We start from the raw sequence: 56203 nt of genomic DNA on the forward strand, positions 1-56203 counted from the left end.
CAGGACGAGCCCGCGCAACTGGGCCTCCGCGTCCGCGCTCTGCACCGGGCGGCGACGCAGCCGGCCGGGGATGCCCAGCCGGTCGATCAGGGTCGCCGCGCCGTCGCTCCAACTGCACGCGATGGGGGCGGCGGTGGTGGGCCGTCGTACACCCGTCTCCGAGATGGTCACCCCGGCGAGGGCGTTGAACAACTGGGACTTGCCGCTGCCGGTGGCCCCGGCGATGGCGACCACGGTGTGCTGTCCGGAGAGCCTGCGCCGGGCAGCCGCCTCGTCGAGAACCCGGCTCGCCTCGGAGAGCGTCCTGTTGTCGAGCCGCGCGCGGGAGAGCCCCACCAGTTCCCGCAGCGCGTCGAGCCGGGAACGCAGGTGGCCGTCGTAGGCCAGGGGGGCCGCGGCGGCCTGGGACGTGCCGGACCGGGCTTCCAGGGCGGCGGCGGCCTGCTCGGCGGCGGTGGCCTCGTTCACGCGGCGCGCGATGAGACCGTCACCCCAGGGCTCACCGGAACCGGCTTCCTCCTGAGGGGGTTGGGCGCCCCGGTCCCTTCCCCGGCCGTCCTGGCCGCGCGCGGGAGCATCGGTCTCCGGCGAGCGCGCGGGGCGGTCGGCGCCGGGCGGGCGTCGGGAGCGTTCGCCGTCCGGCACCCGCGCGGGGCTGTCCTTGCCCCACAACCTGTCCCGTACGCGCGCGTACGGGGCGGCTTCGGCCTTGGACCGGCCCCGCGAGGACTCCGCCCCCGTTCCGGACCTACCGTGCGAGGACTCGGTTTCGGCCCTGGACCGGCCGCGGGAGGAGTCGTCGCCCTTCCGTGCGGAAGAGCCGTCTTCTTCTCCCGCGTCTTCTTCTCGCGCGTCTTCCGGCACACCCGGAGACGACTCGGGCTCGGGCCCGGACCGGCCGCCTGCGGACCCGTCGGTCTCGTGCGCTCGCACCGGACGTTCGTCCGCGTCGGCGGGCGTCGGGGAACCATCCTCCGCCGCCTTCGGGGAGGAGCCGTACCCGCTCCTGCCCCCGGACACGGTTCCCCCGGCCGCCCCGGCCGACCGGTCCTCTCCCGCCGCCTCGGCGGAGCGCTCGGCATCGTCCCCGCCGGCGGAACCGCCGGCGTCGGTCGCCCGCGCCGAGCGTTCGAGCTCGTCCGCCTGGGCGTCCTGGGTGCTCTGGGTGTTCTGAGCGTCCTGGGTGTCCTCCCGACCGCGCGAGGACGAGGCGCCGTCTCCCTCACCCCGCTCAGCCTGTCGCTCCCGCACCCCTCCCTCGCCACCGGCCTTCGACGGGTCCCCGCCCCCCTCACCCTCGACGGGTCCCACGTGATCTCCGTGGTCCGTGCGATCCGTGTGATCCATACGGCCCTTGTGATCCGTGCGGTCTGTGCGGTCGGTGTGATTCATGCGGCCCGTGTGGTCGGTGTGGTCGGTGTGGTCTTGGTTCGTGACGGCGGTCACCGGTCACCTCTCCTTCTGTAGTACGGACAGCGCGGCGATGAGTTCGGCCTGGGGTTCGACGTGGACGTCGAGTCCGTCGATCGGGGCGAGCCGGCGCTCGCGTTCGTTGTGCATGACACGGTCGAGGTGTTCGGTGAGCAGCCGCCCACCCCGGTCGCGCAGCCGCAGCGCGCCGTGGGCGCCGATCCGTTCGGCGAGCCCCTCGCCCGCCACGCGGGCCCTGCGGCCGCCCAGCAGGACGGTGGCCACGAGGGCCGCGACGAGTTCGGGGTCGGGGGCGGCGCCGCGTTCGAGGTGGCGCACCTCGTCCTCGGCGTACTCCTCCAACTCGCGCCGCCAGCGCCGTACGGCCATGCCGATGCGGTGTTCGGCGGTCTCCAGGGACGCGTCGCGGTCGAGGAGTTCCGGGGCGGCCGCGGCCGGTTCGCGGCGCCAGGCCTCGTCGACCCGCTCGTCGGCCGCGGTGACGGCGCACAGCAGGAGCGCGGCCAGGCTCTCCACGAGGGCGTCGAGCAGTTCCCCGGCGGTGCAGTCCAGCGGGAAGGCCCGCCAGCGCTTGAGGGCGTCACCCGCGAGCACCGCGCCGCTCTGCAAACGACCCCGCACGCGCGCGTATTCGCTGTCGTACGCCCCGTCGACGGCCGAGGTGAGCCGCAGTGCGGCCGCGTACTGCGCGGCCGCGGCACCGGCCAGCTCGGGCATCCGGGAATTGAGCGAGTCGAGGACGCCGTACGCCGTGCGGGCCATCACGTCGTGGCGGGCTGCCCGGTCCTGCGCGTGCTGGACGAGCCAGGTGCGCAGGGGGGCCACCGCTGTGGCCGGAAGCAGCCCTCCGCCCCAGGCGGACTCGGGCAGTTCGGGCACGGTGAAGCGCGGTACGTGGCCCAGGCCGGCCTTGGTGAGCAGGGCGCCGTACTGGCGGGACACCTCGGAGACGACCTGGTGGGGGACGCGGTCGAGGACGCTCACGAGCGTCGCGTCGTACTCCTTGGCGGTGCGCAGAAGATGCCAGGGCACGGCGTCGGCGTACCGTGCGGCAGTGGTGACCATGACCCAGATGTCGGCGGCGCAGATGAGTTCGGCTGCCAGGACACGGTTGTCGGCGACCAGGGAGTCGACGTCGGGCGCGTCCAAGAGGGCGAGGCCGGGCGGAAGGGTCTCCGCGGTCTCGATGCGCAGCAGGCGCCTGCCGTCCTCGCCGGGCAGCAACAGGTCCTCCGAGGGCTCCTGATGGGGCACCCACACGCGCGTGAGGTCGGGCAGCACCCGCATGCCGCTGAACCAGTGATGGTCCTCCGGGTGGCACACCAGCACCGGCGTCCGGGTCGTCGGCCGCAGCACTCCCGCCTCGCTGACCCGCCGTCCCACCAGGGAGTTGACCAGGGTCGACTTGCCGGCGCCGGTGGATCCGCCCACGACGGCCAGCAAGGGCGCTTCGGGCTGTCTCAGCCTGGGCACCAGATAGTCGTCGAGCTGGGCGAGGAGTTCGTCGCGGTTGGCACGCGCGCGTGGCGCCCCCGTCAGGGGCAGCGGGAAGCGTGCGGCGGCGACACGTTCGCGCAGGGCGGAGAGTGCGTCGAGCAGCTGAGGCCGTACGTCCAAGGTCACCACATGCGAAGAATGCCTAATTTCGGGGGATTTATGAAGCATATGGACATGTCTGCGCGCCGATGAGACACAAGGGACGGAAGGTGCGACCGGGACAGAGGCACTGCGCAGGCATAACGAGTGCACAACACCCGGGGCTCCAGGCGCCAAAAGCGGTGCACAATTCGTACCCGCCTGCGATTATCAGGACCGCTTCACCGAACCTCCACATCGAGCCACGGAGGCGAAGCGCTCAGGACGAGGAACGGGGAGCCCTATCCTTGTCCCCGGCAACGTCACGGATCAGCCCACACCCGGGCACCGAACACGAGGCCACCACAACCGGCCCCCGTAGCTCAGTGGATAGAGCAGGCGCCTTCTAAGCGCTTGGCCGCAGGTTCGAGTCCTGCCGGGGGCGCCCACCACCCCTCACCTGCGGAAACGCATGAGGGGTTCTTTGATGTCCGGACGCACATCGCTGCGAGGGCAAGCGCCTTGACCGTCCGCGATCGTCAGTGTCTGCCATGATCACGGCTCGAGCCGACGGATGCCCGCCTATCGCTCCTCGTCCAGCACCTGGGCAGCCGCACGCGGGTCCATGAGGTGGGACCACGCCTGTTCGGCCGGGAGCAGGTCCCGTTCAGGAAGGGCATATTCCGGGTACCAGCCCTCAGCCTCGCAGCCGGGGACGTTGCGAAGGATCAGCACGGCCAGGTTCGGCGGTACGGAGCCGGTGATCCGGACGGCCGGGTAGGTCTCGTGACCGTCGTCCGCACGCACCTGCAAGCCAAGGGTGAAGGTGTCGAACTCGCGCGTGTGCTCACGGCCGTCGCGCAGTGCGGCGTGCGCCAGGTCCAGCAGGGTCGCCCGCAGGCGACGCACGAAGCGGATGCCGGCCTCGGCGCGGTACCGGACGTGATCCTCGCGTGCGGGCAGGAGGTGAGCGGTGTGCGTCGCGGTCTTCAGCCCGTCGGAATGTTCCGCGTTGCAGCGAGCCCGGCCGGCGCGGCCGTCGGCCTCCAGGGCTGCGTGGAAGTCATCGCCCGAGCCGTCCTCGCGGCGCCCCGCCGCGACCAGCCACGGCAGATCGGCGTCCAGCCGTACCGCGCCGCGCCATCGCTGTACCTTGACCTTGTACAGCACCTGGTCGTCCACGGACCGGATGCGTTCGTGCTTGCCGTCCTCGTCCGCGAACTGCTCGGACGCCTTGGCCGGCACCGGGTGGTCGATCTCGTCCAGCGGCACCGTGACCGGCGGCACCGCGAGGCACAAATCCTCGCGTAAGCGGCGGAGCGTCGGGCGGGCCGGGCGCAGCGGGCCGGGCGCGCTCATTCCTCGATCCCCCCGACCGCGTCGATCTCCTCCGCGGTCAGCCCGGTCAGCAGCATCACATCCGACTGCTGTGGTTCCTGACAGCGAGCCGGTACGACCCGGAACCGACGGAGAACGACGGCATGGTGCTCTGGTGGGTGATCATCGCGCCGGTGGTCGGTCTCTACCTGCTGCTGTGGTGGACCGCCAACAGCGCCCTCGTCCGCCGGACCGCTCTGTCCGCCCGGAACTACTGGCTGCTCAGCGGCGTGGGCACGTTCTCGCCCACCGTCGCGCTCGTCCTGCTCGATCCCTGACGTCCGATGCGCGTCCGGCGCGGGTGCCGCCGGAGGGCCGGCATCGGAGGACCTGCGTCCAAGGGGCAGCGTCGGACGGACGGCGCCGGAGGGCCGGCGTCAGACGGACGGCGGCAGACGGACGGGATCCGCCTGTACGGTCACCCGCACGCCGCCGCCCGACAGCACCGCGACGGCCGCCGCGTGCGTCCCCGCGACCGTCAGGTCCGTCAGGCTCGTCCCGGGACGCCGACCGAGCCGCTCGGGCCAGCCGAGGACGGCCGGTGCCGCGTCCGGTGGGGACAACTCCAGCTCCCGCAGGGGCGCGTGGAGTCCCACGCCGAGTGCCTTCAGTACGGCTTCCTTGCGGGTCCAGGTGCGCAGGAAGGCGGTACGGCGTCCGGCCGGCGGGCCGGCGTACAGGGCTCTCAGTTCGCCGTCGCCGAGCGCGGCGCGCGCCGCCGCGTCCACGTCGAGAGCGACACCCCCGTCCTCCACGTCGAGTCCCACGGCAGCCCCCCGGCAGACCGCGACCCCGACCACCTCACCGCTGTGGGTGACGGAGAAGTCGACGTCCGCGTACGGCGACCCCTCCGGCACCGCAAGCCTCACCTTGCCGTGCGGCCCGCCGCAGCGCGGGCACACGCGGCGCAGGGGGACATCGGCGGGAGGCACGCCGAGGAGCTCGCCGAGGGCGATGCGGCTGAGCGCGCACCCGACCAGGAAGCGCGCCTTGTCGGCCGGCCGGACCGTGGCCTCGTGGCGGGCGCGCTCGACGGCGTCGAGCAGGACGAGGAGGGCGGGGCGAGCGTCACCCGCCCGGGCCCACCACACCAACACCTCGCGCTCCGCCACTGCCACCGCCGTCGCCGTCACGACTCCTCAGCCCTTTCCGTCGGCCGGTCGTCCGCCACACCCGACCGCCACACCCGACCGCCGTCCCGTCGGCTGTGGCTGTGCCCCACGCCGATCCGCCGGTCGCCCGCCACGCCGATCCGCCGAGTCGCCGCTCGGCCCACGGGCCGGCGAAGGCCGTCGTCGTCCCGGGGCGGCCGTGACGTCAGCCCGGCGGGACGGGGGATATCGGTGCGGCGTGAAATCGCCGCACCGGAAAAGCGGGGCGCCGCAGAATCGGAATCATGGCACCGCAGGTCACGACGCCACGGCGTCATGGTTCGCGTCTCGCCGGAGTCAGTGCACCGCACGCAGCATGCGCGTGACGTTGATCTTCGTCGGCGAAAGGCCGAGTTCCACACTCTGCATCATCCGCTCGCCGTTCAGCCGGCCATAGGCGAGCAGATCGACGTTGGCCAGGCTGAATTCCGGCCAGGTGTGAATGCTCAGGTGGGAGGCCGAAAGCAGCAGAATCGCGGTGACCGCGCCGTTGGGGAAAACATGCGAGGACTCACCGAGCACCTGGGCGTTTCCCTTTTCGGCGGCCGTGCGCAGCACCTGGAGGAGGCGCTTCTCGTCGGTCAGGATGCTGTGGTCGCTCACCCACACGTCCACGGCGTAGGAGCACAAATCATCGACGTTTATACCCTCGGTGGCGAGGCTTTCGGCGTTGGTCATGGGGAACCGGAGGCTGCGATCCGCTGCCCCCGTCTCCTTTCAGATAGAGGTGCGCTGGTTCGCGCGTCCGAAGAGGAAGGCATCGAGGCCGGAAATCGGCGCTCGATGCGGCCCAGCCTAGCATCCGGGCCGCTGTACGGCTCGTGCACGCACGCTGTCAAGAGCTGCGGCACGTCTCCCTCGTCACCCTCCGCGCATCGGTGAAACAATTCGCCGGACGCCCGGAAAATAATTTCCCCGTTCCCCCTCCCCTTCTTCCCCTTCTCTCGTTCTCCTCTTCTCCTCTTCTCCCCTTCTTCTTTTCTTCTTCGCATTACCGGCTTCGCGGCCGGGTCCCGGCGATGCCATGCGAGCCCGTATACTCGACAGTCATGGATTCCATCGGCCCGCCCGGAGCAGCTTCGTGAAAAACGCGCCTCGACACCGTCGGAGCATCCCCGCCGATCGAGTGCTCACGGAAGTCGCGGACGCCGTCAGGCTTCAGGAGGGCCCGCCCGGAGTGCGCTCCGTGCTGCGAGCCCTGCGCCGCCTGGCCCCGGCTTCCACGAAGGACATCAGCCGGGCCACCGGCCTGCCCGTCCCGATCGTGGCCGCGCTGGGGAACGAACTGCGCCGCCGCGATCTGCTCACCAAGGAGCGCCCCTCCCGGCTGACCCCGGCCGGCCTGGACCTGGTGGCCGAGCTGGGCATGGACCTCACCCTCGACGCGACCTGCGGCACCTGCGAGGGCCGCGAGCTGGTGATCCCGCCCGTCCTGGACGAGGCCGTACGACGGCTGCGCGCCCTGATGGAGTCCGGTCCCGCCGCCGACATGGCGATCGACCAGTCCCACTGCACGCCCGAGACCAAGGTGCGCCGCGTCCTGGCGCTGCTCGCGGCGGGCGCGCTGCCCGGCGGCTCCCTGCTGCTGATCGGGGACGACGACCTCGTCTCGCTGGCGGTCGCCGTCGTCGGGGACGTCCTGGGCGCCCCGATCGTCGAGCGCGTGACCGTCGTCGACATCTCCCCCGAGATCCTCGCCTACATCCGGAAGGTGTCCGCGGGCCTGGGCACCCCTGTCGAGACGGTCGAGCACGACCTGCGCCGGCCGCTCCCCGCCGAGCTGCACGACGGCTTCGACGTGGCGATGACCGACCCGCCGTACACCCCGGAGGGCGCCGGACTGTTCCTGTCGCGCGCCGTGGAGGGCCTGCGCCCCGGCCCCGCGCACAGCATCTTCTTCTCCTTCGGCGGCAAGAGCCCGGACGAGATGCTCGAGGTCCAGCGCGAGATCATGGCGCTCGGCCTGGTCACCAACGGCTACATCCGCAACTTCAACGAGTACGAGGGCAGCGGCATCCTCGGCGGTGTCGGCTTCTTCCAGCACCTCCTGACCACCACGTCGACGGCCTCCCGGCAGAGCGCCTACGAGGGCCCCCTCTACACCGGCGACAAGCGGACCAGGCAGCGCGAGTACGAGTGCGTCGCCTGCGGCGCCCGGCTTCGGGTCGGGCCCGGTGCCCGCTGGACGTCGGTCGCCGCCCTGCGCGCCGACGGCTGCCCGCGGTGCGGCCAGGGCCCCTTCCGCCCCGGCCGCCTCGTCCCGGCCGACGAGCCCGAGAGCACGGCGCCCACGGCACCGGCCGCACCACCGGCACCCGCGCCCTCATCGGCCCGGACGCCGGCACCGGCACCGCCCCAGGCACAGGCTCAGCCACAAGCCCAGGCACCGGCACCGGCTCAGCCACAGACGCCCCCACCCACCCCGGCCCTCACCCCCGCCGCCCCCCACCCCCAGCAACCCGGCTGGCACCGCCCCGCCCCCGCCTCCCGGGCCGCCCTCGAGGAGCGGGCACGGCCCTGCCTCACCCGTCAGGCCGACGAGGGCGACCTGCCGGCCATCGGTGAGTTCGAGGCCGAGATCGCGCGCATCTCCTTCGGCGAGGACGCCGTGGACGACCCCGCCCGGCACGCGTCCCGCGTCGGCCGTTCCATGGAGAAGTCCAGGGAGGGCATGATCGTCGCCCACCGGCCGGGCGGGGAGGTGGTCGGCTGGTGCTGGGTGAGCATCAACCAGAACCAGATGACCGGCGACCGCTACGCCAACTTCCGGTCCCTCGCGGTCGCGCCCCTGGACAACCGCGCCGACGTGGCCGAACTCCTCCTCACCGAGGGCCTGGAGTTCTGCCTGGCGAACGGCATCACGGAGGTCGTCGGCCGCGTCCACGTCGGCAACGTCCCGATGCGCACGGTCTACCGCAAGTTCGGCTTCGACCCCGCCACCCTGACGATGAAGCTGCGCCTTCCGGAGGAGGACCCCCGATGAACGGCGCGCCGGGGACGTCCGACCCGACCGGTTACGACCCCGACCGGATCAAGTGCGTCGTCTGGGACCTGGACGGCACCCTGTGGGACGAGATCGCGGTGGAGACCCCCACCGACGAACTGCCCGTCCCGCGGGCCGAGATGCTGGCCGCGATCGACGCGCTGGCGGCCCGCGGCGTGCTCAGCAGCCTCGCGAGCCGCAGCGCGCCCGCCGTCCTCGACCGGATGGCCGCCGTGCCGGAGGTGCGGGAGCGCTTCCTGGCCCCGCAGGTGTCCTGGCAGGACAAGAGCGAGTCGCTGCGCCGGATCGCGAAGGATCTCGGGATCGCCGTGGAGGCGCTGGTCCTGGTCGACGACTCCCCCTACGAGCGCGCGGAGGTGGAGGCCCTGCTGCCGGGCGTGCGCACCCTCGACCCCGGTGAGGTCCCCGCGCTGCTCGCGGCCTTCGAGGACCGCGAGGTCACCCCCGAGTCGCGGGAGCGGGTCCGCCGCTACCGCACCGAGGAGACCCGCCGGGCCGAGGGCGAGCGCTTCCGGGGCACCCGCGAGGAGTTCCTGCGCTGGTGCGACATGCGCCTCGCCGTGGGGCCGGCCGCCCCGGACGAGGTCCCGCGGGCGCTGGAACTCGCCGCACGCACCCACCGTCTGAACTCCTCCGGCCTGACCCCCGAGCGGCTGCGCGCGCTGGCCGCCGCGGACGGGCACGAGCTGTACACCGCCCGCATGTCCGACCGTTTCGGGGAGTACGGCATCATCGGCGCCGCCCTCGTCGACCGGACCGCCCCCGGCTCCTGGTCGGTGCCGCTGCTGGCGCTCTCCTGCCGGGTCGCCGGCCGGGGGGCCGCCGCGGCGTTCCTGTTCTGGCTGATGGAGCGGGCGCGGGAATCCGGTGCCGGGGAGTTCCGGGTGACGCTGCGGCCGACGGACGCCAACCTGGAGATGCGGATCCTGCTCCGCCAGGCGGGGCTGCGCCGTACCGAGGACGCCGACGCCCGCGAGGACGGGACGGTGCTGGCCCGCTCCCTGGTCGTCGGCGGCGACCTGCCGAAACCCCCCGCCTGGCTGCACGTCTCCCCCCGAAAGGACGCCGACGCGTGACGGACGCCCCCACCCCCTCCTCCACGGACTCCACGGATTCCACAGACCGCGCGGTGGTGGAGCGGGAACTGCGCGCGATGATCGCGGAGGCCGCCCGTCTGGACGCCGCCGTGGTCGCCGGGCTCCCCGGCGACACCGACCTGTTCGGCCCGGAGATCGGTCTGACCTCGCTGGCCGGGGTGGCGCTGCTGGGCGCGGTCGACGCCCGGTTCGGCGTCGACGTCGCCGCGCTGGACCTCAGCCTGGACAGTCTCCAGTCCATCGCCACCCTGACCGACTTCGTGACGGCGCACCGGGGCGGCCGCTGAGGCGCACGCGCCCGCGTGTGCGCGACAAGGGTGATCCGGCGGACGCCGCCGTGACCTGCCCGGGGGGCCGGCGTTGAACGGGGAGTGCGGTGGCGCGATCTGCTGCCGTGCGAACCGATTCCCTAAGGAGAACGTGATGTCTCGCATCGCGAAGGCAGCCGCTGTCGCCGTCGGCGCCGGCGCCATGATGGCCGGCGGCGCCGGCCTGGCCATGGCGGACGCGGGCGCGCAGGGCGCGGCCGTGGGCTCGCCGGGCGTCCTGTCCGGCAACGTCGTCCAGGCCCCGGTCCACGTGCCGGTCAACCTGTGCGGCAACACCGTCAACGTCGTCGCGCTGCTCAACCCGGCCTTCGGCAACACCTGCGCCAACATCAGCGACCACGGCAAGGGTGAGCACAAGGGCGACGACAAGGGCGGCAAGCACCACGGCGGCGGCGAAGCCGGTGGCTACGGCGGCTGACGCCGCCCCGCGACACTCCCGCAGGAGAGCCCCGGCACCTCGAGCACCGGGGCTCTCCCCCTTTCTCTGGTTTCTCCGGTTTCTCCAGCCTTTCCGGCTCCTCCGGCTCCTCCGGAACCCCGTGGTCCCCGTGCTTCTCGTGCGTCGGCGACGGTCCGCCGGGCGGCCTCAGGCGTACCGGTAGATCCCCCCCGCGTCCTCCAGCTGGTCCGGGGTGACGTCCCACGGGGGCAGCGTCTGGTGCCGGGCGACGACCCGGTCGTGCTGGTCGCTGCCCGGCAGCGGCGGCCGGGCGGGGAGATAGCGGTGTTCGCGGTGCCGTCGCTGCCAGCGGGTCCACAGCAGGTCGACGAAGGCGTGGTGCAGCCAGAACACCGGGTCGTTGACCGACGCCCCGCCGACCATGGCCCCGCCCACCCACCGGTGCACCCGGTTGTGGTTGAGCCAGGCGCTGCTGCCCCGGCCGGTCCCCCACCCCTCCAGCTTGTTGCGGAAGCCGCGGGTGACCGTCGAGTCCCAGGGTGAGACGTCGTAGACCGGGTCCTTCAGCGCCCGTTCGACGTCGGCCTTCGTCGGCAGGGCGATCGGGGCGCGGGCCCGGCCGAGGTCGCGGGTGAGGAACTCCACGTCGGTGACGCTCTCCCTGATCGTCCAGTTGCCCGTGGCGTAGGCGAACGGCCCCGTCGTCACCTGGCGGTCCGAGCGCCGCCCGTTGCCGCCGAGGAGGTCCGCGGTCCAGGGCGTGGAGGTCGCCGTGCGGTCCCGCGTCCAGTCCCAGTACGGCACCGTCACCGAGGGATCCACGCGGCGCAGCGCGTTCTCCAGGTCCAGCAGGAACCGGCGGTGCCAGGGCAGGAAGGACGGCGCCATGTGGGCCGTACGCAGGCCGCCTTCGCCGTCGGAGACGTAGTGGTCGATGTGCATGCGCACGAACTCGTCGTACTCGCCGCGGCGTTTCAGCTTCAGCAGGGCCCGGACGAAGCGCCGGCGCTCGTCGGCGGTGAGCGTGCTGACGTCCCTACGGACGTGGACCACGATGTCCCCCCAGGTGTGTGTGTCGGCCGGTGTCGGCGGGGGCCCGCAGCAGTTGTCCGGGGCCCAGTTCGTCGACGGCGGCGCGGACCGCGTCCAGCGGACCGGCGTACGAGCGGTAGTGGTCGACCATGCTCAGCCAGGTGCCGTCGGCGCGGCGCATGAGATGCAGCGGGCGGCCGTCGACGGTGATCTCCCAGCGGCCGGCGTCGGCCGCGCCGGTCGGCGGGACGAGACGGCCGAGCAGCCGGCGCCCGAGGTAGGTCTCGTCGAAGGCGGCTTCCGCGGGCCCGGGGCCGCCGGGGCGGCGGGTGGGCCGCGAGGCGGCGACGAGCGGGGTGAGCGCGAGGGCCGCGGCGGCGGCGAACAGTGCCCGCAGGGCGTCCCTGCGGGGTGCGCGTCTCGGCGTCCGTGCCGGGACCGTGGTCACGGTGGCGGTTGCGGTTGCGTCCGCGCTGACGGCCATGTGTGCTCCTCGTCCGGTTCCGTTGTCCACCAGGGGTAACCCTCCGACGGCCCGCGGGGTCACCGTGCGGACCGGGAAGAACGACCGGCCCGGACGGCGGGGCCCGGGCCGGTGGTCGGGCCGGCTGCCCGGCGGGGGCCTGCCGGGCGGACCGGCTACAGGCCCCGGCCGAGTCCGAGGTCGGCGCCCGGCACCGTCCGCAGGGCCGGGGTGAGCACGCCGGCCTGCGGCAGCCGGAGGCCCGGCAGACCGAACCGGTCGGGGTCGGGGGCGGTGAGCGGGGCGTCCAGGGTCAGACCGGGACCGAGGGCGCGCAGGTCGGAGGCCGGGGCGTCGACGCCGACGTGGTGGGACCCGTCGCCGAGGACCTCCGGCAGCACCGTGCGCGCGTCCAGTCCGGGGAGCCCGGCGGAGACCGGCAGTTGCGGGACCACCCGCTCCGGGACGAGGCGGCCCTCGACGTACCGCGGGCCCTCGGGGGCGCCCGGCAGTGGCAGCGGCAGCTCACCGCCGATCCGGGGCAGTTCCCTGTGGAGGGACCTCTCGACGCCGTCCAGCGGTACGGGGACGGGGACCGTGCCGGCCGCGGCGGCGGGGGCCGCGCCGACCGCGGCGGCGGGGGCCGCGCCGACCGCGGCGGCGGCACAGGTGAGCACGGCGGCGAGGGTTCCTCGGGTGGTCGACTTCATCTCGGATGGAGGCCCTTTCGGAGTTCGGTACGGGTCGGTGGCCTGCGTACCGGGTAACGAGCCGGAAAACGGCATCAGTCCACGCATCACCCGGATGGCGCGGCAGTGCGACCGCGGGGTGGTCGGACCACCCGCCGATCCGCGGATCCGTCGATCCGTCGATTCAGAGATCCAACGATCCGATGGTCTGCCGGTCTGCCTGTCTGCCGGTCTGCTGATCCAGCGATGTGCCGGTGGACCGTGCGGGCCGGCCCACGGGGAGGGCCGGCGGTCCGCGTCGTCAGACGCGCAGGCTCCGGGCGGGCACGATGATGTGCGCGGCCGCCCTCAAGGTCTCCTCGTCGCCCGCGAACGCGTTCAGCGCCTCGGGCGCGACGGTCGCACCGGGCACGTCACCGGGCCAGGGGCGGGTGGTGAAGAGGAAGTAGGCGAAGCCGCGCTCGGCCACCGCTTCGAGCCACTCCGGCCGCACCGTGCACTGGGTCTTGAGCCAGGGCATGGTCACGACGGCCTGGCCGGCCACGACCAGCATGCTGACGGGCAGGCTCGGCCGCTGGGTGCCGTCGGTGATCTCGCCGACCGGCAGGCCGCTGTCGACCAGCAGCCGCTCGACGGCGGCCGTGGCGCCCTCGGGGCCGCCGGGGCCGTTGCCGAGGGAACAGGCGAGGAGGTAGGGCATCGCGCGGCCGTCCGCGGCCTCGCCGCTCCACGGCATCATGACGAGGGTCCCGAGGTCGGCGACGGGAAAGGGGCGGATCGCGCTGGAGGTTGAGGTCACCGCGCGACCCTAAGGCGTCCCCGGGGTCCGCCCCGACGGTTGTCACCCGGGCGGAGGACACCGGACGGGTGCTCCACACGAACGGGGGACGGTGCGGCCGGCCCGTCTCGAACAACGCGGACGGCCGGTCCCGTTCGTGCCGGGACCGGCCGTCCGGAGGGCCTGCGGGCGGTACGTCAGCCCCGCAGGGGCAGGCCGCCGAGGAGCGAGCCGGGGGCGTTGAGCGCGGTGGTCGCGTCCTTGACCGTGCTGAGGGGGGAGTTCTCGTTCTCCGTGTCGAGCGCGTTCGACCGCTGCTTCAGCGGCATCACGTCGATGGGGCCCTTGGTGAGCGTGTTGACGGCGCCGTTGAGGCTGGTGGGGGTGAGGTCGGCGGTGTCGTTCGCGAATGCCGGGACGGCGGCACCCGCGATCACCATGGATCCGGCAACGACAGCGGCAGCCTTCAGGGACTTCATCGGGGACCTTTCTTCGGCGCCCGGGCGACTGGGGTCACCAGGGGGGATTCTGACGCCGTGTCTAACGATGTGCGACGGCGGCGGAAACCCCGGGGCGCGGAGGAATTCCGCATCCCGGGGTCCGGGCCGGCCAGGCCCCCGGGACGCGGAAGGGGAGGAGCGGCCGTCAGGTGGCGGGGACCGGAGCCTTCGGGGCGGGCGGCGACACCGGTGCCGGCAGCGTGGACGGCGTGACCGGCGTGACCGGCAGGGCCGGGAGCGTCACGGCGGTGTCGGCGGGCGGGGTCGGCGCCTCCGCCGGACCCGGGAGTTCCGACAGCTCGGCCAGTTCCTCCTGTGCCAGGGAGCCGGCCAGTTCCTTCAGGCCGGTCACCAGCTTCGTGGCCGCGGGGAGGATCTGGTCGGCGTCACCGGAGGCAGCCGCCGCGAGCAGCGCGTCGAGCTGTTCGTCCACGGCGGCGAGCGCGTCGTCCGTGACGTCGGCGGACCGGGACGGCGTCCGGGGGGCGACGCGGTCCGCCGCGGGCGCTCCGGCCGGGCCGGCGGACTCGGCCAGCCGGGTGAGGGCGTCCTCGGCGGCGGCGCCCAGGCGGCTCGCGCGGTCGGCGTCCATCCGGCCGCCGGCCCTCAGCGAGGTGTCGAGCAGGTCGGTGACGGGCGAGAGCGCGGGTTCGACGTCGTCCAGGTTTCTGGCCCGCGCGAGCAGCGCGTCCGCGCCGGAGAGGGACGCACCCGGCACGGCGTGGGCGCGCTCGCGGGTCGCGCCCCCGTCGGCGGCCAGGGCGGAGGGGGCGGCGAAGCCGAGGACGAGGGAGGCGCACAGTGCGGTGAAGGCGGTACGCCGGACGGGCAGGCCACGCATGGGGGAATTCCTTTCGACGTGCGTCGGGTCGCAGGTTCAGCGTGGAAGCGCACGTCACACACCGCAACAGCACGGTCGCCTTACGTCGTTCTCCCCTCGGTCCGCCCTTCGCCGGCGCGGAGCGTCGGGGTCCGCCGGACGGAACCGGCAGCCTCCCGACGCCCGGGGCCGACATCCGGAACGGGACCCCCGGTCCGTACGGCAGCCCTGCCCCGTACGACACCCGTGCGATCCGTCCGGCCCGGACGGCACGCCCGCTCCGGACGGCACGCCCGCCCGACCGGGCAACGCGAACGGCCGCCCTCCTGGCGGAAGGGCGGCCGTGGGACGCCGTACGCGTCGTGACCTCGGTCGAGGAGACGTCAGTTGTTGACGCAGGTGTTGCCGAACGCCGGGTTCAGCAGGCCGATCACGTTGACGGTGTTGCCGCAGACGTTGACCGGGATGTGGACGGGCAGCTGGATGACGTTGCCCGACAGCACGCCCGGGGAGTGCGCGGCGACCGCTTCGGCGCCACTGTCGGCGGCGGCGATGCCGGAGGCGCCGGCGACGGCCGCGGCGGCAACGGAGGTCAGGACCAGGCCCTTCGCGATACGCGACATGGAGAGGTGCTCCTTGGGGGTTTTGACACATACACCCGGGCGGGGATGCCCGGCGGTGTGTCAACGCGCGACATCGCCCGGAGTTTTGCCTCCGAACGGGTGAAGCAGCACCGCGCCGGCCTTCACGGATCCGACACAGATGGCCGACTTCTCCTGATTTATCACCTTCATGACTAGAGTGACGGCTCGTCACCCGCACGCCTGTCGCCACCCACTTCGCACCTTTCCGAAAGGGCACGTCGGTCATGCGCCATTTCCCGGGTCCGCCGCCGCGCCGCGCGCCGGCGGGAGCCGTCGCCCCCGCCTCCCGGTGGGCCTCGGGGGGCGCCCCGGCCGCTCCCGCCCCGGCCGCTCCCGCGCAGGCCGCTCCCGCCCCGACCGCCCCGAAGTCCGGGCGTCCCGCGGTCGCCCGCGACGGGCACTGCGGCCGTTCGGGGGATTCGTTCACGCTCTCGATCGGCGCACGGGCTGCCTCGGCACGGCCCGACCCGTCCGACCCGGCCGACCCGTCCGACGATGTGCCGAACTCCACGATCAGCGGGCCGGGGGCGGCTCCGGCGGCGCGTGTACCGGCGTACGCCCGCACGTCCGGTGACGGCCGCGATGTGTTCGATCTGCGAGCGGGTTTGCGGCGCGGTGGTGACCAGCCGGCCTGCCGGCTCGTTCCCCAGCGGGACGCGGCGTGGGCCGGCGTGTTCTTCGCCGCCGTCGGCACACGGAAGCAGTAGGCGCGTTCCCGCCCGTCCCGAGCGCCACCGTGAGCGAGGAAACCGCGCGATGCACCAGCCAGAACCCGACGTCGGACCGCGGGTCCTGCACCTCACCCAACCCGTGGCCGGCGGGGTCGCCCGCGTCGTGACGGACCTGGCGCGCGCCCAGCTCGCCGCCGGGCTGCGTGTCGCCGTCGCCTGTCCCGCCGGCGCCCTCGCCGAGGACCTGCGGTCCCTCGGCGCGGACGTGCGGCGGTGGGAGGCGTCGCGGGCACCGGGGCCCTCGCTGCCCGGTGAGGTGCGGCGGCTCGCACGGGTGCTCGACGCGGTGCGGCCCGACCTGATGCACGCGCACAGCGCCAAGGCCGGGCTCGCCGGGCGGCTCGCCGTACGGGGGCGGATCCCGACCGTGTTCCAGCCGCACGCCTGGTCGTTCGAGGCGGTCGGCGGGGTCACCGCCGCGCTGGCCCTCGGGTGGGAGCGGTTCGGGGCGCGCTGGGCCGACCGGCTGGTGTGCGTGAGCGAGGCGGAGCGGGCGACCGGGATGCGGGCCGGCATCGCCGGGCGGTGGGCGGTCGTCCCCAACGGCGTCGATCCGCGGCGCTTCCGCCCGGCCCCCGCCGGCACCGTGCGCGCCGCGCTCCTGCCGGACACCGACGCGGCCGCCCCGCTCGTGGTGTGCGTGGGGCGGCTGTGCCGGCAGAAGGGGCAGGACGTGCTGCTGGACGCGTGGGACGCCGTCGCGGCCGCCGTACCGGGAGCCCGGCTCGCCCTGGTCGGCGACGGTCCGGACCACGACGCGCTGCGCTCCCGCGCCCCGGAAACGGTGCTGTTCGCGGGGTCCGTCACCGACGCGGTCCCCTGGTACCAGGCCGCCGACCTGGTGGTGCTGCCCTCGCGCTGGGAGGGCATGGCGCTGGCCCCGCTGGAGGCGCTGGCCTGCGGCCGGCCGGTGGTGGTGACCGACGTGGACGGCGCCCGCGAGAGCCTGCCGGCCGCGCTCGCGCCCCGCTGCCTGGTCGCCCCGCAGGACGCCGCCGCGCTGGCCCGGGCGGTCACCGGGCTGCTGCTCGACCCGCTGCTGCGGGAGTCCCTCGCCCGTCAGGGGCGCCGCCACGTCCTGTCCACGCACGACGTGCGGCGCACGGCCGGGCAGGTCGCGGACGTGTACCGCGACCTGCTCGGCCGGCAGCCGTCCGCCGCCGGTCACCCGGCGCGGGTCGTGCCCACCGAGTACAGGGAGTCCATCCACTCGTGACCACGGAAAGCACCGTCCCCCCGCCGACTGCGGAAAGCACCCTCCTCACACCCGGCGCGCAGCCCGGGTTCCCCCACGCCCCGGTCACGCCGCGGCGCGGGAGCGCGGCGGGATTCCGGTTCCCGGCCCGGCGGCCCGCCACCCGGCCCGTCCCGCCGCTGCCGCTGCTGCTCGCCGACGGTCTCGCCGCGCTGGCGGGCGCCCTGGCCCTGGCCGGGGCACAGCGCCGCCCGCTGATCGTCGCCGCGCTGGTGACGGCGACGATGCTGCTGCGCCCCCGCCGCTCACGGCCGGTGACCGGGGTCCTGGACGAACTGCCCGCCGTGTGCGGACGGATCGCGGTGGCCTGGCTCACGCTGGGGGCGCTCGTGGCGGCGTACGCCCCGGCGCACGCGCTGTCCGCGGAGACCCTGGTACTCGGGTTCGCCGCGCAGGCCCTGGCCGGCTGCACCGGCCGGGCCGTCGTCCACCTGCGGCGCCGCCGGGCGCTGCTGCGCCACCCGCGCGCCGCGCTGGTCGTCGGCCCGGTGGCCACCGCGCAGCGGGTGGCGGCCGGGGTGCTGCGCCACCCCCGCTACGGGGTACGTCCGGTCGGCATCGTCGCCGAACACGTCGGGCACCCCGACGGGACCGACGGGCTCCCGGTGCTGACCACCGGTCAGGAGGTGCAGCGGGCCGTCGTCCAGAACGGCGTCCGCGAGGTCCTGTGCGTCCACCCCTCGGTGCGCACCGCGCAGGGTCCGCTGCTGCGGGCGCTCGCCGAGTCGGGCTGCGCCGTGTGGGAGGTCGACGCCGAGACCCCGTCGTACGCGAGCCGCGAGCAGCTCGCCGGGTTCCCCTGCCGGCGGCTGGACGTGGGCACCGGGCGCGGCGGCGGCCTCGGCAAGCGACTGCTGGACGTCGCGGTGGCGGGGATCCTGCTGCTGCTGACAGGCCCGCTGCTGCTGGTGTTCGCGGCGGTGCTGCGGCTGACCGGCGGGCCGGGCGTGGTGTTCCGGCAGGAACGCATCGGCCGGGACGGCCGCCCGTTCACCCTGCTGAAGTTCCGCACCCACCGTCCGGTGGACGAGCACGAGTCGGCCACCAGGTGGAGCGTGGCGGGAGAGGTGCGGATGAGCCCGTTCTGCCGCTTCCTGCGCGAGACCTCGCTGGACGAACTGCTCCAGCTGTGGAACGTGCTGCGGGGCGACATGAGCCTGGTCGGTCCGCGCCCCGAACGCCCCTACTTCGTCGCCCGGTTCAGCCAGAACCACCCCGGTTACGCGGCCCGGCACCGGATGCGGACCGGCATCACCGGCCTCGCCCAGATCCACGGGCTGCGCGGTGACACCTCCATCGAGGACCGGGCCCGGTTCGACAACGCCTACATCGACAACTGGTCGCTGTGGCAGGACGTCTGCATCCTGCTGCGCACCGCGGCCGCCCTCGTGCGACCGACCGGGAGCTGAAACCGTCCGATGACCCTCGCCCCGCCCCTGCTCCCGCCCCGTGCCCGGCCGCTGCCGCCGTCGCCGGTGCTGCCCGTCGTCGCCGTGGTGGCCCTGCTCGCGCTGCCGGTCGCGCCCGGCGGGGAGGGCGGCGCGGGACCGGCCGACGCGTGCTCCGCGCTCGTCGTGCTGTTCTGCGCGGTCCGGCTGCTGCGGCAGCGGCGGCGTCCGCTGTCGCGCACGGCGGCCGTGGTGCTGGGGCTGCCGGTGGCCGGGCTCGCGCTCGCCGCGATGGGGGCGTCCTCGCCGGGCGCGGGGATCGGCGGCCTCGGCCGCTACCTCCAGGTGTTCGTCCTGGTCCCGGCCGCGGTGCTGCTGCTGATCCGCGACCGGTCCGACTTCCGGCTGCTGGCCTGGTCGTTCGTCGCCCTCGCGGGCTGGCAGGGCGCGGTCGGCGTGCACCAGTACGCCACCGGGACCGGCGCCTCCTACCAGGGCGAGGAGATCCGGGCGGTCGGCACCTTCGGGGCGCAGGACGTGATGGGCATGGCGACGGTGGTGTCCTTCGGGCTGGTCTGCGCGGTCGGCCTGGCCCTGGGCCGGTCCACGGCGCGGCAGCGGGCGGTCGCCACCGCCTGCGCCCTCGGCCTGCTGCTGCCGCTCGCCCTGTCCTTCAGCCGGGGCGCGTGGATCGCGACGGCCGTGACCTGCTCGGCGCAGCTGGTGCTGGCCGGGCCCCGGCGGGCGCTGAAGGCCGGCGCGGTGGCGGTGGCGGCGGGCGTGGTCCTGGTCGGCGGCCTCGGCGTCGGCTCGGCGCTGCTCCAGGAGCGCGTCGGCAGCATCACGCAGGTCGCGGACGCCCCCGACCAGTCGGTCACCGACCGGTACACGATGTGGGCGGCGGCCGCCGGCATGTGGCGCGCGCATCCGCTGACCGGGGTCGGGCTGAAGGGTTTCCCCGAGCACCGGGACGCGCACGCCTCGCTGGCGCTGTCCGCCGGCAGCGACACCGAGGGCGCCGGCGCCGGCTTCCGCAGGCAGCCGCTGCTGTCCCCGCACAACATGTACCTGCTGGTCCTGGGCGAGCAGGGCCTGATCGGGCTGCTCGCGCTGGCGGGCAGCTGGCTGGCCCTGCTGGTGTGCGCGCTGCGCGGGCTGCTCCGGAGCCGTGGCACGGGCGGCTCCGACTGCGCCCTCGTCGCCTGCGGCCTGCTCGTCTGGCAGCTCACCGACTTCCTGTACGCCGACATCGGCGGGCCCTCGACGGTGCTGACGGCGGTGGCGCTGGGGCTCGCGGCCTGGTGGGCGCTGGCCGGGGGCGGGCGGGCCCGCGGGGCCGAAGGACCGGCCGGGCACGAGGGGCGCGCGCGGACGCTCGGGAGCGGTGGGCGCGAGGAGGCGCTCGGGCGATGACGGTGACGCCTTCCCGGTCCCCGCGGGCGGACGGCGACACGGCCGGCGACACGGCCGTACCGCCGACGCGGCCCGACCCGCGGCCCGGGGAGAGCGCCGGGGAGCCGCCTCTGGAGCCGCGGGAGTCACAGGAACCGCTGACGCCCGGAAAGCCACGGGAACCGCGAGAGCCACAGGAGCCACAGGAGCCAAGGGAGTCACAGGAGCCACGGACGTCCGGCGGGTTCCTGGCCCGGGCCGCCCTGGTCACCGCCGCCCTGTCGGTGGCCGGGTCGCTGCTCGGGCTGGTCCGCGACCAGGCGCTGGCCCGGCTGTTCGGGGCGGGCCGGGACACGGACGCCTTCCTCGTCGCGTGGACGGTGCCGGAGTTCGCGACCACCCTGCTCATCGAGGACGGGCTGGCGTTCGCGCTGATCCCGGCGTTCAGCCTGGCCCTGGCCCGGCGCGCCCGGGGAGTCGACGGCGACCCGGTCCGCGCCCTGGTCGCCGGGACGCTCCCGCGGCTGTCGCTGGCGTTCGCGGCGGTCGGCGCCCTCGTGGCGGCGCTCGCCCCGCGGCTGGTCGGGGTCCTCGCGCCCGGCCTGCCCGATCCCGGGCTCGCCGTCGACTGCACCCGGCTCACCGCGACCTGCGTGGTGAGCTTCGGGCTCGCCGGGTACTGCAGCGCGGCGCTGCGCGCGCACCGGCGGTTCGCGGCGCCGGCGGCGATCTACGTGGCGTACAACACCGGGATCGTCGCGGGGATGTCCGTGCTCGGCGGACGCTGGGGGGTGCGGTCGGCGGCGTTCGGGGTCGCGGTCGGCGGCTGCCTGATGGTGGCCGTCCAACTGCCGTCGCTGTGGAAGCAGTTGCGCAGGCGCGGGGCGCGGCCGGCGGGCGCCGTGGCCGAGGAGCCGCGGCCGCTGGGCGGGGCCGTGGTGGCGGCCGTGCTGCTGTTCGCGCTGTGCCGGCAGTCGCAGGTCCTGGTCGAGCGGTTCCTCGCCTCGCAGCTGCCGTCGGGGGCGATCTCGCACCTGAACTACGCGCAGAAGGTCGCGCAGATGCCCATGATCCTGTCGCTGATGGTGTGCACGGTCACCTTCCCGGTGGTCGCGCGGGCACTCGCCGAGGGCGACACCGAGCGGGCCCGCGACCGGGTGCGGCAGGACCTGGCGCTGGCCGCCTGCGTGGTGCTGCTCGGCACGGCGGCGGTCCTCGCCTGCGCGCCGCAGATGATCGAACTGTTCTTCCAGCGGGGCGCGTTCACCGCCGGGGACACGGCGGTGACGGCGGGCGTGATGCGGGTGTACGCGCTCGGGCTGCTCGGCCAGACGCTGGTCGGGGTGCTGGCCCGCTCCTACTTCTCGACGGGCCGCGCCTCCTGGTACCCGGCCGGCGCGATGGCCGTCGGGATCCTCGTGACGTCCTGGCTGGGCGCGCTGTGCGTGGCGCCCTGGGGGGTGTACGGGATCGCCGCCGCCAACGCGGCCGGCATCACCGTCACCGCCCTGGTGCTGCTGGCCGGCACCGCGGGCGGACCGGCCGGCTCACGCCCGCGGCGGGGCGCGCACCGCGTGCCGCGCAGCGTCCCGCTCCACGTCCCGGGCGTCGTGAACGAGTTGAGCCGGCCGGTACTGGCCGCTCTGGTCGCGGCCCCCGTCGGCGCCCTCGCCGCAAGCCGCTTCGGCGGCCCCGCGGCGGGACTGGCCGCCGGGTCGCTCACCGTGACCGCCGTCTTCGTCCTGCTGGGCTGGGCGCTGGGCGCCCAGGGCATCGCCTCCGCACTCCGACCCGTTCGTTCCGCGACCCGAAGGCTCCCGCATGTCCGTTCCCGTTGACACCGCAACCGGCCCCGTCCCCTGGGTGGCGATGTACCACTCCGTGGGCGACTGCTCCGACGACCCGTACCGCATCACGGTCACGCCCGAGCGGCTGGACCGGCACCTGACCCTGCTGGCGCGCTGGGGGCTGCGGGGCGTCTCGCTGGCCGAGCTGCTCGCCGCCCGCGCGCGCGGCGAGGGGCGTGACCTGGCCGGCCTGACCTTCGACGACGGCTACGCCGACTTCCTCACCGGCGCCCTGCCCGTGCTGCGCCGGCACGGCTGCACCGCGACCCTCTTCGTGCTGCCGGGCCGGCTCGGCGGCGACAACGCCTGGGACCCGCTCGGCCCGCGCAGACCGCTGCTGACCGCCGACGGCGTCCGCGAGGCCGCCGCCCGGGGCGTCGAGATCGGCTCGCACGGCCTGACCCACGTGGACCTCACCCGGGCGGACGACCGCGCCCTGGAGGCCGAGACCGCCGGCAGCCGGGCCGCGCTCGCGGAGCTGCTCGGCACGGACGTCGCGGGATTCTGCTACCCCTACGGGACGGTCGACCGGCGCGCCGTGGACGCCGTACGGGACGCCGGGTACGCGTACGCCTGCGCGATCGACCCCGGCCCGCTGACCGGCCCGCACGCCCTGCCGCGCGTCCACGTCGGGCAGAACGACACCGCCGCCCGGCTGTTCCTCAAGCACCGGCTGCACCGGCTGCGCCGCCGTCCCGTGGCGGGCCTGCGATGAGGGCGCTGCACGTCATCACGGGGCTCGGGGTCGGCGGTGCCGAGCAGCAACTGCGGCTGCTGCTGCGCCACCTGCCCGCCGACTGCGACGTCGTGACGCTGACCGGCCCGGGCCCGGTGGCCGACGGGCTGAGCGCGGACGGGGTGCGCGTCGTCCACCTCGGCATGGCCGGCAACCGCGACCTGACCGCCCTGCCCCGGCTGGTCCGGATCGTCCGCTCCGGCCGCTACGACCTCGTCCACACCCACCTCTACCGCGCCTGCCTCTACGGCCGCCTCGCCGCCCGGCTCGCCGGGGTGCGCGCGGTGGTCGCCACCGAACACTCCCTGGGCGACTCCCAGATGGAGGGCCGCCCGCTCACCCGGGGCGTCCGCGCCCTGTACCTGGCGGGCGAGCGGCTGGGCCGCACCACGGTCGCCGTCTCCCCCACGGTCGCCGAACGCCTGCGGCGCTGGGGCGTCCCGGCCGACCGGATCGTGGTCGTCCCCAACGGCATCGACCTGGCCCGGTTCCGCTTCGACCCGCTCCGGCGCCACCGCACCCGCCGCCGCCTGGGCCTGCCCGACCACGCCCGCGTCATCGGCGGCGTCGGGCGCCTGCACCCGGGCAAACGCTTCGACGTCCTGGTCACCGCCCTCGCCGCGCTCCCGGCCGACCACTACCTGCTGCTGGTCGGCGGCGGCCCCGAGGAGAGCGCGCTGCGCCGCACCGCGCACGAGGCCGGCGTCGCCGACCGGGTCCTGTTCACCGGCGAACGCCCCTGTTTCCCGGACGGCGGCCCCGGCCCCGACCTGCCGTCCCTCGTCTGCGCGATGGACGTGCTCGTCTCCCCCTCGCCGGAGGAGGCGTTCGGCCTGGCCGCCGTCGAGGCCCTGGCCTCGGGCCTGCCGGTGCTGTACGCGTCCTGCCCGGCGATCGAGGACCTCCCCGCGTCCGCCGCGCCCGCCGCCCGGCGCGTCACCGGCGGCCCCGAGGCCTTCGCCCGGGCGCTCGCCGGGACCCGCGCCGCCGACCCGGGTCCGCGCACCGCACCCGAGGCCGCCCGCCACTACGACATCACCCGCAGCGCCGCCCGGCTCATGGACGTGTACGCGGCCGCGGCGGCCCGCCGGCCCCTGCCGTCCCCCTCGTCCGCCCCGTCACCCCAGGAAGTGCCCTCCTCATGACCGACAACCCCACCCGCCCGCGCCGCCGAGCCGGCGCCCCGGGCCGTGTCAGGACGCTCCCGCCGTGGTCGCTGCTCGCCGTCGGCGCCCTCGCCGGCGGCCTGCTCGGCGGCGCCTACGGCGCCCTGAAGCCGCCCGTGTACAGCGCCACGGCCTACGTCGTCGCCGTCCCCACCGAGAAGTCCGACCCGGCGTCCGCGCTCGGCTTCGCACAGGCCTACGGCCGGGTCGCCACCCAGCTGGCGGTACTCGGGGACGCGCAGGTGTGGGCGGGGGTACCGGTGCGGACGCTCCGGGGCGCGGTGCGCACGGCGACCTCGCCCGACGCGCCGATGGTGTCGATCACCGCGACCTCCTCGCGCGCCGACCTGGCCGCCGACATGGCCAACGCCGTGTCGCGCGCCCTGACCCGGCACGCCGCCGGGGCGAAGGCCGGCACCCACGTCGAACTCGAGCCGTTCGCCCGCGCGGTGGAGCCCACCGAGCCGTCCTCGGCGTCCCCCGCGCTGACCGGGCTGGTCGGCGCGAGCGGCGGCGGCCTGCTGGGCGGCCTGTTCCTGCTGGTGCGGCCGAGGGGGAGCAGGCCGGAGCCCGGGAGACCGGCCGCCGTGCCGAGCCCGGCACTCGCCGCCGACGCCCGCGGAACGCTGTGAGGCCGGCGTACCTCACCGAAGTCGTCACCGCCGAGCGGGACTTCGCCGCCCTGGCCCCCGCCTGGGCGCGCCTGTACCGGCGGTGTGCGACGGCGACCCCCTTCCAGAGCCACCCGTGGCTGCACTCGTGGTGGCTCTCCTACGGCGGACACGGCCGGCTGCGGCTGCTGGTGGTGCGCTCCGGCGACGACCTGCTCGCGGTCGCCCCGCTGATGGCCGTGCGCCGCCCGCTGCCCGCCCTGGTGCCGCTCGGCGGGGCGATCTCCGACTACGGGGACGTCCTGGTCGACGACGAGCGGGGGGAGACGGCCGTCGCCGCGCTCACCGAGGCGCTCGCCGGGGCCGCCCGCTCCGCGCTGATCGACTTCCGCGAGGTCCGGCCGGGCAGCGCGGTCGAGCAGGTCTACGAGCGCTGGAGCGGGCCCCGGCGGCGGGTGAGCGACTCGGTGTGCCTGGAGCTGCCCGCCGTGCCGATGGACGAGCTGGTGGCGCGGCTGCCGCCGGCGAAGGCGCAGCGGGTGCGCGCCAAGCTGCGCCGGCTGACCGCGCTCGGCGTGCGGCGCGAGGTGGTCCGCCCGGACGGGGTGGACTCGGCGCTGCGGCGGCTGCTGGAGCTGCACCGGTTGCAGTGGCAGGGCCGCAAGGTGACCGGCGAGCACCTGCGTGACCGCTTCTGCGAGCACCTGGTGCGCTCGGTGGGCCCGATGGTGCGCTCGGGGGACGCGGTGGTCACCGAGTTCCGCCTCAACGACGACGTGGTGGCCGTCGACCTCACCCTGCTCTCGCGCCGCCTGGCCGGCGGCTACCTCTACGGGGCCCACCCGCGGCTGCGCGAGCACAAGGCGGACGTGGCGGTGATGCTGCTCGACGCCTGCGCGGAGCACACCCGGCACGAGGCGTGCGGCACCCTGAGCCTGCTGCGCGGCAACGAGCCGTACAAGCACCACTGGCGGCCGGAACCGGTCGTCAACCAGCGGCTGCTGCTGGCCCGCCGGCGCACGGCCCCGCTGCTGTCGGCGGCGGTGTGGGACGTGGCCGCGCGGCGGCGGGGCAAGGAACTGGTGCGCCGCTGGGAGGAACGGCGTGAGCATCCGGACCGGGCCGCCGGGCGGGACCGGCGCGAACGTGCCGCCGGCGGCAGGTCCTGAGACGGGCCCACCGCCGGCGGGGTGCTCCGCGGGGAGGGCTCAGAAGCCGCGCGGCCACCGGTTCGGGCGCGCGCAGACCTTGCCGCCCGTCCAGTACGCGGCCCAGTCGCCGAGGTACAGCGGCGAGCAGTCCGCCGTGGGCCGCGGGGCCGGCCCGGTCGTGGGCGGGGCCGGGGGCGGGGTCACGGTCGAAGGGGCGGAAGTCGCCGGCAGGGTCGGACCGGTGGCCGTCGGCGCGGTCGCCGGCCCGCCGGTGCGGCCGGAGAGGACCGCGCGGTAGACCTCCGAGGCCCTGGGGTTCTTCGCGCACTGCCACACACCGTGCGGGCAGTAGTCGGTCACCGTGTTGTACAGCGGCTTGTGCTCGTCCATCCAGGCGAGCATGCGCCGCATGTACTCGGGGTTGTCGCCGTTGCGGAAGAGACCCCATTCCGGATAGGAGACGGGCTTGCCGTGCCTTCTGGCGAAGTCCACGTGTGCCTGGAGGCCGTAGGGCTCCGTCACCTGCTCGTCGAAGGAGATTCCGCTCGGCTGGTCGTAGGAGTCCATTCCGACGACGTCGACGGTGTCGTCCCCCGGATAGCACTCGGTCCAGGGGACCGCGTCCCGGCCGCGGCTCGGCGCGAAGTCGAAGGTGAACCTCTGGCCCGGCACGGCCCGCATGGCGGTGACGATCCGCTTCCAGTACGTCTTCCAGGCCTGCGGGTCCGGCCCGCAGCGGTGGGTGTACGTGATGCCGTTCATCTCCCAGCCGAGCACGAGCACCGTGTCCGGCGCGCCGGCCTCCACCAGCCGCTCGGCCAGGGCGCGGAAGTGGTCGTCGAACCGGCCCGCCGCGCCCTGCCGCAGCAGTCGCCGCACCTCGGCGTCGGGGACGCCCTCCTCGTTGCGCTCCAGCATGGGGACGTTGAGGACGAGCATCCGGTCGTCCTTCTCGGCCCGCCAGTCGGCCCACACGTCGAGGAAGCCGGGCCGGCCCTCGATGTTGCTCCACCGGTCGCCCGGCAGGTAGGTGTGGCCGACGCGCAGCTCGGAGCCGCCCAGCCAGCCGCTGAGCTGGGCCATCCGGGCCACGCCCAGGGGGCCGTAGTCGAGGTAGGCGCCGAAGGCGGGGCCGGACCCGGCGGTCGGTACCGGCTCCGGGTCCGGCCCCGGAGTGCCGGTCGCGGTCGGGTTCGGGGCCGCGGTACCCGTCGGGGTCGCAGGACCGGTCGGGGCCGGCGCCGGGGTGCCGGCCGGCGCCGGGGTGCCGGCCGGAGTCGGGGCCGGGGCCGAAGCGGCCGTCGCGCCCGGACTCGTGGCGAATCCGGGACCGGACGCCAGCACCGCCGCCGCGACCGCCGCCGCGACGACGGTCGGTCGCCGGAACCGGGCGCGTCGCTGCTGTGGGGCCATGCCTGCTCCTTTCTCCGCTCTCGTGCCGTCACCGGTGCGCAAGCGCACGACTGACACGCGGTCACATGGAAGTCGCACGAAAAGGAACCACGCCACCGCCGTTACGGCTTTCGCGTGCTCCGACGGCCCGCACCGGTGAAACCACCGGAGGAAAAGAGACGTCCGGGCCGTGCGGAGCCCGTGGACCGCCCACGTGGTCCGCCAGGGCCCTCCGCCCACGTGGTCCGCCAAGGCCCTCCGCCCACGTGGTCCGCCAGGGCCCTCCGGCGGCGGGGCCGGCACGGGCGCCGGACGCGTGCGGGGCGTCCGGCGCCCGTCGCCGTCAGCGCCGGGAGGCGGCGCGGCCGCGTCGGTACAGCAGGGTGCCCGCGGCGATCAGCACGGCGCTGACCCCCGAGGCGGCGAGCAGCGCCCCGCTGCCGGTCCGCGGCAGCTCCGGCCGGTCCCCGCCCTGCGGCGGGGCCGGGTGCTCACCCTGGTGCGGGGGCGGGGTGGAGTGGTCGCCGGGAGGCGGCGGCGTGTGGTGTCCCGGCGGCGGGGAGGTGTGACCACCGGGCGGAGGAGTCGTCTCGCCGCCGCACGTGTCGCCGTACCCCCCGCAGTCCTCCTCGGGGCCGTCGCCGTAGCCGGACTCGTCACCGGGCTGGGAGCCGCCGTAACCCGGCTCGTCGTCGCCGGACTCGGAACCGCCGTAACCCGGATCGCCGTAGCCGGACTCGTCACCACCGGACTCGGGACCGCCGTAACCCGGCTCGTCGTCGCCGGACGGCGGTGTCTCGGGGGAGCGGTCCTTCTCCTTGTCGCCGGAGGTGGTCGCACAGGGGTCGCCGGCGGCCGGGTTCAGGGCCGCGGCGACGTCGGCCGGGCCGCCGCAGGCGTTCGCCGGGGTCGCCGGCGGGGCCTCGGCTGCGCTGCCCGACACGGCTCCGGGCGAGTTCCCGGCGGTGCCGTCCGCGTGCGAGTCGGCCAGGGCGGAACCGCCGTACAGGGACAGAATGCTCGTCGCGGCGGCGGCCGCGATCATCGCCCTGCTCAGGGTCTGTCGCAATCTCGTGGTCTTCCTGCTGGGAGAAGTGGGAAAAGCCGGCCCTGGACGTACCTCTCGGTGTCCGGGGCCGGCCTTGATCCGGCCAGAGGGCCGGCGGGACTTTCGGTCAGTCGTTGACGCAGACGTTGCCGACCGCCGGGTTCAGCAGGCCGATGACGTTGACGGTGTTGCCACAGACGTTGACCGGGATGTGGATCGGCACCTGGATGACGTTGCCGGAGAGGACACCACCGGAGCCGATGGTCGCGCCGTTGGCACCGGAGTCGGCGAAAGCGGGGGCAGCCCCGCCGAGGGCCAGAACCAGACCCGCGACGACGGCAGCGGTCTTCTTCATGATTTTCCCTTCTCTGCGGTCACGCCTGGGTGACGGTCGGAACCGAGCGAGCACAACGGGGACGGCCCGCACTATGACCACAGCCTGCACACGAGGAATTGACGACCGGAGCGCCCACGGAACCCTCGCCACGGCGAATTCACACGAATGCCTCACTCCGGGACGCGCCGCTCCCCCGGTGGGAGCAACCGCGCCGGTCCCCTCGTCCGGTGCTTTCCGCGCCGGACGCGAGCGCGCGGCCCGCAACAGGCTCAGCGGGCCGCGCGCGGGACGACCGGGTCTCAGCCGCCGTTCGCCGACAGGACCGACAGGTCCTCCAGGATGTGCGACAGGGCACCGTCGCGCTTGCTCTGGGTGGAGTTGTCGGAGCACTGCTGCGTCAGGTCGTCCGACAGGATCGGGATGTCCTGGACCGGCACGATGTTGAGAACCGCGACGTTGATGTCGTCGAGGGCCGCACAGGGCTTGTTGAGCGAGCCGTCGACCAGCGAGAGCTGGGGGCTCATGTCGCCCTTGGTGGACGAGTTGCCGAACGCCGACGAGCCTCCGTTGCCGTTGGCCACGGTGGGTCCCGAGTCGTCTCCCGTGGCAAGAGCCTGGGGAGCGGCCGCAACCGACATACCGATGACAGAAGCGGCGGCCGCCGCAGCGACCATTGCCTTCTTGAGCACTTCGCGTTCCTTTCCTCGTAGCGACGCACTGTCCTACGGCGAGATCAACCCGGCTCAGGGGTTTTGGTTGCGGGAGTTCACCCGGTTGGCCGCAAGCCGGGGAACCGGCCGGGGACGGGCCGTCCGCCGCCCGCGGGTCTGAGCCAACCGGGTGAACGGGAGAAACCGCTCCGCCCGTTCGGAGTTGACCAGGAGGCTCCGGTGGACGGGGTTTCCGCAGAAAGGACAGACCAGTGTTCAAGAAGGTTCTTGCCACCACGGCAATCGCCGCTTCCGTCATGGGAGCCTCCGCCGCCGCCGCTCCGCAGGCTCTGGCGATCGGCGACGACAGCGGCCCCACGCTGTCGAACGGCAACGGCGCGATGCAGAGCTACGGCAACTCCGCCACGTACGGCAACATGAGCCCGCAGATGGCGCTCATCCAGGGCTCGTTCAACAAGCCGTGCATCGCCGTGAACGACATTCCCGTCGCCGTTCTCGACGTCGTGCCGATCCAGAACGTCCCGATCCTGTCGGACGACCTGACGCAGCAGTGTGCCGAGAACTCCACCCAGACCAAGCGCGACGGTGCGCTGGCCCACCTCCTGGAGGACGTGTCGATCCTGTCCGCGAGCAGCGAGCGCTGACACCGGCATGGGGGGGGGGGGGGGGCCCCCCGGGGGGGGCCCCCCCCCCCCCCCCCATGCCGGGACGGCTACCGGTCGCCGCCCCGGCGGGCCAGGTCGATCGTCTCGGCGAGGCGGCCGACCTCCGGGTCCTCGGTCCGCTTCGCCAGGGTGCGGGCCGTCGTCGCGAGTTCGGTGAGGGACGGGGCGTCGGGCAGGGCGCCGGAGCGGCCGTCGCCGGCGCGCAGGGCGTCGGCGAAGTAGGCGGCGGTGGCGGCGACCTGGAAGCGTGCGGGGGCGCTCGGCAGGTCCTGGCGCAGGGCGCCCGTCTCCATCCGGCCCGAGGACTCGTGCGGGGCGCGGGTGGCGGGGTCGAGCCAGCGGACGGTGGCGGTGGCGAGGTGGCCCTCGGCGCCGGGCCGGGTGCGGACGGCGTACAGCGCGGTGACCGTGTGGCCGGGGCCGACCTCGCCGCCGTCGACGTCGTCGTCGCGGAAGTCGTCGTCGGCGACCCGGCGGTCGTCGTAGCCGACGAGGCGGAACTCCTCGACCGTGCGCGGGTCGAAGGCGACCTGGGCCTTGGCGTCGCGGGCGGTCAGGTCGACGTGGAGCGGGAGTTCCTCGCAGAAGACCTTCTCGGCGTCGGCGTCGTCCGAGACGTAGGTGGTGTGGCCGTCGCCCCGGTCGGCGAGGCGTTCCATCAGGGCGTCGCCGTAGTCGCTGCCGACGCCGACGCCGAAGAGGGTGATGCCGTGTTCGCGGCGGGCGCCCGCGACGCGTTCCAGGATGGTGTCGGCGTCGGTGTCGCCGGTGTTGGCGAGGGCGTCGGAGACGAGGACGACACGGTTGGTGGCGCCCTCGCGCAGTCCTTCGACGGCGGTGGCGTAGCCGGTCCCGACACCGGCGCCGAGGTTGGTGGAGTCGGCCGGCTCCAGGCTGTCGACGGCGTCGTGGACGCGGCCGCGGCGGTCGCCGAGGCGGGTCATCGGCAGCACGGTCTCGGCCTCGTCGCTGAAGGTGACCAGGGCGACGGAGTCGTCGTCGCGCAGCCGGTCGGTCATGGTGCCGAGGGACTCCTTGGCGAGGTCGAGGCGTCCGGGTTCGGCCATCGAGCCGGAGACGTCGATCACGAAGGTGAGGGCGGCGGGCGGACGCTCTGCGGTGGCGGTCGTGGCGCGGGTGGCGAGGCCGACGCGCAGGAGGGACCATTCCTCGCCGGTGCGGGCTCCGTCGACGGTCACCGAGAAGCCGTTGCCGTCGGGGCGTTCGTAGTCCTGGCGGAAGCTGTTGACGAACTCCTCGGGGCGGATCGTCGACGGGTCGGGGCGGTCGCCGTCGGCGAGGGCGCGGCGGGCGTAGCCGTAGGAGGCGGTGTCGACGTCCAGGGCGAAGGTCGAGAGGTGGTCCCGGGCGGGTTCCCGCTCCTGGTCCCGGGGCGCGGCGCCGCCGTCGGCGGGGGCGGGGTGGCCCCCGCCGCGCTCGGCGCTGTCGGCGCTGCCGTGCGGGCCGCTCGCGCTGCAGCCGGTGAGCAGCACCAGTGCGGCGGCCGTGCCGGCGAGCAGCCCCCGGATGCGGTGGGTCGTCTCCATCTGCGTTTCCCCCTGCGGTCGTCGACGTCGGCTTCTGTGACTGTGACGCCACCGGGGGCCCGAACGTGCGGCACGGGGTGTTGCGGATGGGTCTCGAAGCGGGCACGGAGGACGCCCGCCGAGACCGGGGGGTGATCTTCCGGATGTCCCGGATGTCTACGAGACGATGTCCTTGCGGGCGAAGCCCCGGAAGGCCAGGGCGAACAGGACGAGCGCGTACGTCACCGAGACGGCGGTGCCCTGGATCATGCCCGCGTACTCGGGGGTGGGCTGGAGGGCGTCGGCCCACGCGAACTGCCAGTGCGCGGGCAGGAAGTCGCGCCAGTGGCCGAGGGCGGTGACGGCGTCGAGGACGTTGCCGACGATCGTCAGGCCGACCGCGCCGCCGACCGCGCCGAGCGGGGCGTCGGTCCTCGTCGACAACCAGAACGCGAGCCCGGCGGTGACCAGCTGGGACACGAAGACGTATCCGACGATCACCACGAGCCGCTGGACGGCGGTGCCCGCGTCGAGGGCGCCGCCGGTGGGGATCGCCAGGGGGCCCCAGCCGTAGGCGGCGGTGCCGACGGCGAGGGCGACCAGCGGCAGCAGGACCATCGCGGCCAGGCTCAGGCCGAGTCCGACGACGAGCTTGGACCACAGCAGGCGGGCGCGCGGGACGGGGGCGGCGAGGAGGTAGCGCAGGGAGGACCAGCCGGCCTCCGAGGCCACGGTGTCGCCGCAGAACAGGGCCACGGGAATGACCAGCAGGAAGCCCGCGGAGACGAACAGGTTGACCGCGGCGAAGTTGGCGCCGGACGCGGTGGCCGTGTCCATCAGGTTGATCCGGTCGCCGCCCTCGCCGCCGCCCGGTTCGCCGCCGATCGCGAAGGCGATGACGAGGACGAACGGCAGGACGGCGAGGACGGCGCCCATGACCAGGGTGCGGCGGCGCCTGAGCTGGCGGGTCAGTTCGACACGCAGCGGCAGGGTGCGCGCGGCGCGATAGCCCGAGGCGGTGGGGGTGGCGACGGGCACGGTGTGTCCGGTGTGCCGGTCCGGCTCGGTCGTCGTGCTCATGCAGAGCCTCCGATCAGGGTGAGGAAGGCGTCTTCCAGGCGGCGGTGCGGGCCGACCGACCGGACGGGCACGTCGAGCCGCACCAGCTCGGCGACCAGGCGCTGGGCGGTGCCGTCGGCGTCGAGGCGGACGAGGAGTCCGTCGTCGGTGCGGACGGCCGAGGCGACGCCGGGCAGCGCGGCCACCTTCTCCGCGACCGGCTCGTCCACGGGGTGGGCGGTGCCGACGAGGAGGGTGTCGCCGGAGCCGACGATCGCGCCGACCGGGCCCGCCTGGACGAGCCGGCCGCGGTCCATGACCACGAGGTGCGTGCAGGTCTGCTCGACCTCCGCCAGCAGGTGGCTGGAGACGATCACCGTGCGGCCGGCGGCGGCGTAGCGGATCATCACCTCGCGCATCTCGCGGATCTGGGGCGGGTCCAGGCCGTTGGTCGGTTCGTCGAGGATGAGCAGGTCGGGCAGGCCGAGCATGGCCTGGGCGATGGCCAGGCGCTGGCGCATGCCCTGCGAGTAGGTGCGTACGGCGCGGGCCAGGGCGTCGCCGAGGCCGGCGATCTCCAGGGCCTCGTCGAGGTGGGCGTCCCCGGCCGGGCGGCCGGTGGCCCGCCAGTACAGCTCCAGGTTCTGCCGGCCGGACAGATGCGGGAGGAAGCCGGCGCCCTCGACGAAGGCGCCCACGCGGGAGAGGACGGGGGCGCCGGGGCGGATGGCGTGGCCGAAGACGCGGATCTCGCCGCCGTCCGGCGTGATGAGGCCCATCAGCATGCGCAGGGTGGTCGTCTTGCCGGCGCCGTTGGGGCCGAGCAGGCCGAGGACCTGGCCCTTCTCGACGCGGAAGGAGAGGTCGCGGACGCTGTAGCGGTCACCGCCCGCGTACTTCTTGCTCAGGTCGGTGATCCGGAGCGGGACCTCGGCCAGCCCCGGGTCGGGGGCGGGGGTCGCGGTGCGGCGGCGGCCCGTGGCCAGCAGGGCCAGGGCGAGGCCCGCGCCCGCGAGGGGCAGCCACCACACCCAGGACGGCAGCGGGGCGGCCGCGGTGCGCACGCCGGCGGCGGTGGGCACCGCTAGGTCGCCCTTCAGGGAGACGGTGTACGTCGCCGGGGCGGCCGGGGAGGCGTAGCCGAGGTCGGTGGAGGCGAGGACCAGGCGCAGGCGGTGGCCCTTGTCGACCTCGTGGTCGACGGCCGGGAGGGTGAGCGTGACGTCCTTGCCGGCCTTCGCGCCCTCGACGCGGATCGGGGCGACCAGCTGGGAGGGCAGCACCTGCTGTCGGCCGTCCGGGCCGACGTCGTAGACCTTGCCGAACAGGACGGCGTCCTCACCGGTCGACCTGACGTGGACGGTGGCCGTCGGGGAGCCGGTGACGCGCAGGTCCGCGGTGAGGGGGGCGGAGGTGAAGGCGGCGAACTGGCCGGGGAAGTCGAGGGAGACGCCGACGCCGAGGGAGGACAGCCGGGAGAGGCCGCCGCCGCCGAGTCCGGGCAGGGCGGACACGGCGGGCGGACTGGCGCCGGGCGGGTTGGCGAAGGACTGCTCGCGGCCGGTGAGGGCGATCGGGCGGACGCCGCCGGTGAGACCGGGGTAGGTGTCGTCGCTCGCGCCGCGCAGGAGGGCGGTGCCGTCGGTGGAGTCGACGCCTCCGGTGCGGGTGACGCGGAAGGCGGGGCCGGTGTCGGCGCCCTTGTCGCCCTTGAGGTGGCGGTCGAACCAGGAGGTGACGCGGGCCCGGACGCGGCTCGCCTCCAGGTCGCCGCCGTCGTGGCCGCCCGCGATCCAGTCGACGTCGACGGGGGCGCCGCCCGCGCGGATCGCCTTGGCGGCCGCGTCGGCCTGGGCGAGGGTGAAGAGGGAGTCGGTCTGGCCCTGGAACAGCAGCGTGGGCGCCTTGATGCGGTCGCCGACGGCGGACGGGGAGCGCGCTTCGAGGAGGGCGCGGGCGGCGGCGTCGGGGGTGCCGGACTCGGCGACCCGCTCGTACATCGCGCACAGGGCGGGCTCGAACCTGGCGCAGCCACCGCCGGTGTTGAAGAAGACGCCGGTCCACAGCTTCTTGAACACGCCGCCGGGGAACAGGGCGTCGGCGAGGTTCCAGTAGGTGATCGCGGGGGCGAGGGCGTCGACGCGGTCGTCGTGTCCGGCGGCCAGCAGGGCGATCGCGCCGCCGTAGGAGGCGCCGGCCAGGCCCACGCGCGGGTCGCCGGCCTTGTCGAGCCGGACCTCGGGCTGCTTCGCCACCCAGTCGATCAGCCGGGAGACGTCGGCGACCTCGCCCTCGGGGTCGTTCAGTCCGATCTTCCCGGTGGACCGGCCGAAGCCGCGCGCGGACCAGGTCAGTACCGCGTAGCCGTCGGCGGCCAGCTCCTCCGCCTGCTCGCGGACGTCCTCCTTGCTGCCGCCGAAGCCGTGGCCGAGCAGGACGGCGGGGCGGCGGCCGGAGCCGCCGGAGGTGAACCAGGAGGTGTCCAGGCGCACGCCGTTCACGGCCATGACCCGGTCGGCGCGGTGCACGGGGGGTGCGTCGTCCGAGGCCACGGCCGTCCAGGTGCCGCCGGCGGCGAGCACGGCGACGGCGGCCGCGGCGGCGATGATCCGCCGCGGCCGCCGCGGTCCGCGCAGTCGAAGATCCATGCGTCAACGGTACGGGGTGAAACTGTCGGACAGTTGTCGACCGGAGACCGAACTCCCCGACCTCCCGTGGGCGTACGGCGGGGGGCCGGCGTACACCAGGCGCGGTACGGGTCAGTCCCGCGCGTCCTCCGGGATCGACACCAGCCAGCGGGTGGCGGGGCGGGGGCGGAGGTAGAGCGCCCAGTAGAGGGTGGCCGCGACGGTGATGCCGCCGGTCCACAGGAGGTGGACGGTCTCCTGCTGGGTCAGGATGTAGGCGAGGACCACGATCAGGAGGGCCGGGACGACCGGCCACAGGGGCATGCGCCAGGCGTGCGTGTGGCGGTGGTCGCCACGGCGGGAGAGCAGCGCGGCGACCGCGACGAGCAGGTACATGCCGGTCACGGAGACGCCGGTGACCCCGTACAGGGTGTCCAGGTCGACGAAGCAGAGCAGGGCGCCGGGGACGCCGACGGCGAGGGTGGCCACCCACGGGGAGCCGAAGCGGCCGAGCTTGGAGAAGACGGCGTTGACCGGCCGCGGCCAGGCCTGGTCGCGGGCGGAGGCGAACAGGACGCGGGAGTTCTGGATGACCATGACGATGCCGGCGTTCACGATGGCGAGGGCCACGCAGAGGCTGACGAAGGTGCCGACGGCCGAGTTGGACCAGGCGGTCACCATGGCGCCGATGTCGCCGCCGGTCAGCTCGGTGAGGTCGGAGGCGCCGAGGGTGATGCCGACGACCGGGACCAGGATGATCACGGTGGAGATGGCGAGGGTGGCCAGGACGGTGCGGGCGACGTTGCGGCGCGGGTTCTCCAGCTCCTCCGACAGGTAGACGGCGGTGGAGAAGCCCTGGGTGACGAAGAGGGCGATGGCCAGGCCGGAGACGATCAGCATGGCCGTCACGGTGTCGGCGTGGCCGTCCGCGCCCGCGACCTCCAGGGAGACCAGGCTGCCCGCGCCGCGCTCGCTGTGGGCGAAGCCCAGCACCGCGACGACGGCCGCCGCGATGACCTCCAGGACCAGGAAGACGCCGGTGATCCAGGCGTTGGCACGCAGGTCGAGCAGGCCCGCGAGGGTGGCGAGCAGCATCACGGCGGCGCCGGCCAGCGACGGGTCGAGGTGGACGACGGGGGCCAGGTAGTCGGCCGTGCCCATGGCGATCACCGGCGGGACGATCATCACGACCAGGAGGGAGAGGACGAACACCAGCCAGCCCGCCAGCCGCCCGGCCATCGTGGAGACCATCGCGTACTCGCCGCCCGCGCTGGGGATGAGGGTGCCCAGTTCCGAGTAGCAGAACGCCACCGCGACGCAGAGGAGGGAGCCGATCGCGATCGTGAGGGCGGTCGCGGTGCCGAGCGAGCCGAACAGGTCGGGCACCACGACGAACAGGGTGGAGGCGGGGGTCACGCAGGACAGGGTCAGCAGGGTGCCGCCGACCACTCCGATGGAACGCTTGAGCTTCTGGGGGCCGTCGTGGGCGCCGGGGACGGCGGTCCCGTCGGCGGGGGCCTGGACGGGGTCCTGGACGGGGCGGAGCGTGTCGGTCATGGAGTTCCGATCGACTGGTGCGGCGAGGTTCGGTCGGGAGCGCTATCGCCTCCGGCGGCTGGGGTGGTACTCGTTGTGGCCGCTCCCGGCGCTGCATGGAACCCCGACGAAAACCGCTGCGTCAATAGGTGTTCATCTACGGAATTCGTTGATCACAGAGGAATTGATAGAGGTATTCCGCAGTGACAGGCAAGCGGCAAAGGGGTGGTGGGCCGTACGGGAACCGTAGGGCGGGAGGTGAAAAAACGTGCCGCCGTCCGCTGTCCGGACGTGTCGGTGGGGGCCGCTAGAGTCTGGGACACAGACGGTTCACAGCAACGGGGTGGGGACGGATGAAGGTCAAGTACACCGCTGCCTGGGTGGGGTTCACGGCGGCGGCACTGGTGGCGGCCACCGGGTGCAGCTCCGACCCGGTCAGGGACACCGCGCGCAAGGCCGCCGAGGTGGCCGACGGCTCCGAGCAGATCATGGCGGCGCTCACGCGCGCGACGGACCGGACCGAGCAGCTCGGCTCGGCCGAGGTCAGGATGACCACCGACATGGGCACCGGTGCCCCCGTCACGATGGAGGGCACCTACTCCTGGGGCGACGGGTACGCGTTCGACGTCGAGATGGACACCGCCGCCGCGCAGATGCAGCAGCTCCAAGACGCTCCGACGACCCGCATGCTGTTCGTGGACGGGGCGTACTACTACGACGTCGACCCGCAGGCCTCCGGCCCCCTGGAGGGCAAGGAGTGGATGAAGGTCGACAGCTCGGCCGTGTTCGGCGAGCAGGGCGCGCAGGCCCTCAGCGGCAGCAACGGCAGCCCGTCGGCGTCCATGAAGGGCCTGAAGTACGCCAACGACGTCGAGGACCTCGGCCCGGAGACGGTGAACGGGAAGGCCACGACCCACTACCGGGCCGTCGTCGACCAGAAGCAGATGGGCAAGTTCAAGGACGCCTTCGGCACCCTCACGGGCTCGGGCGCCACCTCCCTCACGATGGAGGTCTGGGTGGGTGCGAAGGACCTTCCGGTCCGCATGATCCAGGAGTTCGGCACCATCAAGGTCACCATGGACTTCGACAGGTTCGGCGAGACGGCCGCGGTGAAGGCCCCGCCGGCCGCGCAGACCGGTGACCTCACCGAGGCCCTCAAGGAGAGCGGCGCGGCGCAGTGACACGGCGGTGCCCCGTCCCGCGAGGGGACGGGGCACCGTGCCGCCGGCTCAGTGGTTGCGCGGGAAGCCCAGGTCGACGCCGGCCGGGGCGTCGGCCGGGTCCGGCCAGCGGGTGGTGACGACCTTGCCGCGGGTGTAGAAGTGCGTGCCGTCGTTGCCGTAGATGTGGTGGTCGCCGAAGAGGGAGTCCTTCCAGCCGCCGAAGCTGTGGTAGCCGACGGGGACCGGGATCGGGACGTTCACGCCGACCATGCCGGCCTCGATCTCCAGCTGGAAGCGGCGGGCGGCGCCGCCGTCGCGGGTGAAGATCGCGGTGCCGTTGCCGAAGGGCGACGCGTTGATCAGCGCCACGCCCTCGTCGTAGGTGTCCACGCGCAGCACGCACAGGACGGGGCCGAAGATCTCGTCCCGGTAGGCCCTCGCGGTGGTCGGCACCTTGTCCAGCAGCGAGATGCCGATCCAGTGGCCGTCCTCGAAGCCCTCGACGGTGTGACCGGTGCCGTCCAGGACGACCTCGGCCCCCTCGGCGGCCGCGCCCTCGACGTAGGACGCCACCTTGTCGCGGTGGACCTTGGTGATGAGCGGGCCCATCTCGGAGGCCGGGTCGTTGCCCGGACCGATCGTGATCTTCTCGGCGCGCTCGCGGATCTTCGCCACCAGCTCGTCGCCGATCGCGCCGACCGCGACCACGGCCGAGATGGCCATGCAGCGCTCGCCGGCCGAGCCGTAGGCCGCGCTGACCGCCGCGTCCGCCGCCGCGTCCAGGTCGGCGTCCGGGAGGACCAGCATGTGGTTCTTGGCGCCGCCCAGCGCCTGGACGCGCTTGCCGTTGGCGGAGGCCGTGGTGTGGATGTACCGGGCGATCGGGGTCGAGCCGACGAAGGAGACGGCCTTGACGTCCGGGTGCTCCAGGAGCCGGTCGACGGCGGCCTTGTCCCCGTGCACGACGTTGAAGACGCCGTCCGGCAGACCGGCCTCCGCGAGCAGCTCGGCGAGCTTCAGGGACGCCGACGGGTCCTTCTCGCTCGGCTTCAGCACGAAGGTGTTGCCGCACGCGATGGCGAGGGGGAACATCCACATCGGCACCATGGCCGGGAAGTTGAACGGCGTGATGCCGGCGACGACGCCCAGCGGCTGCCGGATCGACGACACGTCCACGCGGCCGGCGACCTGCGTGGACAGCTCGCCCTTGAGCTGGACGCTGATGCCGCAGGCCAGGTCGACGATCTCCAGGCCGCGGGCGACCTCGCCGAGCGCGTCGGAGTGCACCTTGCCGTGCTCGGCGGTGATCAGCTCGGCGATCGCGTCGCGGTTGGCGTCGAGCAGGGCGCGGAAGCGGAAGAGGATCTCCGTCCGCCTGGCCAGCGAGGACTGTCCCCAGGTGGCGTAGGCGTCCTTGGCGGCGGCGACGGCGGCGTCGACCTCGTCGACGGTCGCGAACGCGACCTTGGTGGTGACCGCGCCGGTCGCCGGGTCGGTGACCGGCCCGTACGTGCCCGACGCGCCCTCGACGGACTTGCCGCCGATCCAGTGGTTGACGATCTTCGTCATGACCGAGTGCTCCTTCACAGATGGCGGCGTCGGGTCGAGACGTGCCGTTCGTACAGCTCGCGGGCCTTCACCGCGGACGCTCGGGTCGCGGTCTCGGCCACAGGTACATCCCACCAGGCCTGCGCCGGGGGCGCGCCCGACACTGTGTCTGCCGTTCGGGTCTCGACGTAGACACAAGTGGGAGTGTCGGCGGCGCGCGCCTCGGCGAGGGCCTCGCGCAGCTCGCGGACGGTGCTCGCGCGCAGGACGCGCATGCCGAGGCTGGCCGCGTTGGCGGCGAGGTCGACGGGGAGCGGGGCGCCGGTGAACGTCCCGTCGTCGGCCCGGTAGCGGTAGGCGGTGCCGTAGCGCTCGCCGCCGGTCTCCTCCGACAGGCCGCCGATGGAGGCGTAGCCGTGGTTCTGCACGAGCAGGACCTTGATCGCGATCCCCTCCTGCACGGCCGTGACGATCTCCGTCGGCATCATCAGGTAGGTGCCGTCGCCGACCAGCGCCCACACCGGCCGGTCGGGCGCGGCGAGCTTGACGCCGATCGCGGCCGGGATCTCGTAGCCCATGCAGGAGTAGCCGTACTCCAGGTGGTACTGGTCGCGCGAGCGGGCCCGCCACAGCTTGTGCAGGTCGCCGGGGAGCGAGCCGGCCGCGTTGATGATCACGTCCGACCCGTCGACGACCGCGTCCAGCGCGCCGAGCACCTGCGGCTGCGTCGGGAGCGCGTCGGGCTCCTCGGCCGCGTAGCAGGCATCGACGCGCCGTTCCCAGCGTTCCTTGCCCCCGGTGTACTCGGCGAGGTAGGCGTCCGCGACGCGGTGGCCGTGCATGCCGAGGGCCTCGGTCAGTTCCTGGAGGCCGCTGCGGGCGTCCGCGACGAGCGGCCGTCCGGCGAGCTTGTGGCCGTCGTGGGGCGCGATGTTCAGGTTGAGGAAGCGGACGCCCGGGTGGCCGAAGAGGGTGCCCGAGGCCGTGGTGAAGTCGGTCCAGCGGGTGCCGACGCCGATCACCAGGTCGGCGGTGCGGGCCAGGTCGTCGGCCGTCGCGGTGCCGGTGTGGCCGACGCCGCCGACGTCCTGGGGGTGGTCGTGGCGCAGCGAGCCCTTGCCGGCCTGGGTGGAGGCGACGGGGATGCCGGTGGCGGCGGCGAACTCGGCGAGGGCCTCCTCGGCGCGGCTGTGGTGGACGCCGCCGCCGGCGACGAGCAGGGGGCGCTCCGCCGCGCGGATCGCGGTGACCGCCTCGGCGAGTTCGCCGGGGTCCGCGCCCGGACGCCGTACGGCCCAGACGCGTTCGGCGAAGAACTCCTCGGGCCAGTCGTGGGCCTCGGCCTGGACGTCCTGGGGCAGCGCGAGGGTGACCGCGCCGGTCTCCACCGGGTCCGTCAGCACCCGCATCGCCTGGAGGGCGGCCGGGATCAGGGCCTCGGGGCGGGTGACGCGGTCGAAGTACCTCGACACCGGGCGCAGCGCGTCGTTGACCGACACGTCGCCCGCGTAGGGGACCTCGAGCTGCTGGAGGACGGGGTCGGCGACGCGGGTCGCGAAGGTGTCGCCGGGCAGGAGGAGGACCGGGAGGTGGTTGACGGTCGCCAGGGCGGCCCCGGTGACCAGGTTGGTCGCGCCGGGGCCGATGGAGGTGGTCACCGCGTGCGTGGAGAGCCGGTTGGACTGGCGGGCGTAGCCGACCGCCGCGTGCACCATCGACTGCTCGTTGCGGCCCTGGTGGTAGGGCATCTCGTCGGCGTACTCGACGAGCGCCTGGCCGAGGCCGGCGACGTTGCCGTGGCCGAAGACGCCCCAGGTCGCGCCGATCAGCCGGCGCCGTACGCCGTCGCGCTCGGTGTACTGGGCGGCGAGGAAGCGCACCAGTGCCTGGGCCACGGTGAGCCTGGTGGTCATCGGTAACCCCCGGTGGTCGCGGTGTGGGCCGGGTGGAAGCAGATCCGCCACTCCCGGGTCTCGCCGGGTCCGGCCATGACGTTGAGGTAGTACATGGTGTGGCCGGGCTGGGCGATCGAGGGGCCGTGCCAGCCGTCGGGGACCAGGACGGCGTCGCCGGAGCGGACCTCGGCGAGGACGTCGGAGCCGCCCTCGCGCGAGGGGGACACGCGCTGGTAGCCGAAGCCGTCGGGGCCGTCGATCTCGAAGTAGTAGATCTCCTCCAGCTCCGACTCCTCGCCCGGCCGGTGCTCGTCGTGCTTGTGCGGCGGGTACGAGGACCAGTTGCCGCCGGGGGTGACGACCTCGACGGCGATCAGCCGGTCGCACTCGAAGGCGTCGGCGGAGGCGAAGTTGCGCACCAGGCGGGCGCAGCCGCCGCTGCCGCGTTCCTCGACGGGGACCTCCGGCGCGGGGCCGTAGCGGGCGGGGAGTTGGCGCTCGCACTTCGCTCCTGCCAGGGCGAAGCGGCCTCCCGCGCCGGAGGCGATCTGGACCCGGGCGTCGCGGGGAACGTACGCGAAGTCGGTGACCGACGCGAACACGCTTTCCCTGCCCAGGAGTTGGAACTCTTCGTCGGCTGTGCGCACGGTACATCCACCGTCCAGCGGAAGCACGATCCACTCGCTGTCGCCGGTGGTGAGGACGTGGGTGCCGCCCGGCGGCAGCTCGACGATCCGCAGACTGCTGTGCGTCCAGCCGGCCCGCTCGGGGCCGATGTCGAGCACGTGGTGCGGATCGGCGGTACTGCCGTGCGGAACGTACAACCGGTCGTTCATGCGGCCCTCACTGTTCACGCGCCCCTCACACTCCTCGTCACGCGTCCCTCACACTCCTCGCGCCGTCGTGTTCCCCGCGGCGCCCGGGGAGCACGCGGCCGTCGTGTTGTCCGCGGCACCCGGGGGCCATGTGGCCGTCGTGTTGTCCGCAGTGCCCGAGGACCACGCGGCCGTCGTGTTCCCCGCGGTACCCGCACCCCGTGCGGCCGTCACAGCAGGCCCACGGCGGTGTCCACGGCGGCGGCCACGTCGCCGTCCGCCGGGTAGAGCAGCGAACGGCCGACCACCAGGCCCCGAACGGTGGGGAGCCGCAGCGCCCCGCGCCACTTCTCGTACGCGCCGTCCTGGTCGTCGCCCACCTCGCCGCCCAGCAGGACGGCGGGGAGCGTGGAGGTCGCCATGACCTCGGCCATGTCGTCGGGGTCGTCGGTGACCGGGACCTTCAGCCAGGTGTAGGCGGAGGTGCCGCCCAGGCCGGAGGCGATCGCGATCGACCTGGTGACGGCCTCGGCGGAGAGGTCGTTGGCCAGTTTTCCGTCCGGGGCGCGCCGGCTGATGAACGGCTCGACGAAGACGGGCAGCCGACGGGCCGCCATGGCGTCGATCGCGCGGGCGGTGGACTCCAGGGTGGTGAGCGAGCCCGGGTCGTCGTAGTCGATGCGCAGGAGCAGCTTGCCCGCGTCGAACCCGAGCCGCTCGATGTCCTCGGCGCGGTGGCCGGTGAAGCGGTCGTCGAGTTCGAAGCGGGCGCCCTGGAGGCCGCCGCGGTTCATCGAGCCCATGACGACCTTGCCGTCGAGGGCGCCGAGGAGGAGCAGGTCGTCGAGGATGTCGGCGGTCGCGAGGACGCCGTCCACGCCGGGTCTGGCGAGCGCCAGACAGAGGCGCTCCAGCAGGTCGGCACGGTTGGCCATGGCCAGCTTGCGGTCGCCGACGCCGAGCGCGCCGCGGGCCGGGTGGTCGGCGGCGACGATCATCAGCCGGTCGGTCCCGTCGACGAGCGGGCGGCGGGTGCGGCGGGCGGCGGCCTCGGCGACCGCCTCGGGGCGGTGGGCGCGCAGGCGGACCAGTTCGGAGACGTCGATGGGGGTGGGGGTGGCAGGGGCGGCGGGGGTGGGGGTGGGGACGGTCGTGGTTGTGGGCGCGGCTGCGGCTGCGGGGTCGGTGTCCGGGGGTGGGGTCGCTCCCCCGCGGGCCGCCCTCACCGCACCGCTCCGGCGGCGAGCGCCGCTTCGATCTCGGCGGGCGTCGGCATGGCCGAGGAGCACTCCAGACGGGAGGCGACGATGGCGCCGGCGGCGTTGGCGTGGCGCACGGTCTTCTCCAGGTCCCAGCCCGCGAGCAGGCCGTGGCAGAGGGAGCCCCCGAAGGCGTCGCCGGCCCCGAGGCCGTTGAGGACGCGTACGGGCAGCGGCGGGACCTCGGCACGCCCGCCCGCGCTGTCGAGGGCCAGGACGCCCTCGGGGCCCTGCTTGACGACGGCGAGTTCGACTCCGGCGTCGAGGAGGGCGCGGGCGGCGGCGTGCGGGTCGCGCACCCCGGTGGCGACCTCCACCTCGTCCAGGTTGCCCACGGCGACGGTGGCGTGCTTCAGGGCCTCGGCGTAGAAGGGGCGGGCCGCGTCCGGGTCGGACCAGAACATGGGCCGCCAGTCGAGGTCGAACACCGTGATGCCGGCCTTGGCGCGGTGCGCGAGGGCGGCCAGCGTCGCCGTACGGCTGGGTTCCTCGCTCAGGCCGGTGCCGGTGACCCAGAAGACGCGGGCCTCGCGGACGGCGTCGAGGTCGAGGTCGTGGGCGTCGATCTCCAGGTCGGGCGCCTTGGGCAGGCGGTAGAAGTAGAGCGGGAAGTCGTCCGGGGGGAAGACCTCGCAGAAGGTGACGGGGGTCGGCAGGCCGGGGACCGGGGTCACCCAGCGGTCGTCGACGCCGAAGTCGCGCAGGGCCTCGTGGAGGTAGGCGCCGAAGGGGTCGTCGCCGGTGCGGGTGATCACCGCGGCGTCCCGGCCGAGGCGGGCGGCGGCGACCGCGACGTTGGTGGCGGAGCCGCCGAGGAACTTCCCGAAGGACGTGACCCGCGACAGCGGCACGCCCGTCTGCAACGGGTAGAGGTCCACTCCGATCCGCCCCATGGTGATCAGGTCGTAGGCCATCGAGTTCCCTTCGTATCGGCTCTCCACGGCTTTCTAGTCCCGTACGACGGACCCTGTCAATATTTTGTCCGGACATTCGGACCAGCCCTTGACAGCTCCGCGGTACGACCGCACGCTGACGGCCATGACGTCGTTGTCACCTCAGCCCTCACTCTCCCGCATCCGGGTCGGTTCGGCCCCCGACAGCTGGGGCGTCTGGTTCCCGGACGATCCGCGGCAGGTGCCCTGGCAGCGCTTCCTCGACGAGGTCGCGCTCTCCGGCTACGAGTGGATCGAACTCGGCCCCTACGGCTACCTGCCGACCGATCCCGCCGTCCTCACCGAGGAGACCGCGAGGCGCGGCCTGAAGGTGTCGGCCGGCACGGTGTTCACGGGGCTGCACCACGGCGAGGCCGTGTGGGAGAAGACCTGGGCGCACGTCGCCGACAACGCGGCGCTCGCGCAGGCCATGGGGGCCCGGCACCTGGTGGTCATCCCGTCCTTCTGGCGGGACGACAAGACCGGCGAGGTGCTGGAGCCGGACACGCTCACGCCGGGGCAGTGGCGCGACCTCACCTCGCTGACCGAGCGGCTCGGCCGGCAGGTACGGGAGCGGTACGGGCTGCGGATCGTGGTCCACCCGCACGCCGACACCCACATCGACAGCGAGGAGAACGTCGTCCGGTTCCTGGACGGCACCGACTCCGGTCTGGTGTCCCTGTGCCTGGACACCGGGCACTACGCCTACTGCGGCGGTGACAGCGTCAAGCTGATCGAGACCTACGGGGAGCGGATCGGGTACCTGCACCTCAAGCAGGTCGACCCGGAGATCCTCGCGCAGGTGCGGGAGGAGGAGGTGCCCTTCGGGCCGGCCGTCGCGCGCGGGGTGATGTGCGAGCCGCCCTCGGGGGTGCCGGCCCTGGGGCCCGTGCTGGAGGCCGCGCGGAAGCTGGACGTCGACCTGTTCGCGATCGTGGAGCAGGACATGTACCCGTGCGAGCCGGACGCGCCGCTGCCCATCGCCCGGCGGACCCGGGCCTTCCTGCGGTCCTGCGGGGCGTAGGCGGCCGCGGACGGAGCAGGAGCGGGGCGGGGCGGAGGACGCAGGGGCGGAGGGGTGGAGGAGCGCAGGGCGCAGGAGCGGAGGGGTGAAGGAGCGCAGGGGCTGAGGCCGCCGGGCGCGGCCTTCCCGCCCCCCGCACCTCTTGGGTTCTTTTGTGACACTCACGTCACGAAAGTCCGCCTCCCGTCACCGATGTCGCGACTGCGTCCACACCCCGTCGCACGCTGCCCACAGCCGCTTCCCCTCTGTCACCGTGCGTCGTTGAGCGGGCACAGGCCTGGTGATCGCCAGCGCAGCGCCGGGCTCCCCCCGGCGGCCTCCCGGCCGCCGCCCCGCACGCGCACGGAGGTGCCTCTCATGACCGACCGAAGGCTCTGGTCCTACAAGGAGATCGCGGCACACATCAAGGTGCAGACGGACACCGTGCGGTCCTACCGCAAGCACGGACTGCTTCCCCCGCCCGACCACGTGGAGGCCGGCAAGCCCTACTGGTACGCCGACACCGTCCGCACCTGGGTCGCCGCCCGGCCCGGAAACCGGGGCCGCCGGGACTGACCGCCCGCCCGGGGAACCCTTCCGGACGGGACCGGCCGTCCCGTGCCCCACCGGAAAACCGTTCCGTGCCCCACCCTCGGGTGGGGCACAGTGCCGTGCATGGACCTCTCCGCCCCCTCCGGCTTCTCCGTCAAACCCCTGCTCACCGGCGAGACGACCGTGCTGCGGCCGTTCACCGGAGCCGACGCCGAGACCATGTGGGAGATCATCGGGGATCCCGAGGTCGTCCGCTTCACCTTCCCGGCCGACGGCGAACTCACCCTGGAGCGGCTGCGCTCCTGGTACGCCACGCGCTCCGCGCAGCCCGACCGCCTCGACCTCGCCGTCACCGACCGGGCCACCGGCGAACTCGTCGGCGAGGTGGTCCTCCACGAGTACGACGCGCACTCCCGCACCTGCACCTTCCGCACCCTGATCGGTCCCCGGGGCCGCGACCGCGGGCTGGGCACCGAGGCGACCCGCCTGATCGTCGGCCACGGCTTCGGGCGCCTGGGCCTGCACCGCATCCAGCTGGAGCTGTACGGCGACAACCCCCGGGCCCGGCGCGTCTACGAGAAGGTCGGATTCGTGGTGGAGGGCGTGCGGCGGGAGGCCGCGCCGCGGGACGGGGGCTGGGTGGACGAGGTGCTGATGGCGCTCCTGGACCGGGAGTGGGCCGCCCTCACCGCCACGGCTCGATGACCGTGGCCCCGGCGGCCGGCGCCGTCCCCATCGCCGCCAGCGCGTCCGGTACGGCGTCCAGGGCGATCGCGGACGTCACCAGCAGGTCGGGCCGGAGCACGCCCGCCCGGACCAGCTCCAGCATCGGGGGGTAGGTGTGGGCGGCCATGCCGTGGCTGCCGAGCAGTTCCAGCTCCAGGGCGATGGCGCGGGCCAGGGGGACGGGAGTCGTGCCGTCCGCCGAGGGCAGCAGGCCGACCTGGACGTGCCGGCCGCGGCGGCGCAGACCGTTCACCGAGGCGGCGCAGGTGGCGGGGGAACCGAGAGCGTCGAGGGAGAGGTGCGCCCCGCCGCCGGTCAGTTCCCGGACCGCCGCGGCGGTGTCCGGGGTCTCCCGCGCGTCCACGCACGCGGCCGCTCCGAACGCCCGCGCCAGCTCCAGGGCCTTCGGGGCGACGTCCACGGCGACGACCCGCGCTCCCGAGGCCGCCGCGATCATCACCGCGGACAGGCCCACCCCGCCGCACCCGTGCACGGCCACCCACTCCCCCGCCGCGACCCGGCCCTGCTGGACGACCGCCCGGAACGCGGTGGCGAACCGGCAGCCGAGGCCGGCTGCGGTGGCGTAGGACAGGTCGCCGGGGATCGCGACCAGGTTCACGTCGGCGTGGTCCAGCGCCACGTACTGGGCGAAGGAGCCCCAGTGGGTGAAGCCGGGCTGGGTCTGGCGCTCGCAGACCTGGTGATCGCCCGCCGCGCAGGACGGGCAGCTGCCGCAGCCGCACACGAAGGGCACGGTCACCCGGTCGCCCCGGCTCCACCGGGTGACGCGGGCGCCGGTCGCCTCGACGACGCCGGCGAGTTCGTGGCCCGGGACGTGCGGCAGGCTGATGTCCGGGTCGTGGCCCATCCAGCCGTGCCAGTCGCTGCGGCACAGGCCGGTGGCCTCGACGCGGACCACCACGCCGTGGTCCGCGGGCCGCGGGTCGGGCACCTCCCGGACCTCGGCCGGCTCCCCGTACCGCTCGAACACCACAGCCCGCATGTGCGGCTCCTTCCACCGTCCCGGTCACCGCCGCCCGCTGCGCGGGGGAGATCACCGTGAACGCTAACGCCCGGTCCCACCGCCCCGACGTACGGGGTTTCGCAGCACGCCCTAGCCGCGCGCCCCCACCGCGTCCGGTTCCGGGGCCGGTGCCGCGGTCGGGGCCGGCTCTCCCTCGCTGAGGCCGAACCGCTGGTGGAACCTGCGCAGCGGGGCCGGCGCCCACCAGGTGGCCCTGCCGGTGAGGCGCATGATGGCCGGGACGAGCAGGCTGCGGACGACCATCGCGTCCATCAGGACCGCGAGGGCGATGCCCAGGCCGAGCATCTTGGTGTTGGTGACCCGGGAGGTGCCGATCGCGACCATCACCACGGCCAGGATGACCGCCGCCGCCGTGATGAGACCGCCCGTGCGCTGGAGGCCCAGCCGGACCGCCCCCTCGTGGTCGCCGCTGCGGTCGTGCTCCTCCTTGATGCGGGAGAGCAGGAACACGCCGTAGTCCATGGAGAGGCCGAAGGCCACGCAGAACATCAGGACCGGCAGGGTCGTCTCGATGGAGCCGGTGCCGGTGAAGCCGAGCAGGCCGGAGAGGTGGCCGTCCTGGAAGACCCACACCACGGCGCCGAACATCGCGGTCAGACTGAGCGCGTTGAGCAGGACGGCCTGGACCGGTATCAGCACGCTGCCGGTCAGGAGGAACACCAGGAGCAGGGTGACCACGGTGATGAAGACCGCCGCCAGGGGAAGCCGGCCGCCTATCGCGTCCTTGGAGTCGACCAGCACGGCGGCGGCGCCGGTCACCTTGGTGTCGAAGGGGGCCTCGGTGGCGCGCAGGTCGCCCACCAGCCGCTGGGCGGCGGCGTCGACGGCCTCGCCCTCGGGCTGCACCGTGAAGTAGGCCGCGTCGCCGTGCACCAGCGGGCCGTCCACGCGGGCGACTCCCGGGAGAGCGGCGACGCGCTCCTTGTAGGCGGCGTACTCGGCCGGCGTGGCCCTGCCCTCGGCGAGGACCTCCAGGCCGCCGCCGGGGCTGCCGGGGAAGCCGTCCCTGATGTGCTGCTGCACGACGTGGGACTCGGCGGAGGAGGGCAGCTGACGGTCGTCGGCGGTGCCGAACTTCACGCCCAGGAAGGGCAGTCCGAGCAGGACGAGGACGGCCGTCGTGCCCAGCGCGAAGAAGGGGGCGCGGCGCATGACGAGGGTCGCCGCGCGCCCCCAGGCCGTGCCGGCGTCCGGGCCGGGGGCGGCGTCCTTCGCCCGCCCGCGCTGGAACAGGCGGCGCAGGTCGAGGGAGTCGACCCGGTGGCCGAGCAGGACCAGGGCCGCCGGGAGCAGGATCAGCGCGGCGGCCGCGGCCAGCAGGACGACCGCGATGCCGGCGTAGGCGAAGGAGCGCAGGAAGTACTGGGGGAAGACGAGCATCGCGGCCAGCGAGACCGCGACCGTGAGGGCGGAGAACAGCACGGTGCGGCCGGCCGTGCGCAGGGTGGTGCCGATGGCGGCCGCCGGGTCGGCGCCGCCGGAGAGTTCCTCGCGGAAGCGGCGGACGATGAACAGGGCGTAGTCGATGGCGAGGCCGAGACCGAGGGCGGTCGTGAGGTTCATCGCGAAGACGGAGACGTCGGTGAACTCCGTGAGGCCGGCGAGGACCGCGTTGGTCCCGAGGATGGCGACGATGCCGATGCCGAGCGGCAGCAGGGCGGCGACCGCGCTGCCGAAGACCATCACCAGCAGCACCAGCGTGACCGGCAGGGCGATGAGCTCGGCGCGGGTGAGGTCCTCCTGGATGATCGTCTGCATCTCGTGCCGCACGGCCACGATGCCGCCGACCCTGACCTCCAGTGGCCCCTGGGTGCCGCGGTAGGAGGGGGCGATGCGGTCGAGGGTCTCGCCCATGGTCTTCTCGTCGCCCGTGATGCGGGCGGCGATCACCGCCTCGTGGCCGTCCTCCGCGCGCAGGGCGAGCGCCTTGGTCTGCCAGTAGGAGCCGACGCCCACGACGCCCTTCTCGGCGGACAGCCGCTCCGCGAGGCGGGTGGCCTCGGCGGTGACGGCCGGGTCGTCGACCGAGGCGCGGCCGGAGCCGACGAGCAGCAGCAGATTGGGCTGGGAGTCGGGGAACTCGCGCTCCAGGGCCTCGGTCGCGTAGGTGGACTCGGCGTCCGGGTCCTCCCAGCCGCCGCTGCCCAGTTTGCCGGCGACCCCGCTGCCCGCCAGCACCGCGAGCACGGTCAGCACCAGGGCGGCGAGCAGTGACAGCCCGGGCCGGGCGGTCACGAAGCGGGTCCAGCCCCCGACCCGCGGCGGACGGTTGACTTCGGTCATCGTGCGGTGTCCCCTCACCATGATTGGACGTGACCCGTGCCGACGTGAGCAGGCAGCATGGGTCACCACTGCCATAGACTGGCAAACACGAGACATCGCTCGCGTTTCACTGGGATCAGAATGCGAGCGACCACTCGCGTTTGTCAATCGCGTTCGGATAGCTGGGGAAAACTCGTGCCCGAAACCGCCGAGAACCAGGCGAAGGAACAGCCGCGCCGCCGCCAGGCCCGCGGCGAGCGCCGGATCGCCCAACTCCTCGAGGCCGCCGCCTCCGTCTTCTGCACCACCGGCTACACGGCCGCGAGCACCAACGCGATCGCCCGCGAGGCCGGGGTCTCCCCCGGGACGCTCTACCAGTTCTTCCCGAACAAGGAAGCGATCGCCATCGAGCTGGGCGACCGGCTGATGCACGAGATGCGCGACGCCTACGGCGAGGCACTCGCCCCGGTGGACCCCGCGACCCCGCTGGAGGAGGCCGTCCGCGCGGCCGTCGACCGGTTCATCGCCTTCAACTGCGACCACCCGGTGTTCTTCACCCTCATGCACGGCCCCGACATCCCCGGCCGCATCGCCGAGGAGCACGACGCGCTGCACGTCACCCTGCTCACCCGGATCGAGGGCCTGCTCTCCTCGCTGCTGCCCGACGTCTCCCCCGCCGACCTCTCCCGCACCGCCCGGATGTCCCTGGGCATCTACAAGGCGGGCCTGGAGCTGATCCTCGCCCACGAGGGCGCCGAGCGGGAGGCGTACGTCCAGGAGCTGAAGAACGCCCTCGTCCGCTACCTGGAACCGCTGACCGGCGGACGCTCCGGTCACGGCGGGGCGCCTTTGGGGAATACCCCCTAGGGGTATAACCTGGGCGAAGTGGAGGCCCTCGGGGGCCACCCCGGCCGACCCAGGCCGACCCACGGCAGGCCAGGTCCGCTGCCGGCCACTCACCCCACCCGCCTCGACGAGGAGTAACGAGATGACCGCCCACACCGACACTCCGGGAACCGTCACCGCCGTCTACAAGGTGAGCGGCATGAGCTGCGGTCACTGCGAGGGCGCCGTCTCCGGCGAGATCTCCGGGCTTCCCGGCGTCACCTCGGTGAAGGCCGTCGCCTCCACCGGCGAGGTCACCGTCGTCTCCGCCGCCGCGCTGGACGACGAGGCCGTGCGCGCCGCCGTCGACGAGGCCGGCTTCGAGCTGGCCGGCCGCGCCTGAGACGTCCCCGACAGCGGGCCGTGCCGACCGGTGGACACCGGCCGGACACGGCCCGTTCCGCTCCCTGGAGCCACGGACGCGTCCAGCACCCCCACGGCCGCTCAACCCGGTGCCCGCCGGGGCGGGGACGGCCTCCTCGTCCGCGTTCGCGGTGAAGAACGGTTCGCGGCCGCGGACGTCTCACCGGCGCGGTGCGAAGTGCGCCGCGGACGCTTCACGGACCCGGTGCGAAGTGCCCGGAAGTTACCGGCGATTAGGACCAAGTCGAGACCACGGTCCCCCTGGAGTCCGGCGCGAGCCTCACATAAGCTCTTCACAAGGCTCGCGCATCATCCTTACGCATGGGCCCCGATCGCCGTATCCGGGCTCTTGCGCATCTAACGGGACATACGCAAGAGACACAGATCACAGTGATGTGAACGTAACCATCGAAGGGGTGCGACGGTCTAAGTTGGCGATGTCGGGAAGCGTCTTGGGGGGCGCGGACTGACATCTGGGGATGTCTTGGGGGACTTCTCCAGAGATGCGTTGCCGGGGCACGCACACCGGGAAGCTTTGAGCGGCCCTCCCAGCGTGCGCTGTCCCGGCAGACCGCACACGGCAGGAGCATCACACGGCAGGAGTACGACGAGTCCCGCTCGTCCCGCTCACCTCCCGCCGCACGACAATCACATACGGCATCAGCGAATTCAGGCGCTGTGTCCTCCAGACGCCCGGCCGGATCCCGTGGGGGGAATCCGCACCGGGACATGGGAAGGCGCCCTGGTCGTCGGCCCGTGGGGGGACCGACGCACCAGGGCGCCTTCTTCATGCCTGCGGGGCTTCATGCCGGCCGGGCCCTGAGGCGTCCCGCGCCCTCGCGCCGCGGGGCGGGTACGGGGCCGCCCTTTCGGACAGCCCCTTGGCCACGCGCCCGCACGACCCGGGCACTGGGGCACCCGGGAAAGGTGCCCCGCACGACAGGTGTCAGCGCTCCTCGACCGGGACGAAGTCGCGCTCGACCACACCGGTGTAGATCTGACGCGGGCGGCCGATGCGGGAGCCCGGCTCCTTGATCATCTCGTGCCACTGGGCGATCCAGCCCGGCAGCCGGCCGAGGGCGAACAGGACCGTGAACATCTCGGTCGGGAAGCCCATGGCCCGGTAGATCAGGCCGGTGTAGAAGTCGACGTTCGGGTAGAGGTTGCGCGAGACGAAGTAGTCGTCGGAGAGCGCGTGCTCCTCCAGCTTGAGCGCGATGTCCAGCAGCTCGTCGGACTTGCCGAGGGCGGAGAGGACGTCGTGGGCCGCGGCCTTGATGATCTTCGCGCGCGGATCGAAGGACTTGTACACCCGGTGGCCGAAGCCCATCAGGCGGACGCCGTCCTCCTTGTTCTTCACCTTGCGGATGAAGGAGTCGACGTCGCCGCCGTTGGCCTGGATGCCCTCGAGCATCTCCAGGACGGACTGGTTGGCGCCGCCGTGCAGCGGGCCCCACAGGGCGTTGATGCCGGCCGAGATCGACGCGAACATGTTGGCCTGCGAGGAGCCGACCAGGCGGACCGTGGACGTCGAACAGTTCTGCTCGTGGTCCGCGTGCAGGATCAGCAGCTTGTCGAGCGCGGAGACGACGACCGGGTCCAGGTCGTACTCCTGCGCGGGGACCGAGAAGGTCATGCGCAGGAAGTTCTCGACGTAGCCGAGGTCGTTGCGCGGGTAGACGAACGGGTGGCCGACCGACTTCTTGTAGGCGTAGGCCGCGATCGTCGGAAGCTTGGCGAGCAGGCGGACCGTGGAGAGGTTGCGCTGCTTCTCGTCGAACGGGTTGTGGCTGTCCTGGTAGAACGTGGACAGCGCGGAGACCACCGAGGACAGCATGGCCATCGGGTGGGCGTCGCGCGGGAAGCCGCGGTAGAAGTTCTTGACGTCCTCGTGCAGCAGGGTGTGCTGCGTGATGTCGTTCTTGAAGACGGTGAGCTCGTCGACGGTCGGCAGCTCGCCGTTGATCAGGAGGTACGCGACCTCGAGGAAGGTCGACCGCTCGGCCAGCTGCTCGATCGGGTAGCCGCGGTACCGGAGGATGCCCTGCTCGCCGTCGAGGTAGGTGATGGCGGATTTATAGGCGGCGGTGTTGCCGTAGCCGCTGTCCAGGGTCACGAGACCGGTCTGGGCGCGAAGCTTCCCGATGTCGAAGCCCTTGTCGCCGACGGTGCTGTCGATCACCGGGTAGGTGTACTCGCCGTCGCCGTACCGCAGTACTACAGCGTTGTTGGTGTGCTCGCTCACGTCATCCCTCACCGACGTTGTGCCTCTTCTTCGAGGTTGCCCTGACTTTCTCTACCATCCCCCATTTGGCGCAGGAGAGTGCACTCGGGGTCGGCCATTGGGCTTATCCACGGCACTCAGTGCCGCCAACTTGCTCATCCTGCCGCCTCCGTCACGGTTGCGGAAGAGCTCTGTGACCTTCGTGACTCATTTGATCGATCATTTTTCGTGCCCGCCCGCGAGCCGGAAGTCCAGGGCGGTGCAGCGGCGGCCCGCCGACACCGTGCGCACCGCCTGGCCGATCGCCTTGCGGGAGCCGACGAGGACGACCAGCCCCTTGGCGCGGGTGACGGCCGTATACAGAAGGTTCCGCTGGAGCATCATCCATGCTCCGGTGGTGACGGGGATCACCACGGCGGGATACTCGCTGCCCTGGGAGCGGTGGATCGTCACCGCGTAGGCGTGGGCCAGCTCGTCCAGCTCGTCGAAGTCGTAGGGCACCTCCTCGTCCTCGTCGGTGCGCACGGTGAGGCGCTGGTCGACCGGATCGAGCGAAGTGACCACGCCCACCGTGCCGTTGAAGACGCCGTTCTCCCCCTTGTCGTAGTTGTTGCGGATCTGGGTGACCTTGTCGCCGACGCGGAAGACGCGGCCGCCGAACCGCTTCTCGGGGACGTCGGGCCGGCCGGGGGTGATGGCCTGCTGGAGCAGCCCGTTGAGGGCGCCGGCGCCGGCCGGGCCGCGGTGCATGGGCGCGAGGACCTGTACGTCCCGGCGGGGGTCGAGGCCGAACCTGGCCGGAATGCGGCGGGCCGCCACGTCGACCGTGAGCCGGCCCGCCTCCTCCGTGTCGTCCTCGACGAAGAGGAAGAAGTCCTTCATGCCGTCGGTGACCGGGGGCCGGCCCGCGTTGATCCGGTGCGCGTTGGTCACCACGCCGGACTGCTGGGCCTGGCGGAAGACGCGCGTCAGACGCACGGCGGGGATCGGGCCGCCGTCGGCCAGCAGATCGCGCAGCACCTCGCCGGCGCCGACGCTGGGGAGCTGGTCGACGTCACCGACGAAGAGGAGGTGGGCGCCCGGCGGGACCGCCTTCACCAGCTTGTTGGCCAGCAGCAGGTCCAGCATCGAGGCCTCGTCGACGACCACCAGGTCGGCGTCCAGCGGGCGGTCGCGGTCGTACGCCGCGTCGCCGCCGGGCTTCAGTTCGAGCAGGCGGTGGACGGTGGAGGCCTCGGCACCGGTCAGCTCGGCCAGGCGTTTGGCGGCGCGGCCGGTGGGGGCGGCGAGCACCACCTTGGCCTTCCTGGCGCGGGCCAGTTCGATGATCGAACGGACCGTGAAGGACTTGCCGCAGCCGGGCCCGCCGGTGAGGACGGCGACCTTCTCGGTCAACGCGAGCTTGACGGCGGCCTCCTGCTCAGGGGCGAGGTCGGCGCCGGTACGGCCGCGCAGCCAGGACAGCGCCTTGTCCCACGCCACGTCACGGAAGCCCGGCATGCGGTCCTCGCCGGTGCGCAGGAGGCGCAGCAACTGGGCGGAGAGGGAGAGTTCGGCCCGGTGGAAGGGGACCAGGTAGACCGCCGTGACGGGTTCCGGGCTGCCGTCCGGGCCGGGAAGCCTCTCGCGTACGACGCCGGGGTCCTCGCCCTCCTCCGGGGGCGCCGCGAGTTCGGCGAGGCACTCGATGACGAGGCCGGTGTCGACCTGCAACAGCTTGACCGCGTCGGCGATCAGGCGCTCCTCGGGCAGGTAGCAGTGGCCCTGGTCGCTGGACTGGGACAGCGCGTACTGCAGGCCCGCCTTGACGCGCTCCGGGCTGTCGTGCGGGATGCCGACGGACCGGGCGATCCGGTCGGCGGTGAGGAAGCCGATGCCCCAGACGTCGGCGGCGAGCCGGTAGGGCTGGTTCTTGACGACGGAGATGGAGGCGTCGCCGTACTTCTTGTAGATGCGGACCGCGATCGACGTGGACACCTCGACGGTCTGGAGGAAGAGCATGACCTCCTTGATCGCCTTCTGCTCCTCCCAGGCGTCGGCGATCCTCTTCGTGCGCTTCGGGCCGAGGCCGGGCACCTCGATCAGGCGTTTCGGCTCCTCCTCGATGATCCTCAGGGTGTCCATGCCGAAGTGCTGGGTGATGCGGTCGGCGAAGACCGGGCCGATGCCCTTGACCAGTCCTGATCCCAGGTAGCGGCGGATGCCCTGGATGGTGGCGGGCAGCACGGTCGTGTAGTTCTCGACCGTGAACTGCTTGCCGTACTGCGGGTGGGAGCCCCAGCGGCCCTCCATCCGCAGGGACTCGCCGACCTGGGCGCCGAGCAGGGCACCGACGACCGTCAGGAGGTCACCGGCGCCCCGGCCGGTGTCGACGCGGGCGACCGTGTAGCCGTTCTCCTCGTTCGCATACGTGATGCGCTCCAGCACGCCTTCGAGTACGGCCGGCCGCCGTTCCTCCGCCCGGGGGGCTCCCGCCTGAGTGGACATGATCCGACGGTAGCGCCGCGGTGTGACATCACGGGCACCCGTCCGGGACCGAGGGGGCGTCCGGACGGGCGCCCGCGCCGGACGGGTCCGGTCCCGGCGGGCCGTTCCGGTGGCCGGGACGCGGCGGCCGCGCCGCGGAGCCGACGTCACGATCCGGTCTCGGGGTCTTGCGCGCCACCCGTGTAATCGTTTCCAATCCTCCGTGACGCACATGTAAACGATTCCACAAGGAGGTGGAGCGGCGATGGCGAGCATCAAGGACGTCGCGGCCGGGGCGGGCGTCTCCGTCGCCACGGTGTCGCGTGTCCTGAACGACCATCCGTCGGTCAGCGAAGACGCACGCACGCGCGTGCTGGCCGCCGTCGAGGCCCTGGGCTACCGCCCGAACGCCGTCGCCAGGTCGCTGCGCACCGACCAGACCCGCACCCTCGGGCTGGTCATCAGCGACGTGATGAACCCCTACTTCACCGAGCTGGCCCGCTCCGTCGAGGAGGAGGCCCGCGCCCTCGGCTACAGCGTCATCATCGGCAACGCCGACGAGCGGCCCGACCTCCAGGACCACCACGTACGGACCCTGCTGGACCGCCGGATCGACGGTCTCCTCGTCTCCCCCACC

Annotated in this window: 50 protein-coding genes and 1 tRNA gene (2 of these 51 running past the window's edge); 22 read left to right on the top strand and 29 right to left on the bottom strand. The window is 73.6% G+C overall.

Annotated features, from left to right (window positions below):
- Together ACF09K_RS06375 and ACF09K_RS06380 are read right to left on the bottom strand one after the other, a co-directional pair.
- A protein-coding gene (locus tag ACF09K_RS06375) for a GTPase (RefSeq protein ID WP_392241347.1) crosses the window boundary here: on the bottom strand, window positions 1–672 show its start. 1206 nt of this gene lie to the left of the window's left edge; only the first 672 of its 1878 coding nucleotides appear in the window; it begins with the start codon at window positions 670–672; its stop codon lies beyond the left edge, outside the window.
- 777 nt (window positions 673–1449) lie between these two features.
- A complete protein-coding gene (locus ACF09K_RS06380) occupies window positions 1450–3057 on the bottom strand; it encodes a dynamin family protein (protein ID WP_392241348.1) in 1608 nt (535 codons plus the stop codon).
- Between the two features lie 321 nt (window positions 3058–3378).
- Between ACF09K_RS06380 and ACF09K_RS06385 the strand changes: the two genes are divergently transcribed.
- Window positions 3379–3451 (top strand) — tRNA-Arg (locus ACF09K_RS06385).
- A 137-nt stretch (window positions 3452–3588) separates the two neighbouring features.
- Here the strand turns inward: ACF09K_RS06385 and ACF09K_RS06390 are convergent.
- A complete protein-coding gene (locus ACF09K_RS06390) occupies window positions 3589–4365 on the bottom strand; it encodes a hypothetical protein (RefSeq protein ID WP_392241349.1) in 777 nt (258 codons plus the stop codon).
- 122 nt (window positions 4366–4487) lie between these two features.
- Between ACF09K_RS06390 and ACF09K_RS06395 the strand changes: the two genes are divergently transcribed.
- Window positions 4488–4661, top strand: a complete 174-nt coding sequence (locus ACF09K_RS06395; protein WP_392241350.1) for a hypothetical protein — start codon at window positions 4488–4490, stop codon at window positions 4659–4661.
- 99 nt (window positions 4662–4760) lie between these two features.
- Here the strand turns inward: ACF09K_RS06395 and ACF09K_RS06400 are convergent, their stop codons facing one another.
- Together ACF09K_RS06400 and ACF09K_RS06405 are read right to left on the bottom strand one after the other, a co-directional pair.
- Window positions 4761–5516: a 4'-phosphopantetheinyl transferase family protein gene (locus tag ACF09K_RS06400; RefSeq protein ID WP_392241351.1), complete on the bottom strand. Its 756-nt coding sequence runs from the start codon at window positions 5514–5516 to the stop codon at window positions 4761–4763.
- A gap of 315 nt (window positions 5517–5831) precedes the next feature.
- The gene (locus ACF09K_RS06405; RefSeq protein WP_392241352.1) at window positions 5832–6212 is read right to left on the bottom strand and encodes an S-adenosylmethionine decarboxylase family protein; all 381 of its coding nucleotides are present in this window, start codon (window positions 6210–6212) and stop codon (window positions 5832–5834) included.
- Window positions 6213–6660: 448 nt separating this feature from the next.
- Between ACF09K_RS06405 and ACF09K_RS06410 the strand changes: the two genes are divergently transcribed.
- From ACF09K_RS06410 to ACF09K_RS06425, 4 genes are all read left to right on the top strand, one after another.
- Window positions 6661–8517 carry a GNAT family N-acetyltransferase gene (locus tag ACF09K_RS06410; RefSeq protein WP_392241353.1) on the top strand — a complete coding sequence of 619 codons (1857 nt, stop codon included), beginning with the start codon at window positions 6661–6663 and terminating at the stop codon, window positions 8515–8517.
- The gene (locus ACF09K_RS06415) at window positions 8514–9614 is read left to right on the top strand and encodes an HAD-IIIC family phosphatase (protein WP_392241354.1); all 1101 of its coding nucleotides are present in this window, start codon (window positions 8514–8516) and stop codon (window positions 9612–9614) included. Before ACF09K_RS06410 ends, ACF09K_RS06415 begins: the two co-directional genes overlap by 4 nt.
- Window positions 9611–9922: an acyl carrier protein gene (locus tag ACF09K_RS06420; RefSeq protein ID WP_392241355.1), complete on the top strand. Its 312-nt coding sequence runs from the start codon at window positions 9611–9613 to the stop codon at window positions 9920–9922. Before ACF09K_RS06415 ends, ACF09K_RS06420 begins: the two co-directional genes overlap by 4 nt.
- Window positions 9923–10058: 136 nt before the next feature.
- Window positions 10059–10382, top strand: coding sequence for a chaplin (locus ACF09K_RS06425; protein ID WP_392241356.1), 324 nt, complete (start codon window positions 10059–10061; stop codon window positions 10380–10382).
- A gap of 168 nt (window positions 10383–10550) precedes the next feature.
- On the opposite strand, the gene ACF09K_RS06430 is transcribed toward ACF09K_RS06425, so the two are convergent.
- The 7 genes from ACF09K_RS06430 to ACF09K_RS06460 all read right to left on the bottom strand — a co-directional run bounded on the left by ACF09K_RS06430 (window position 10551) and on the right by ACF09K_RS06460 (window position 15269).
- Complete coding sequence (locus ACF09K_RS06430) at window positions 10551–11417, bottom strand: tyrosinase family protein (RefSeq protein ID WP_392241357.1); 867 nt, start codon at window positions 11415–11417, stop codon at window positions 10551–10553.
- On the bottom strand, window positions 11401–11880 hold the full coding sequence (locus ACF09K_RS06435) for a tyrosinase family oxidase copper chaperone (protein ID WP_392241358.1): 480 nt from the start codon (window positions 11878–11880) through the stop codon (window positions 11401–11403). The genes ACF09K_RS06430 and ACF09K_RS06435 overlap by 17 nt, the downstream gene beginning before the upstream one ends.
- 155 nt (window positions 11881–12035) lie before the next feature.
- Window positions 12036–12569: a hypothetical protein gene (locus ACF09K_RS06440; RefSeq protein WP_392241359.1), complete on the bottom strand. Its 534-nt coding sequence runs from the start codon at window positions 12567–12569 to the stop codon at window positions 12036–12038.
- Window positions 12570–12849: 280 nt separating this feature from the next.
- A complete protein-coding gene (locus ACF09K_RS06445; RefSeq protein WP_392241360.1) occupies window positions 12850–13347 on the bottom strand; it encodes a DUF5949 family protein in 498 nt (165 codons plus the stop codon).
- 176 nt (window positions 13348–13523) lie between these two features.
- Window positions 13524–13805 carry a hypothetical protein gene (locus ACF09K_RS06450; RefSeq protein WP_392241361.1) on the bottom strand — a complete coding sequence of 94 codons (282 nt, stop codon included), beginning with the start codon at window positions 13803–13805 and terminating at the stop codon, window positions 13524–13526.
- 166 nt (window positions 13806–13971) lie between these two features.
- Complete coding sequence (locus ACF09K_RS06455) at window positions 13972–14667, bottom strand: hypothetical protein (protein ID WP_392241362.1); 696 nt, start codon at window positions 14665–14667, stop codon at window positions 13972–13974.
- A 362-nt stretch (window positions 14668–15029) separates the two neighbouring features.
- The gene (locus tag ACF09K_RS06460; RefSeq protein ID WP_392241363.1) at window positions 15030–15269 is read right to left on the bottom strand and encodes a chaplin; all 240 of its coding nucleotides are present in this window, start codon (window positions 15267–15269) and stop codon (window positions 15030–15032) included.
- Between the two features lie 777 nt (window positions 15270–16046).
- Between ACF09K_RS06460 and ACF09K_RS06465 the strand changes: the two genes are divergently transcribed.
- The 8 genes from ACF09K_RS06465 to ACF09K_RS06500 are packed head-to-tail and all read left to right on the top strand — an operon-like array spanning window position 16047 to window position 25585.
- Entirely contained in the window at window positions 16047–17237 is a 1191-nt protein-coding gene (locus ACF09K_RS06465) for a glycosyltransferase (protein WP_392241364.1), read from the top strand.
- Window positions 17234–18685: an exopolysaccharide biosynthesis polyprenyl glycosylphosphotransferase gene (locus tag ACF09K_RS06470; RefSeq protein WP_392241365.1), complete on the top strand. Its 1452-nt coding sequence runs from the start codon at window positions 17234–17236 to the stop codon at window positions 18683–18685. The genes ACF09K_RS06465 and ACF09K_RS06470 overlap by 4 nt, the downstream gene beginning before the upstream one ends.
- A 9-nt stretch (window positions 18686–18694) precedes the next feature.
- Window positions 18695–20077, top strand: coding sequence for an O-antigen ligase family protein (locus tag ACF09K_RS06475; RefSeq protein ID WP_392241366.1), 1383 nt, complete (start codon window positions 18695–18697; stop codon window positions 20075–20077).
- The gene (locus ACF09K_RS06480) at window positions 20074–21894 is read left to right on the top strand and encodes a lipid II flippase MurJ (RefSeq protein ID WP_392241367.1); all 1821 of its coding nucleotides are present in this window, start codon (window positions 20074–20076) and stop codon (window positions 21892–21894) included. Before ACF09K_RS06475 ends, ACF09K_RS06480 begins: the two co-directional genes overlap by 4 nt.
- Entirely contained in the window at window positions 21878–22618 is a 741-nt protein-coding gene (locus ACF09K_RS06485; protein ID WP_392241368.1) for a polysaccharide deacetylase family protein, read from the top strand. The genes ACF09K_RS06480 and ACF09K_RS06485 overlap by 17 nt, the downstream gene beginning before the upstream one ends.
- Entirely contained in the window at window positions 22615–23784 is a 1170-nt protein-coding gene (locus ACF09K_RS06490; RefSeq protein WP_392241369.1) for a glycosyltransferase, read from the top strand. The genes ACF09K_RS06485 and ACF09K_RS06490 overlap by 4 nt, the downstream gene beginning before the upstream one ends.
- The gene (locus ACF09K_RS06495) at window positions 23781–24437 is read left to right on the top strand and encodes a lipopolysaccharide biosynthesis protein (protein WP_392241370.1); all 657 of its coding nucleotides are present in this window, start codon (window positions 23781–23783) and stop codon (window positions 24435–24437) included. Before ACF09K_RS06490 ends, ACF09K_RS06495 begins: the two co-directional genes overlap by 4 nt.
- Window positions 24434–25585: a GNAT family N-acetyltransferase gene (locus ACF09K_RS06500; protein WP_392241371.1), complete on the top strand. Its 1152-nt coding sequence runs from the start codon at window positions 24434–24436 to the stop codon at window positions 25583–25585. The genes ACF09K_RS06495 and ACF09K_RS06500 overlap by 4 nt, the downstream gene beginning before the upstream one ends.
- Before the next feature lie 39 nt (window positions 25586–25624).
- On the opposite strand, the gene ACF09K_RS06505 is transcribed toward ACF09K_RS06500, so the two are convergent.
- The 4 genes from ACF09K_RS06505 to ACF09K_RS06520 all read right to left on the bottom strand — a co-directional run bounded on the left by ACF09K_RS06505 (window position 25625) and on the right by ACF09K_RS06520 (window position 29033).
- Window positions 25625–26980, bottom strand: a complete 1356-nt coding sequence (locus ACF09K_RS06505) for a glycoside hydrolase family 26 protein (RefSeq protein ID WP_392241372.1) — start codon at window positions 26978–26980, stop codon at window positions 25625–25627.
- Window positions 26981–27302: 322 nt separating this feature from the next.
- Window positions 27303–28028, bottom strand: coding sequence for a chaplin family protein (locus tag ACF09K_RS06510; RefSeq protein ID WP_392241373.1), 726 nt, complete (start codon window positions 28026–28028; stop codon window positions 27303–27305).
- Between the two features lie 106 nt (window positions 28029–28134).
- Window positions 28135–28362, bottom strand: coding sequence for a chaplin (locus tag ACF09K_RS06515; RefSeq protein WP_392241374.1), 228 nt, complete (start codon window positions 28360–28362; stop codon window positions 28135–28137).
- A 281-nt stretch (window positions 28363–28643) separates the two neighbouring features.
- Window positions 28644–29033 (bottom strand): rodlin, encoded by a 390-nt coding sequence (locus ACF09K_RS06520; protein ID WP_392241375.1) that lies wholly within the window; start codon window positions 29031–29033, stop codon window positions 28644–28646.
- A gap of 233 nt (window positions 29034–29266) precedes the next feature.
- Between ACF09K_RS06520 and ACF09K_RS06525 the strand changes: the two genes are divergently transcribed.
- Complete coding sequence (locus tag ACF09K_RS06525) at window positions 29267–29659, top strand: rodlin (protein WP_392241376.1); 393 nt, start codon at window positions 29267–29269, stop codon at window positions 29657–29659.
- Between the two features lie 68 nt (window positions 29660–29727).
- Here the strand turns inward: ACF09K_RS06525 and ACF09K_RS06530 are convergent, their stop codons facing one another.
- From ACF09K_RS06530 to ACF09K_RS06545, 4 genes are all read right to left on the bottom strand, one after another.
- Window positions 29728–31227 (bottom strand): von Willebrand factor type A domain-containing protein, encoded by a 1500-nt coding sequence (locus ACF09K_RS06530; protein ID WP_392241377.1) that lies wholly within the window; start codon window positions 31225–31227, stop codon window positions 29728–29730.
- Between the two features lie 156 nt (window positions 31228–31383).
- A complete protein-coding gene (locus ACF09K_RS06535) occupies window positions 31384–32286 on the bottom strand; it encodes an ABC transporter permease (RefSeq protein ID WP_392241378.1) in 903 nt (300 codons plus the stop codon).
- Window positions 32283–34913 (bottom strand): alpha/beta fold hydrolase, encoded by a 2631-nt coding sequence (locus ACF09K_RS06540; RefSeq protein WP_392241379.1) that lies wholly within the window; start codon window positions 34911–34913, stop codon window positions 32283–32285. The genes ACF09K_RS06535 and ACF09K_RS06540 overlap by 4 nt, the downstream gene beginning before the upstream one ends.
- 111 nt (window positions 34914–35024) lie before the next feature.
- The gene (locus ACF09K_RS06545) at window positions 35025–36449 is read right to left on the bottom strand and encodes an APC family permease (protein WP_392241380.1); all 1425 of its coding nucleotides are present in this window, start codon (window positions 36447–36449) and stop codon (window positions 35025–35027) included.
- Window positions 36450–36781: 332 nt separating this feature from the next.
- Between ACF09K_RS06545 and ACF09K_RS06550 the strand changes: the two genes are divergently transcribed.
- Window positions 36782–37609 carry a hypothetical protein gene (locus ACF09K_RS06550; protein ID WP_392241381.1) on the top strand — a complete coding sequence of 276 codons (828 nt, stop codon included), beginning with the start codon at window positions 36782–36784 and terminating at the stop codon, window positions 37607–37609.
- A 48-nt stretch (window positions 37610–37657) separates the two neighbouring features.
- Here ACF09K_RS06550 and mmsA read toward each other — a convergent pair whose 3' ends face one another.
- The 5 genes from mmsA to iolC form a co-directional block, all read right to left on the bottom strand.
- Window positions 37658–39160 carry a CoA-acylating methylmalonate-semialdehyde dehydrogenase gene (gene mmsA, locus ACF09K_RS06555; RefSeq protein WP_392241382.1) on the bottom strand — a complete coding sequence of 501 codons (1503 nt, stop codon included), beginning with the start codon at window positions 39158–39160 and terminating at the stop codon, window positions 37658–37660.
- 14 nt (window positions 39161–39174) lie between these two features.
- Window positions 39175–41052: a 3D-(3,5/4)-trihydroxycyclohexane-1,2-dione acylhydrolase (decyclizing) gene (iolD, locus tag ACF09K_RS06560; RefSeq protein ID WP_392241383.1), complete on the bottom strand. Its 1878-nt coding sequence runs from the start codon at window positions 41050–41052 to the stop codon at window positions 39175–39177.
- Window positions 41049–41870, bottom strand: a complete 822-nt coding sequence (gene iolB / locus ACF09K_RS06565; RefSeq protein WP_392241384.1) for a 5-deoxy-glucuronate isomerase — start codon at window positions 41868–41870, stop codon at window positions 41049–41051. Before iolB ends, iolD begins: the two co-directional genes overlap by 4 nt.
- A gap of 209 nt (window positions 41871–42079) precedes the next feature.
- Window positions 42080–42955, bottom strand: a complete 876-nt coding sequence (locus tag ACF09K_RS06570; protein ID WP_392241639.1) for a deoxyribose-phosphate aldolase — start codon at window positions 42953–42955, stop codon at window positions 42080–42082.
- 116 nt (window positions 42956–43071) lie between these two features.
- Window positions 43072–44022 carry a 5-dehydro-2-deoxygluconokinase gene (iolC, locus tag ACF09K_RS06575; protein WP_392241385.1) on the bottom strand — a complete coding sequence of 317 codons (951 nt, stop codon included), beginning with the start codon at window positions 44020–44022 and terminating at the stop codon, window positions 43072–43074.
- Window positions 44023–44146: 124 nt separating this feature from the next.
- Between iolC and ACF09K_RS06580 the strand changes: the two genes are divergently transcribed.
- The 3 genes from ACF09K_RS06580 to ACF09K_RS06590 all read left to right on the top strand — a co-directional run bounded on the left by ACF09K_RS06580 (window position 44147) and on the right by ACF09K_RS06590 (window position 46300).
- Window positions 44147–45064, top strand: a complete 918-nt coding sequence (locus ACF09K_RS06580) for a sugar phosphate isomerase/epimerase family protein (RefSeq protein ID WP_392241386.1) — start codon at window positions 44147–44149, stop codon at window positions 45062–45064.
- A gap of 357 nt (window positions 45065–45421) precedes the next feature.
- Window positions 45422–45619, top strand: coding sequence for a helix-turn-helix transcriptional regulator (locus ACF09K_RS06585; RefSeq protein WP_392241387.1), 198 nt, complete (start codon window positions 45422–45424; stop codon window positions 45617–45619).
- A gap of 99 nt (window positions 45620–45718) precedes the next feature.
- On the top strand, window positions 45719–46300 hold the full coding sequence (locus ACF09K_RS06590; RefSeq protein WP_392241388.1) for a GNAT family N-acetyltransferase: 582 nt from the start codon (window positions 45719–45721) through the stop codon (window positions 46298–46300).
- Here the strand turns inward: ACF09K_RS06590 and ACF09K_RS06595 are convergent.
- Window positions 46281–47324, bottom strand: coding sequence for a zinc-dependent alcohol dehydrogenase family protein (locus ACF09K_RS06595; RefSeq protein ID WP_392241389.1), 1044 nt, complete (start codon window positions 47322–47324; stop codon window positions 46281–46283). The genes ACF09K_RS06590 and ACF09K_RS06595 overlap by 20 nt on opposite strands.
- Window positions 47325–47435: 111 nt before the next feature.
- A complete protein-coding gene (locus ACF09K_RS06600; protein WP_392241390.1) occupies window positions 47436–49649 on the bottom strand; it encodes an MMPL family transporter in 2214 nt (737 codons plus the stop codon).
- Window positions 49650–49823: 174 nt separating this feature from the next.
- Here ACF09K_RS06600 and ACF09K_RS06605 point away from each other — a divergent pair, with 174 nt between their 5' ends.
- Window positions 49824–50495: a TetR/AcrR family transcriptional regulator gene (locus tag ACF09K_RS06605; RefSeq protein ID WP_392241391.1), complete on the top strand. Its 672-nt coding sequence runs from the start codon at window positions 49824–49826 to the stop codon at window positions 50493–50495.
- 121 nt (window positions 50496–50616) lie between these two features.
- Window positions 50617–50856 (top strand): heavy-metal-associated domain-containing protein, encoded by a 240-nt coding sequence (locus ACF09K_RS06610; protein WP_392241392.1) that lies wholly within the window; start codon window positions 50617–50619, stop codon window positions 50854–50856.
- 966 nt (window positions 50857–51822) lie between these two features.
- On the opposite strand, the gene ACF09K_RS06615 is transcribed toward ACF09K_RS06610, so the two are convergent.
- Together ACF09K_RS06615 and ACF09K_RS06620 are read right to left on the bottom strand one after the other, a co-directional pair.
- A complete protein-coding gene (locus tag ACF09K_RS06615; RefSeq protein ID WP_392241393.1) occupies window positions 51823–53121 on the bottom strand; it encodes a citrate synthase in 1299 nt (432 codons plus the stop codon).
- Between the two features lie 198 nt (window positions 53122–53319).
- On the bottom strand, window positions 53320–55587 hold the full coding sequence (locus ACF09K_RS06620; protein WP_392241394.1) for an ATP-dependent RecD-like DNA helicase: 2268 nt from the start codon (window positions 55585–55587) through the stop codon (window positions 53320–53322).
- Between the two features lie 244 nt (window positions 55588–55831).
- Between ACF09K_RS06620 and ACF09K_RS06625 the strand changes: the two genes are divergently transcribed.
- On the top strand, window positions 55832–56203 hold the 5' end (the start) of the coding sequence (locus ACF09K_RS06625) for a LacI family DNA-binding transcriptional regulator (RefSeq protein ID WP_392241395.1). 780 nt of this gene lie beyond the right edge of the window; 372 of the gene's 1152 nt are visible here — the first part of the coding sequence; its start codon is at window positions 55832–55834; its stop codon lies beyond the right edge, outside the window.

The sequence above is a fragment of the Streptomyces sp. NPDC014882 genome, assembly GCF_043081325.1.
Lineage (GTDB): Bacteria > Actinomycetota > Actinomycetes > Streptomycetales > Streptomycetaceae > Streptomyces.

Excerpts from the sequence above, each read along its gene's own strand:
- ACF09K_RS06390 (WP_392241349.1), bottom strand. The coding sequence starts at position 4,365 with ATGAGCGCGCCCGGCCCGCTGCGCCCGGCCCGCCCGACGCTCCGCCGC.
- ACF09K_RS06395 (WP_392241350.1), top strand. The coding sequence starts at position 4,488 with ATGGTGCTCTGGTGGGTGATCATCGCGCCGGTGGTCGGTCTCTACCTG.
- ACF09K_RS06405 (WP_392241352.1), bottom strand. The coding sequence starts at position 6,212 with ATGACCAACGCCGAAAGCCTCGCCACCGAGGGTATAAACGTCGATGAT.
- ACF09K_RS06415 (WP_392241354.1), top strand. The coding sequence starts at position 8,514 with ATGAACGGCGCGCCGGGGACGTCCGACCCGACCGGTTACGACCCCGAC.
- ACF09K_RS06425 (WP_392241356.1), top strand. The coding sequence starts at position 10,059 with ATGTCTCGCATCGCGAAGGCAGCCGCTGTCGCCGTCGGCGCCGGCGCC.
- ACF09K_RS06435 (WP_392241358.1), bottom strand. The coding sequence starts at position 11,880 with ATGGCCGTCAGCGCGGACGCAACCGCAACCGCCACCGTGACCACGGTC.
- ACF09K_RS06440 (WP_392241359.1), bottom strand. The coding sequence starts at position 12,569 with ATGAAGTCGACCACCCGAGGAACCCTCGCCGCCGTGCTCACCTGTGCC.
- ACF09K_RS06450 (WP_392241361.1), bottom strand. The coding sequence starts at position 13,805 with ATGAAGTCCCTGAAGGCTGCCGCTGTCGTTGCCGGATCCATGGTGATC.
- ACF09K_RS06455 (WP_392241362.1), bottom strand. The coding sequence starts at position 14,667 with ATGCGTGGCCTGCCCGTCCGGCGTACCGCCTTCACCGCACTGTGCGCC.
- ACF09K_RS06460 (WP_392241363.1), bottom strand. The coding sequence starts at position 15,269 with ATGTCGCGTATCGCGAAGGGCCTGGTCCTGACCTCCGTTGCCGCCGCG.
- ACF09K_RS06465 (WP_392241364.1), top strand. The coding sequence starts at position 16,047 with ATGCACCAGCCAGAACCCGACGTCGGACCGCGGGTCCTGCACCTCACC.
- ACF09K_RS06475 (WP_392241366.1), top strand. The coding sequence starts at position 18,695 with ATGACCCTCGCCCCGCCCCTGCTCCCGCCCCGTGCCCGGCCGCTGCCG.
- ACF09K_RS06480 (WP_392241367.1), top strand. The coding sequence starts at position 20,074 with ATGACGGTGACGCCTTCCCGGTCCCCGCGGGCGGACGGCGACACGGCC.
- ACF09K_RS06485 (WP_392241368.1), top strand. The coding sequence starts at position 21,878 with ATGTCCGTTCCCGTTGACACCGCAACCGGCCCCGTCCCCTGGGTGGCG.
- ACF09K_RS06490 (WP_392241369.1), top strand. The coding sequence starts at position 22,615 with ATGAGGGCGCTGCACGTCATCACGGGGCTCGGGGTCGGCGGTGCCGAG.
- ACF09K_RS06495 (WP_392241370.1), top strand. The coding sequence starts at position 23,781 with ATGACCGACAACCCCACCCGCCCGCGCCGCCGAGCCGGCGCCCCGGGC.
- ACF09K_RS06505 (WP_392241372.1), bottom strand. The coding sequence starts at position 26,980 with ATGGCCCCACAGCAGCGACGCGCCCGGTTCCGGCGACCGACCGTCGTC.
- ACF09K_RS06515 (WP_392241374.1), bottom strand. The coding sequence starts at position 28,362 with ATGAAGAAGACCGCTGCCGTCGTCGCGGGTCTGGTTCTGGCCCTCGGC.
- ACF09K_RS06530 (WP_392241377.1), bottom strand. The coding sequence starts at position 31,227 with ATGGAGACGACCCACCGCATCCGGGGGCTGCTCGCCGGCACGGCCGCC.
- ACF09K_RS06535 (WP_392241378.1), bottom strand. The coding sequence starts at position 32,286 with ATGAGCACGACGACCGAGCCGGACCGGCACACCGGACACACCGTGCCC.
- ACF09K_RS06540 (WP_392241379.1), bottom strand. The coding sequence starts at position 34,913 with ATGGATCTTCGACTGCGCGGACCGCGGCGGCCGCGGCGGATCATCGCC.
- ACF09K_RS06545 (WP_392241380.1), bottom strand. The coding sequence starts at position 36,449 with ATGACCGACACGCTCCGCCCCGTCCAGGACCCCGTCCAGGCCCCCGCC.
- ACF09K_RS06550 (WP_392241381.1), top strand. The coding sequence starts at position 36,782 with ATGAAGGTCAAGTACACCGCTGCCTGGGTGGGGTTCACGGCGGCGGCA.
- mmsA (WP_392241382.1), bottom strand. The coding sequence starts at position 39,160 with ATGACGAAGATCGTCAACCACTGGATCGGCGGCAAGTCCGTCGAGGGC.
- iolD (WP_392241383.1), bottom strand. The coding sequence starts at position 41,052 with ATGACCACCAGGCTCACCGTGGCCCAGGCACTGGTGCGCTTCCTCGCC.
- iolB (WP_392241384.1), bottom strand. The coding sequence starts at position 41,870 with ATGAACGACCGGTTGTACGTTCCGCACGGCAGTACCGCCGATCCGCAC.
- iolC (WP_392241385.1), bottom strand. The coding sequence starts at position 44,022 with ATGGCCTACGACCTGATCACCATGGGGCGGATCGGAGTGGACCTCTAC.
- ACF09K_RS06580 (WP_392241386.1), top strand. The coding sequence starts at position 44,147 with ATGACGTCGTTGTCACCTCAGCCCTCACTCTCCCGCATCCGGGTCGGT.
- ACF09K_RS06585 (WP_392241387.1), top strand. The coding sequence starts at position 45,422 with ATGACCGACCGAAGGCTCTGGTCCTACAAGGAGATCGCGGCACACATC.
- ACF09K_RS06590 (WP_392241388.1), top strand. The coding sequence starts at position 45,719 with ATGGACCTCTCCGCCCCCTCCGGCTTCTCCGTCAAACCCCTGCTCACC.
- ACF09K_RS06595 (WP_392241389.1), bottom strand. The coding sequence starts at position 47,324 with ATGCGGGCTGTGGTGTTCGAGCGGTACGGGGAGCCGGCCGAGGTCCGG.
- ACF09K_RS06600 (WP_392241390.1), bottom strand. The coding sequence starts at position 49,649 with ATGACCGAAGTCAACCGTCCGCCGCGGGTCGGGGGCTGGACCCGCTTC.
- ACF09K_RS06610 (WP_392241392.1), top strand. The coding sequence starts at position 50,617 with ATGACCGCCCACACCGACACTCCGGGAACCGTCACCGCCGTCTACAAG.
- ACF09K_RS06620 (WP_392241394.1), bottom strand. The coding sequence starts at position 55,587 with ATGTCCACTCAGGCGGGAGCCCCCCGGGCGGAGGAACGGCGGCCGGCC.